The sequence below is a fragment of the Stenotrophomonas sp. Pemsol genome, assembly GCF_003586545.1.
GTDB classification, from domain to species: Bacteria; Pseudomonadota; Gammaproteobacteria; order Xanthomonadales; family Xanthomonadaceae; genus Stenotrophomonas; species Stenotrophomonas sepilia.
Window position 1 is genome coordinate 1,978,417 of record NZ_CP025780.1, and the last position, 57,671, is coordinate 2,036,087.

Here is a 57,671-nt window from a genome sequence, read left to right on the forward strand (position 1 = left end):
TGGGCGCGCACGCCTTCATCCAGCTGCCCTTCGTACATCGCCTCGTAGATCCACAGGCCGTCGGCGGCCAGCCGTGCTACGAAATTGTCGAGCGCGGCCGGGTCATTCTGCCCGGCCGACGGCGGCAACGGCGCCCAGCGGCGTACCGCCGGGCCCCACGGGCGCTCATCGGCGTCCGGGTCGGCCGATTCGAGCATGAACATCAGCTCGGCACGGGTAGCGCTCTGCGCCGAGACGCGCACGAAGGTCTGGTAACGTTCCAGCGCCGAGGCTTCGTCCGCACGCTTGCCCAGCAGCGTTTCCATCGACGACTCCCAGGCCTGTACCAGGTGCTCGTCGATGCCGCGCAGCAGCGCCTCGCGCGACGGGAAGTGGTAGAGCAGGCCGCCACGGGTCAGCTTGGCCTCGGCCGCCACCGACTCGAAGGTCACCGCGCGCACGCCGTCACGATTGATCACGTTGACGGCGGCGTCGAGGATGCGGTCGCGCTTGCTGGTTCTCATCGCGTCATTTTACGCGATCGGCCGCGCCCTCGCGGCTGCCAACGCGGCCGCGCAGCAGGCGCGCGATGATCGTCGCGCCCGCTCCCAGCACCGCCGTGATCACCAGCAGCACGATCTGGTAGCCACGGTCATATGCCGCCGCAGCCAGTGCGAACCACTCGCCCTGCCCGCTCGCGCGCGCGGCATGCAGCGCCTGGGTGAAACCCTCGCGGGCCAGCGCCGGCATATCGGCCGAGACCGGCAGGAACGCGCTGTACATCGCAGCGCTAAGACTGCCCAGCATCGCCACCGCCAGCAGGCCGCCGAACTCATAGGACACCTCTTCCACCGACGAGGCCATGCCCGCACGATGCGCCGGCACGTTGTTGAGGATGGCCGTGGACGCCACCGAGATGGCCGAACCCATGCCAAAGCCCATGATCGCCATGCCCGCGACGACCCAACCAAGGCCGTGCGGGAAGCCGAACGCCACCACGCCGACGCCCAGCGCACCTGCGGCCAGGCCGCCGCAGATCAAAGGGCGCAGGCCCACTCGGTGCAGGATGCTGCCGCCCAGCAGCGCACTGGGCAGGCTGCCCAGCGCTGCCACTGACACCAGCAGGCCCGCCTGCAGCGGCGTAAAGCCCGCCACCAGCTGGAAGCGTTGGGTGGTGACCAGCTGCAGGCCGGCCATGGCGAACAGGGTGAACACTGCCGACAGCGTGCCGGCCAGGAACGCCGGGTTGCGGAAGATCGCGAAGTCCAGCAGCGGGTACGGCAGCTGCTGCTGGCGGCGTGCGAACGCTGCGCCGCTGATGACGGCCAACAGCAGCGCGCCCCCGCCCAGGGCGTACGACGGCGGCGTCGCGATCAGCGACTTGATCGCCAGCACCAGGCCGGACAGTGCTGCCAATGCCAGCAGCGACGAAACCAGGTCCCACGGCCGCGAGGTGTCGCGCTGGCCTTCCGGTGCCAGCAGCAGCGTGGCCACGAAGGCGACCACCACCACCGGCACGTTGATCAGGAACACCGAGCCCCACCAGAAGTGCTGCAGCAGCCAGCCGCCAATGATCGGGCCGAGCGCCGCACCGACGATGGCCACCGAACCCCAGATCGCGATGGCGATGTTGCGTTCGCGCTCTTCGTGGAAGCTCAGGCCGATCAGCGCCAGCGTGGCCGGCATCATCGCGGCCGCGCCGACCGCCAGGAACGCGCGTGCGGCAATCAGCTGCGCTGCAGTGTCGGCGAACGCCGCCGCCAGCGAGGCCACGCCGAACACCATCAGGCCGATCAGGAACATGCGGCGGTGGCCGATGCGGTCGCCCAGCGTACCCGCACCCAGCAGCAGGCCGGCCATCACCAGCGGATAGGCGTTGATGATCCACAGCGCCTGGCCGGCACTGGCCGAGAGTTCTTCGGTCAGCGTCGGCAGTGCGGTGTAGAGCACGGAGTTGTCGAGCGTGACCAGCAGCAGGCCGGCGGCGACGGTGAACAGCAGTGCCCAGCGACGGGCACGCGACAGGGCCGGAGCACCGGCCAAGGGCTGGGATAGAGCCATGGGAGAACCTGGTGGGGTGGAGTATGATCATAACTATACAGGATGTCCTGTATAGTTATGGCCTTCAAAGCCCACCGATTCAGCTTTTGTAGAGGCGGGCTTGCTCGACTGCGCCGCCAGCCAGGCATGGCCTGGCTCTACTGAAACGGGCCAGGGGTGCCCTGGCACTGCGGGTAGACGCTCACCGGCAGTCTTCGGGCAGCGCGGCGATCGCCGATACCACCGCCGCCTGCATCCCCTGCCCCACGGCCATGTCCAGTTCCCCGCCAGTTCCCCCATGCTGGCGCCGCAGCTCGTCCTCGCACAGGCCGCGCACCCGCGCACGGGCATTCGCGCGCAGGCTGCTGCACCGCCAGTCGGTGCCACCGAGCGGCAGCACCGAATACACCACGCTGTTGCAGGCGTTGCCGGCACGCTGCTGCAGCGACAGTCCACCAAAATCCCGCGGTTCGCTGCTGCGTTGCGGGTCGAAGTAGCTGTCCGGAAACGTGCGCGCATACTGTTCGATGTGCACGGCCATGCTGCGCCCACCGGCCAACGGCATCTGCAGCGGCTGCCCGCACGGCGTCGCATCGGCGCGGTGCTGGATGTACTGGTAGATCGGCCGGTCCAGCGATGGGTCCTGCTGGGTCACCGCGCTGACTGCCGCCAGCACCGGCAGCGATGCACGATTGGCCATGCGCGCCAGCAGCCCCGCCTGCGCTGGCTGGCAGCGGTCGCGCAATGTTGCTGCGAGCAGGAAGAGCACGTCGTTGCGAAACGCGGGGTCATCACCCAGGCGCTGTTCGATGCGTTGGCTGGCGTCGGAAGAAGGCGCCGGAAACGCGACCGCCGGTGGCGCGATGGGGGCGCGCTGCCGCTGCCACCACACCAGCAGCACGACTGCGCCCAGCAGCACCCCGGCAGCCATGATCCAGCGCCGCGGCATCAGTTGTGGATCGCCGTCAGCGTGGCCGCCGCAGCATCGTAGGACGCGCTGGCGATGTCCGCGTCGAAACGCTTCACCTGCAGGCGGCCGGCAAGCCGGTACGGATCCCACAGATCGCCCAACGCGATCGGCGTCGCCAGGGTCACGTGGATGATCTGGTTGGGTGGCGGCGGCGGCACGTGGATGCAGGCCCCGTAGAACGGCACGAACAGCAGTTCATCGACCAGGCCGGCATCGTTGGTGCCGAGCGGCACCACGTAGCCATCCAGATCGACCGCGCGACCATCGACAGCGTCGACCACGCGCGAAGAGCCGAACTGCTTGGCGCGGTCCGGGCTGGAATGGTCGATCTCCTGCCCCGGCGGCGTGCCTGAGCCGGTGTCGTCGATCAGCCCGCCCACGCCATCCATGCCACCGCGTGACAGGCCGATCTGCGGCGGCGGGCGCTGGTAGGTGGCTTCATTGGGCCGCAACGCATCCCAACGGTTGATCGCGGCAGCGTCCGTAGCGACTGCAGCCGGCGTGTCCTTCGGCGTGACCGCCACGGCATCGCCGCCCGGCGACGTACAGCCCGCCAGCCACAGGCATCCCAGCACCAGCAACAAGGGGCTACGGTTCATAAGGCCTCAGCTGTGCATCGCGCATGGTGTAGGCGGAGCCGGCCAGATCGTCATCCAGCCGTTCGGCACGCAGGGTGCCGGCCAGGAAGAATGGTGAGTACATGTCCGGCATCGCGATGGGGCGTGGCAGCACCACGTGCACGATCTGGTTCGGCGGCGGGGGTGGCACGTGGATGCAGGCGCCGTAGTACGGCACGAACAGGAATTCGGTCAGCCGCCCGTCCTGCGCGTTGGCCAGCGGTACCACGTAACCCGGCAGGCGAACCGGTCGCTGCAGCACCGTATCCACCGTACGGAACGTACCGAACTGCGGCATGCGCCGGTTGCCGTTGTGCTCGACCTCCGGGCCCTCGCCCCGCTCCAGCGCGGCCAGCTCGTCCTTCGGCATCATCTGCAACCAGTCCAGTTCCTGCTCTGCCGCATCCGCAGCGTCAGCGCGGTCGACAACCGGCGAGGGTGGCAAGGCCTGCACACCGGTATCCACCGGCCGCTCGCAGGCGGCCAGGGCCAACACCATCGGCAGCGACAGCATCCAGCGCATGCTCAGCCTCCCGGCGACAGGCCATCGGCCAGCGTGCGCCGGTAGGCCAGCAACGCCGGCACCAGCCCGGCCACAGCGCTGATCGCCAGCACGCCTGCCACCCAGGCCAGCTCGCGGCCGTCCGGCCAGACATGGGTGATCGACAGGCCAAAGTTGGCCAGCGCCCAGCCGCGCCCGGCAATGCTGGCGGCAACCAGAAGCACCAGCGCCAGCGCGCAGGCCACCGCGCTGGTCGCCACCGCCTCCACCACCAGCAGGGCAGCGATGTAACCCGGCCGTGCCCCGGTGGCACGCAGGATCGCCATCTCGCGCCGCCGCTCCTGCAGGGTCGAGACCAGCAGCGTCACCAGCGAGACCATGCCGAGTGCCACCACCATCGCGCTGATCAGCTGCAGCGCCCGTTCGGCCATGCCCAGCGACTGCCACAACTGCTGCAGCGTGACGCCGGGCAGGATCGCCAGCATCGCCTCGTCGGGATACTCGTTGATCCTGCGCTGCACCGAAAACGTGGCAATGCGCGAGTTCAGGCCGAGCATGAAGGCGGTGATGCTGGTCGGGGTCAGATCCAGATGACGCGCCCGCTCGGCGCTGACGCTCTGGCTGCGCAGCTGCACGCCCGAGCGCCAGTCGACGTGGATCGCCTCGATGGCCGCCAGCGAGACCAGCAGCGACGAATCCACCGGCGTGCCGGTGCGCTGCAGGATGCCGGCGACACGGAATGGCTTGTCGGCATGCGTGGCCAGGGTGACCGCGCCGGTGCCATGCGCCAGCACGATCTGGTCACCGAGACCAACCTTCTGTGCCTGTGCCACCTCGGCACCGATCACCACGTCATACAGGTCATCGAACGGCCGTCCTCTCGCAAACGCAAGCGCGTGCCCGGCGCCGTAGCGGTAGTGCTCGAAATAGCCATCGCTGGTACCGACCACGCGGTAGCCGCGCCAGGAATCGCCCAGCGAAAGCGGCACCGCCCACTTCACCTGCGGCAACGCGGACAGCTCCTGGTAGGACTGCCAGGACACGTTGTTGGTCGGGTCGCCGATATGGAACACCGAATACAGCAGCAGGTTCACCGGCCCCGAACGCGCACCGACGATCAGATCGGTGCCCGAAACGGTGCTGGCAAACCCCTCGTGCGCCTGCGTGCGTACACGCTCGACGCCCAGCAGCAGCACCACGCTGAGGGTGATGACCAGCACGGTCAGGCCCACGCTCAACGCGCGGCTGCGCAGGCTGGCCCAGGCAAGCTCAAGCATGGCCGGCACCTGCCTGGTTGATCTCGGACAGTGAAATGGTGCGGTCGAACAACGGCTGCAGGCTGTCGTCATGGCTGACCACCAGCACTGTGGTGCCGGCTGCCTGGCACTGCGCCGACATCAGCTGCAGGAACGCGGTGGCCGCGTCGCGGTCGAGCGCCGAGGTCGGCTCATCGGCCAGCAGCAACGCCGGGCGGCCGATCAGGGCGCGTGCCGCCGCCACGCGCTGCTGCTGGCCGACGCTGAGCGTGCCTGCGCGCCGCTGCATCAGCGCCGGGTCCAGCTGCAGGGCCTGCAGCAGGCGGGCGATCTCGGCATCCAACGGGCCACTGATGCGTGCGCTGCGCAGGCGCGAGAAGCGCAGGCCCAGCGCGATGTTGTCGCGCACGGTGAGGAACGGCAGCAGGTTGAACTGCTGGAAGATCACACCCAGGTGGTCGGCGCGGAAGCGGTCCCGCGCGGCACCACGCATCGCCTGCAGCGCGTGACCGGCGACCTCGATGCGGCCCTTGCAGGGCAGCAGCACGCCCGCGAGCAGGCCCAGCAGCGTGCTCTTGCCACCGCCACTGATCCCGCGCAGCAGCACGCTGCTGCCCTGCTCGATCCACAGCCGCGGCACGTCCAGCACCAGCTGCCGGCCATAGCCGAACTGCACGCCATCCAGCGCGATCACCGGTCGCATGCTCACGGAGCCAGCACCACGCGCAGGTTGTCCGGGGTCAGCACGCTGCGGTTCTGGCCATGGGCGGTGGCGCTGTTGACGATTACTTCGTGCAGGCCCGGGAACAATGCGGGCAGGCGCACGACAATGGCCCGCAGCTCGGCAGGCTTGGCGCAGTGGTACTGCAGCGTTGCGCTGAACCCCGCGTGCCGATGCTGACCTGATGGCGGTGCGGCAGCCGTCGCATCGAATCCCTCGGCCTTGGCATCGTTGCCTGAAAGGCGGCAGCCCGCGGCGGTAGGCAAGGTGACCCAGCTGCCGCCCTGCAGCAGCGCAGTCGCACGCGCCAGCGCGGACTGCTCGGCCGCATTGGCCGGCGGCCGCTCGAAATCAAGGATGCCGATGCCGGGGGCCTGCAGGGCGAATTCCAGCGTCTGCTGGTCAAGCGCAACATCGACGCTGGCCTGGCCGTGCACGTGCGGTGCGTGCTGGCGGATATCGTGGGCCTGCGCGGCGCTGGCGGCCAGCAGCAGGAAAAGAGCAGCAGAAAGCTTCATGGGGGACGCTCCAATTGTTACTATGTAACATTATGGACCACATCCCCACGACGCCCGCAAGGGCCCTGGCCCGGCCGCCAACTTCGGCACGCTGGCACCCCCGCTTCGATCTTGCCGGTGCCTGGCTGTCCCTGGCCTGCGCCGCCCATTGCATCGCCCTGCCCCTGCTGCTGGCCTTCGTGCCGGCAGCGATGATGGCGCTGCGTTCGTTCCAGCACCCCGGCCATGGCGCGATGACCGTGCTGCTGGTGATGTCGCGCTGGGAATGGCTGTTCGCGCTGCTGGCCTCGTCGCTGGCCTTGGCGAGTACCTCGGCCGGGCTGCACCGGCACGGGCGCGGGCGGCCCCTGCGGCTGGCGTGCGTCGGCGCGATCCTTCTACTGTCAGCCTCGCTGTACCTGCCGCTGAAGGAATCACTGCTCTGGCATGGCGTCACCACCGCGTGCGGCGGCATGATGCTGGCGGCAGCACACATCGGCAATCGGCGGGCGCTGCACAACCGCTAACACCGGCTGCGGGTCGGTTGGAACACGCCATCCACGCATGGCGTGGATCTACTGAAACATGCAACACAGCCAACGGTAGTGCCGGCCGCTGGCCGGCAGCTGCGGTGATCCGTCAGGTGGGAAAAGCCGGCCAGCGGCCGGCTCTACCCCTCCTTATTCGTCGAACGGGCGCTGGCCGAGCGTCTGCGTCACATGGTCGACGAAGCAGGTGATGCGGGCGGCCAGCGCGGTGTTGCGGTAGTACACCGCATTGATCGGCTGCCGCACTTCCTGCGTCTGCCTGGCAAACAGCTGCACCAGGCGGCCATCACGCCGATCCTGGCGGGTCAGGAAGTCGGACAGGCAGGCGATGCCCAGCCCGGCCACCGCCATCTGCCGCAGCGTCTCGCCGCTGGATGAAGCGATCGCCGGCTCGATCACGAAAGGGCCGCCATCGGCATCGTGTAGTGGCCATTCGTTCAACGAACTGGGCTGGGTAAAACCCAGCAGGTCGTGCTCGCGCAACTGCTCCACGCGCGTCGGCGTGCCGTGCCGTCGCAGGTACTCGGGGCTGGCCACCACGCGGATGCGGCTGTGACCGATCGGTCGCGCATGCAGGGTGGAATCGCGCAGCACGCCGATGCGGAACGCCACATCGGTGCGCTTTTCGATCAGGTCGGTGATGCCCTCGTTGGAATTCAACTCCAGCTCCACCTGCGGGTAGCGCTCGCGAAAGCCCTCCAGCAACGGCACGATCACGTGCAGCATGAACGGCGTGGCGGCGTCCACGCGCAGGCGCCCGACCGGCTGCAGCCGCCGCGCGGCCATCTGTTCCTCGGCCTCGTCCACCGTGGCCAGGATCGTGCGCGCGTACTCCAGGAACGCCGCGCCCTCCTCGGTCAGTTCCAGCCGCCGCGTGGTCCGCCGCAGCAGCGTGGTCTGCAGCTTGTCTTCCAGCCGCGCCAGGGTGCGGCTGGTGGCCGAGATGGTCAGCTCCAGGGCCTCGGCCGCCGCCGTGATGGAGCCACCATCGACCACCGCCACGAAGGCCTTCAGCTCATCCAGGGTGGTTTTCATTATTTACCTCGCCGCAAAAGCATTTCCCGTATACACGGCTTAATCAACAAATGTAAAGCGCCCACACTTCGCCCTGTCCCGAGCCCACCCGCTCTCAACGAAGTCCCTGGAGTCCATCATGAGCGTTCCTTCCTTTGGCGTCGGCACCTTCCGCCTGACCGGCCAGACCGTCATCGATTCGGTGCGCAACGCCCTCGACGTCGGCTACCGTGCGGTCGATACCGCGCAGATCTACGGCAACGAAGCCGAGGTCGGCCAGGCCATCGCCGAATCCGGCGTGCCACGCGACCAGCTGTTCCTGACCACCAAGATCTGGGTCGACAACTACGCCGCCGACAAGCTGAGCCCGAGCCTGCGCGACAGCCTGGCCAAGCTGCGCACCGGGTACGTCGACCTGCTGCTGATCCACTGGCCGGCGCCGGGCAATGGCGTTGAACTGCGCGAGTACATGACCGCGCTGGCCGAAGCCAAATCGCTGGGCCTGACCCGTCAGATCGGTGTGTCCAACTTCAACATCGAACTGACCCGGCAGGCCATCGAGGTGGTCGGCGCCGGCGAGATCGCCACCAACCAGATCGAACTGAGCCCCTACCTGCAGAACCCGGCACTGACTGCCTTCCTGCAGGAACAAGGCATCACCGTTACCTCCTACATGACCCTGGCCTACGGCAAGGTGCTGAAGGACCCGGTGCTGGCCGCCATCGCCGACAAGCACCAGGCCACCGTCGCCCAGGTCGCGCTGGCGTGGGCCCTGCAGCGGGGTTACTCGGTCATTCCGTCCTCGACCAAGCGCGAGAACCTGGCCAGCAACCTGCTCGCCCAGGACCTGCACCTGGATGCCGATGACATGGCCGCGATCGCCGCGCTTGACCGCAACGGCCGCGAAGTCGATCCGCCGGGCCTGGCCCCGGACTGGGACTGAGGCGCCTCGCCATGGGCAGTGCGTTGACGCGTCTGCAGGCCGGTGGCTTCAGCATCGGCATCGAGGCACCGCTGGACAATGACTGGACGCCGCTGGGCGAACAGGCACGACGCGCCGCGCGACGCCTGCCCGGCGAACCGGACCTGCAGCGCCATGCGGAACTGGCACGGCTGGCCGACCGCCTCGGCTTCCGTGCGCTCTGGGTACGCGACGTGCCGGTGTACGACCCGGCCTTCGGCGATGCGGCGCAGGTGTTCGAGGTATTCAGTTACCTGGGCTACCTGGCCGGCATCACCGAGCACATCCTGCTGGGCACCGGTGCGGTGGTGCTGCCGATCCGGGAGCCGTTGCTGACCCTGAAGTCGGCGCGCAGCGTGCAGCGGCTGAGCGGCGACCGCCTGCTGCTGGGCGTAGCCAGTGGCGACCGCCCGGTGGAGTACCCGCTGTTCGGCCGCGACTTCGACAGCCGTGGCCGCCGCTTCCGCGAGCAGATCGCACTGCTGCGCGAAGGCGCCGCTGCGCACCTGCCGCAGGGCCTGGACGTGCTGCCCGCAGATGGCCCGGCCCTGCCGTTGTTCGTGGCCGGCCTGGCCCAGCAGCAACCGGCATGGATCGGCCAGCACATGGAGGGTTGCCTGGCCTACCCGGGCACGCCACAGGACCATGCGCAGCGCGTGGCGGCCTGGCGCGCCGTGGCCGGCAACAAGCCGTATGCCAGCTTCATCCACCTGGACCTGGTGGCCGATGCTGATGCCCCCTTGCAGCGCTGGCGCTTCGGCCTGCGTGGCGGCCGCAACGCCCTTTTGGCCGAGCTGCACGCCATGCAGGCAGCCGGTGTCGACCACATCGGCCTGCAGTTCCGCCGCAATGAACGGCCGTTGGCCGAAACCTTCCACGAAATCGCCGAGTACGTGCTGCCGCGCTTCCCGGCCCATGCCCGCGCCGCCGCGACGGCCTGACAGTTACCGGAGCTTTGCCATGAAGATGAAGACCCTGGCCGCGCTTGCGCTGGCCACCCTGCCGCTGTCCTTCCAGGCCACCGCCGAGGACTGGTATCCCTCCGCCTACGGCGCCGACGACGAGATCGGCGCGGCCAACCTGCTGACCGCCGACGTGGTCAAGCACGCGGTCTCGCTGGTCAGGACCGGCAAGACCTATCCGCTGGCGGTGCCGGTGGACAAGAACCTGCCCGCGTTCCGCCACCGCAGCTTCCGCCTGTACAACGTGCAGGTCGGCCAGCAGGCCGGCAGGTCGCTGGGCCCCAACAGGTTCACCTTCAACGATGAACTGGTGAACGCCTGGACCGGTGTTGGCACCCAGCTCAACGGTATCGGCCATATCGGCATCGACAACGTCTACTACAACGGCAACAAGGCCGCCGACTTCGTCACCGTGGACGGTGTGCGCAAGCTCGGCGTCGAGAAGGTGCCGCCAATGGTCACCCGCGGCGTCGTGCTGGACATGACCGCGTACTACGGCAAGGCGATCGTGCCCGGTGGCACCGAGTTCACCGTGGCCGACATCCAGGCCGTGCTGAAGAAGCAGGGCCTGAGCCTGCGCAAGGGCGACGTGGTGCTGTTCAACACCGGCTGGCTGGAACTGATCGGCAAGGACGACAAACAGTTCCTGGAAGTGGAACCGGGCATCGGCATGGAGGCGGCGAAGTGGCTGGCCGACCAGGGCATCGTCGCCTTCGGTGGCGACACCTGGGCCTCGGAGGTCTACCCGAACCCGAACGGTGCCGAGGAATTTCCGGTCAACCAGTACATGCTGGCCAAGCGCGGCATCTACAACCTGGAGCTGATCGACAGCCGTGCCCTGGTGCGCGACAAGGCCTGGGAATTCCTGTTCGTGCTCGGCCAACCGCTGTATGTCGGCTCGACCCAGGTGAACATCAACCCGGTGGCGATCCGATGAACACCGCCGCTGACCTTCCCGTGTTCGCCGGCCGCCGCTTCCGCGTCAGCTATGACGGCCTGGCCGCCGACAATGTCTACAGCGCCGATGGCCGCCACATGCAGTACGCCATCGTCTCCGGCGCCTATGCCGGTGCGCAGGGCGAAGCCGCCTGCGAGTGGCAGCGGATCAGCGACGGGGTCTATGCCATTTCGTGGCAGGAAGCCGATGGCGCTACGGTCGTGCATGTCGACGATTTCGTGGGCGGGCGTTCGCTGGCCTGGTTCACCGCCACCGATGGCAGCTTCCATCGCATGCAGGGGCCGCTGGCAGCGCTGTGATGCCGGCCAGCGGCCGGCACTACCCCCTGCGGTCGGACAGCTTCGCGTGCTGCGTCGGTAGTGCCGGCCGCTGGCCGGCAACACCGGTCTGCTCGAACACTCCGGCCACCCAGTCGATGAACACCCGCAACCGGGGCGACGGCGTGCGATTGCGCGGGTAGACCAGGCTCAACGGACTCGGCGTCGGCGGCGCCTCCGGCAGCAGCTCCACCAGCTGCCGGCGCGCGATGTACGGGTCCATCCGGTAGCGAGGTGCCTGGATGATGCCCAGGCCTGCCAGCGCGGCACCGAGGAACGCATCCGCGCCGGACACACGCACCCGCGCCGGCAACGGCAGATAGCGCACCTGCCCGCGCTGCTGGAACTCCAGGGGAATCAGCTGGCCGCTGGTGCTGGAGCGGTAGCCGACCATCTGGTGGCCGTCCTGCAGGGCATCGATGCTGCCCGGCACGCCCCTGGCCTGCACGTAGCCAGGCGAGGCGACCGTCACCTCGCGCAGCATCGTCAACCGGCGCGCCGCCAGATCGCTGTCGGCCAGCGTCCCGACCCGCAACGCCGCATCCACGCCTTCGCCCAGCAGGTCAACATAGCGGTCGCCTTCGCTGACCTCCAGTTCGATCTCGGGGTAGCGCTGCAGGAATTGCGGCAGGTGCGGGAACAGCAGGTGCCGGCCCAGCGTGCCATGCACTTCAATGCGCAACGGGCCGCGCGGCGGCGCGTCACGGAACGCGGCCTCGGCATCATCCATGTCGGCGATCAGGCGCAGGCAACGGCCATAGAAGGCCTCGCCTTCCAGCGTTGGCACCACCCGCCGCGTGGTCCGGTGCAGCAGGCGCACGCCCAGCCGCTGTTCCAGTGCCTTGATCGCGTCGGTCACCGTGGCCCGTGGCAGGCCGAGGTCTTCGGAGGCCCGGGTGAAGCTGCGGCGCTCGACGATACGGACGAAGGCGCGCATGGCCGTGAAGCGATCCATTGTTCGGTGATCCGGATGATGTTGGCGGATTATGCAGGATTATCCGAACGGGCAATGTCGCGAAGATAGTCCTGCGCCACTCCGGCGTGCCCCACTGGAGACCACCATGACCCTCTCCCCCGCCCGCCCTGTCGCTCTGGTCACCGGCGGCTCCCGTGGCATCGGCGCCGCCATTTCCCGCCGGCTCGCCGCCGATGGCCACGCTGTCGCCATCAACTATGCAGGGCGCCGCGACGACGCCGAAGCGCTGGCGGCCGAACTCAACGCAGCCGGTGCGCAGGCCATCGCGCTGCAGGCCGATGTCGCCGATCCGCAGGCAGTGCGGCAGCTGTTCGATGCCATCGAAGACCGCTTCGGCGGCATCGACGTGGTGGTCAACAGCGCGGGCGTACTGCAGCTGGCGCCGCTGGCCGACACCGACGACGCCCTGTTCGATCGGGTGATCGGCATCAACCTCAAGGGCGCCTTCAATGTGCTGCGCGAAAGTGCACGACGGGTGCGCGACGGCGGGCGCATCGTCACGCTGTCCACCAGCGTGGTCGGCATCCGGCTGGAGAACTACAGCGTGTACGCCGCCAGCAAGGCGGCGGTGGAGACCATGGGCGCGATCCTCAGCAAAGAGCTTCGCGGGCGCAACATCACCGTGAATGCAGTGGCGCCGGGCCCGACCGCCACCGATCTGTTCCTGGAGGGAAAATCGCCGGAACTGATCGCGCGGCTGGCGAGGATGAACCCGCTGGAGCGGCTGGGTACGCCGGAAGACATCGCCGGCGCGGTGGGGTTCCTGGCTGGCACGGATGGCGGATGGATCAACGGCCAGGCGCTGCGCGCCAACGGTGGGATGGTCTAGGTCGCGCGGACGGCATCCACGCATGGCGTGGATCTGCTTGGGAACCCGTGGCGGTTGATCGAATCCACGCAGGACGCGAAGCCGGTGTAGAGCCGAGCCCATGCTCGGCTGCTCTTCGCGCGAAGGCCAGAAGCAGCCGAGCGTGGGCTCGGCTCTACAGGTAGGTCAGGCGATGCGCGCTTCGCGGCGGCGGTGCACCCAGTAATACAGCGTCGGCAGCACCAGCAGGGTCAACAGCATCGCCGACAGCAGGCCGCCGATCACCACCACCGCCAGCGGCTTCTGGGTCTCAGCACCGATCGCATGCGAGGTGGCCATCGGCAGCAGGCCGAACATCGCCAGTAGTGCGGTCATCAGCACCGTGCGCAGGCGCTGCAGCGAACCCTGTACCACCGCCTGCAGCAGGTCCATGCCCTGCTCGCGCAGCTGGGCGAAGCGACTGAGCATCACCACCCCGTTCAGCACTGCTTGCCCGAACAACGCGATGAAACCGATCGCCGCCGACACTGACAGCGCGATGCCAGTGAGCCATAGGGCGAGGATGCCGCCGATCATCGCCAGTGGCACGTTGGCCAGGATCAGCGCAGCGCTGCTGATGTCCTTGAAGGCATCGAACAGCAGCACGAAGATGATCAGCACCGACAGCGGAATCACCCAGCCCAGCCGCTTCATCGCACGCTGCTGGTTCTCGAACTCGCCAGACCACTCGAGCCGGTAGCCGTCCGGCAGCTGCACGCTGGCGTCCACGCGCTTGCGCATGTCGGCCACCACGCTGCCCATGTCGCGGCCGGCGATGAAGATGCTCACCGCCTTCACCCGCCGTGCGTTCTCACGCGAGATGTTGATCGCGCCACTGGCCATGCGGAAATCGGCGACGTCGGACAGCGTCACCGTGTGGCCATCGCCAATGCCCACCGGGACCGTGCGCAACCGTTGCAGGTCACGGTCGGCGTCGTCCAGGCGCAGCGTGATCGGGAACCTGCGGTCACCTTCCCACAGTTCACCAACCTGGCGCCCGCCCAGTGCGGTCTCGATCACCTCGTCGATGTCGCGCACATTCAGTCCATAGCGTGCCGCACGATCGCGGTCGATCTCGATCTGCAGCTGCGGCAATGAGCCGTCACGATCAATGAAGGCACTCTCTACGCCCTCCACGCCACGCACCTGCCCCAGGATCGCCTGCGCGTGCTGGTTGAGCACGTCCAGATCCGAGCCACTCACCTTGATCACCACCTGGCCCTTGATCTGCGAGATGCTCTCCAGGATGTTGTCGCGCACCGGCTGCGAGATCGAGAACTCCGGCCCGGGAATCCGCTGCTCCAAGGTGCGCTGCAGATCGCTCACCAGCTGGCGCTTGTCCACGCCCTTCGGCCATTCCTTCTCAGGCTTCAACGCCACCAGCGCCTCGATCTGGTTGGCGCCCTTGGCATCGGATCCGTCTTCCGGGCGCCCCAACTTGGCCACCACGGTCGATACCTGCGGGAAAGTGCCGACCAGCTCACGGATGCGCCGCGACTGCTGCTGCGCCTCGGCCAGGCTGGTGCTCGGGTCGAGCGTGGCGGTCAACCAGATCGAGCCTTCGTCCAGCTCGGGCAGGAACTCCGAACCCAACCGGGTGCCCAATGCCAGCGTGCCGACCAGCAGCGCAACTGCGGTCAGTACCACCGCACGCGGGCGGGCCAATGCACGCTCCAGGATCGGCTTGTACCCGCCGGTCAGGCGGTCCATCAGCGGATTGCCATCGCGCATGCGGTCGCGGCGCAGCCACCAGTAGCAGAACAGTGGCACCACGGTCAGTGCGAGGATCAACGCACCGATCAACGCCGAGGTCACCGAGTACGCCATCGGCGCGAACATTCGGCCCTCCTGGCGCTGCAGGGTGAAGATCGGGATGTGTGCGGCGATGATGATCAGCATCGAGAAGAACGTTGGGCGCCCCACTTCGGAGGCTGCCGAGAGTACGGTAGAGAAGCGCGTCTTCCTGTCAGCGTTCGGCGGCAGCTTCGACAGCCGCGACACGATGTGTTCGGTCACGATCACCGCGCCATCGATGATGATGCCGAAGTCCATCGCACCCAGCGACAACAGGTTGGCCGGTACGCCCCACAGATGCAGGCCAAGGAAGGTCGACAGCAGGGCCAGCGGCATCATCGCCGCCACGATCAGCGCGGCGCGGGCGTTGTACAGGAACAACCACAGCACCAGGAACACCAGCACCGCGCCTTCAAGCAGGTTGCGGAACACGGTCTTCAACGTGGTCGACACCAGCCACGAGCGGTCGTAGAACGGCTCGATGCTGACCCCGGCCGGTAGCTGGTTCGCTTCGATCTCGGCGATGCGCGCGTGCAGGGCGTCGAGCACGTCGGACGGGTTCTCGCCCTTGCGCATCAGCACCATGCCGAACACCGCATCGTCATTGTCATCCTGGCCGACCAGGCCCTGCCGGGGCAGGCCGGTATCGGCGATACCGGCAAGGTCGCGTACCAGGATTGGCGTGCCACCGCGCTGCGCCACCACCACGTTGCCAATGTCGGCCGGCGAACGCATCAGGCCCACACCACGGATCAGGAACTGCTGCTGGCCGCGTTCCACATAGCCGCCGCCCGCGTTCGAACTCCCCTTCTCCAGCGCCTCGGCGAACTCACCCAGGCTGATGCCGCGGTCACGCAGCTTGTCCAAATCCGGCTTGACCTGGAAGGTGCGCGCAAAGCCACCGAAGCTGATCACATCGGCCACTCCAGGAACGGTGCGCAGGCTACGCTCCATCGTCCATTCCTGCACGGTGCGCAGCTGGGTCGGGGTCAGGTGCGGGCCTTTCAGCACATAGCGGTAGATCTCGCCCACCGCCGAGCTCATCGCCTCCAGCTCCGGGGTCACCCCTTCCGGCAGCTCCACGCCCTGCAGGCGCTCCAGCACCTGCTGGCGTGCGAAGTAGTCATCGGCCTTGTCGTCGAAGGTCAGGATGATCATCGACAGGCCGAACTGCGTATGCGAGAACACCCGCACCGAATGCGGAATGCCAGACAGCGCCACTTCCAGCGGCATCGTCACCTCGCGCTCGACCTCTTCGGCGGCACGGCCCGGGTGCAGCGACACCACCGTCACCTGGGTGTCGGACACATCCGGGAAGGCTTCCACCGGCAGCACGCGGAACGCGGCGATGCCAGCGCCGATGAACAGCAGCAGCGCCAGCATCACCATCAGCGGCTGGCGCAGGCAATAGGCAATCAGGCGATCGATCATGGCGCGGCATGCCCCGTGCCGGCGCTGGCGGCGGCTGGCGCGCTGTCGACCAGTTGCTGCAGCAGCAGGCCACCCTCGACGACCACTCTGCTGCCCGGCGCCAGGCCTTCACGCACCCACAGGCGGCCGTCACCCAGCTCCTCGGCGTGCACCGCGTGGCGCGCGAAGCGGCCCTTGCCTTCCTCCACGAACACCACCTGCTTTCCGTCGATCAGCAACACCGCGGCGTCGGGCAGCGAGACACCGCCCTCGGACGGCAACGCCACCTGGGCGCGTACGTACTGCCCGGCCTTGAAGCCACGTGCGCGGTTGTCCAGCTCGGCACGCGCCTGCACCACGCGGCGCTCACTGTCGATGAAGTCATCCACGTGCTGCAGGGTCGCCTGCAGCGGCTGTCCATCGGCGCCGGGCACGCTCACCTGCATGCCGGCCTTCAACCGCCCTGCCAGGCTTTCAGGAACATCCAGCAGCAGCCACAGGCGGTCCGGATCGCCGATCACTGCCAATGGCTTCTCGCTGTCGGGACTGACCGACATGCCCGGGTTCATCCGCCGCTCCACCAGCACGCCATCAATGGGCGCGCGCAGCGGCAAGCGCTGGTCCACGCGCTGGCCATTGCCGTAGGCCCTGGCGAAGGCAGTCGCACGTGCATGATCAGCCTGGCTGCCAGCGAGGTTCGCTTCGGCTTCATCCAGTTCACGGCCCGACGCCACTCCCGCGGCGTGCAGCTCGCGGGTGCGCTCCAGCTCCTTGCGTGCCTGCTGCAGTTCGGCACGGCCACGCGCGCCCTCTGCCTGGGCCTGGCCGAACTCCGGCGAGGTGATCCAGGCGATGACCTGCCCTGCCTTCACTCTCTGCCCCGGCTGCGCCTCGATGCGCGCCACCTGACCCGGCAACGGCGTGCGCAGTGCACTGGAGCGTGTCTCGTCCCAGGCCACCCGGCCCGGCAGCTGCAGGCTGGCGCTGGCGCCAGCGGTCACCGCCTCGCTGCGCAGCACGTCCAGCTGGCGGCTGCCGGCTGGAAACTGGATCTGGCCGGCACTGACCTGCGGCGCGTCCTCGGTATACGACGCCGGTTCGCGGCCGCAGCCGCCCAGCAGGGCCAGCGCCAGCAGGGCCGGCAGCACGGCATGTCGCGCACGCAGGCGACGGGCGACGGTGGACTTCATCGGGACTCTCCTTCAACAACGGATGTGGCCGCTTCCCAGCGCGCCAGGGCAATGGCATGGTCGGCACGCGCTTCGATCAACGCGGCCTCGAATTCGCGCCAACTGCGGCGCGCATCCAGCAGATCGGTCAGGCTGGCGGCACCACGGCGGTAGGCCAGTTCGATGCCCTGTACCGCCTTGCGCGCGGCGTCGGACTGCAGTCCTTCGTAGTCGCTGCGGCGCTGCGCGGCGGATTGCGCGCCGGCCTGCAGCTGGTCCAGCTCGGCGCGCGCTTCGCGCTGCAGCACCTGCAGTTCCAGCGCCGCACTATCACGGTCGGCCTCGGCACGCTGCATCGCGCCGCGTGCACGCGATGGGCCACCGAGTGGAATGGTCAACGACACGCCCCAGGTCACACCGCTGATGTCGGTCGGCTCGCGTTCGGCTTCCACACCCAGCTGGACATCGCGGTGGCGCTCGCTGCGCGCCAGTGCTACACCGGCATCGGCCGCGGCCAGGCGCGAACGCGCTGCGCGCAGATCGGCACGCTGCTGCGGATCGAACGCGCGCGTTGCGGCAACGCCTGCGAGGTCCGGCCAGGGATCATCGGCGCTGAGGTCACCGCTGTCGTCACGCCCGAGCAGAAGGCCCAGCGCATGCCGCGCATCGCGCAGATCCAGGGCCGCCTCGCGCGCCGCGTCGGCCACCGCCAGGTCGTCCACCGCCAGACGCGCGCGATCCACCGGCGCCATCGCCCCGGTGGCAACCTGCTTGTCGGCTGCCGCCATCTGTTCGGCCGAACTCTGGCGGTTGGCCTCGGCAATCTGCACCCGCTCCTGCGCGCGCTTCAGGCCGAAGTAGGCCTCATGCAGCGCCACCTGCTGGCGACGCCGCGCATCGAGCATCTCCAGCCCGGCCACCTCCAGCAGCGCATCGGCCTGGCGGATACGCAACGCGCGCTTGCCACCGCGTTCCCAGGTCCAGCCCAGGCCCACGGTGCTGTCCATCCGCTTGTCCTGCCAGCGGCCCGGGCCGACGCCGTGCCTGGGGCTGAGCTTGCTGGTGCCGATCGACAGCTCGGTCGCTGGACGCAGCGCCGCCGTCTGCGCGTCGCCCTGCACGCCACGCAGCGCCAGTGCCGCCACACGCAGGTCCGGGTTGTGTGCTTCCATGGCGCGCTGCGCCTCCTGCAGGGAAAGTGCGGACGCCGCAGGTGCGCACAGGAGGGCGGCCAACACAGCCGCAAGGCAAGGGAAGAAGTTCATGCGCGTCACGGTAAGGTGACGCACTTGCGCCAAACTTGCCCCAACCTTGCACGAAGCTTGCAATGCGAATCCTGCTGATCGAAGACGACGCCGCCCTGGCCGATGGACTGATCCGCGCCCTGCACGGCGCCGGCCATCTGTGCGACCACCTTTCGCGCGGGCTGCATGCACCCGCTGCACTGGCCAGCGCGCCATATGACGTGATGGTGCTCGACCTTTCATTGCCCGACGTCGATGGCCTCGACCTGCTCTCGCGCCTGCGCAACGACGGTTTGATCCTGCCGGTGCTGATCCTGACGGCGCGCGACGGCGTGGAGGACCGCATCCTCGGCCTCGACCGGGGTGGCGATGACTATCTCGCCAAACCGTTCGCACTGGGCGAGCTGGAAGCGCGCCTGCGTGCGCTGTCGCGCCGCCGCAGTGACGCACCGGCGCAGAAGCGGTTGGGCCGCCTGTGCTTCGACAGCATCCGCAATGAGGCGCAGGTGGACGGCCAGCGCATCGAACTGACCGCCCGCGAGCTGTCGCTGGTCGAAGCACTGATGCAGCATCCCGGCCGCACCGTCACCAAGCAGCGGCTGTTCGACGCTTTGTACAGCTGGGACCACGACGCCAACCTGTCGGTGATCGAAGTGCATGTCAGTCGCCTGCGCCGCAAGCTGGAACAGGCGCGTGCCGGCGTCGGCATCCGCATGCTGCGTGGCCTGGGTTATCGCCTGGAGGCCAGCGGTGACTGAGCGCGTGCACAGCCTGCGGAGCCTGCTGCTGCGCCGCCTGTGGCTGCCGCTGCTGGTGCTGCTGATGTGTAGCGCGGTGGGTTCCTTCGCGCTGGCGCGCTTCTACGCCGGTCAGGTCTATGACCGCTGGCTGCTGGACTCGGCGATGTCCCTGTCCGAGCTGGTGACGGTGCAGGAGGGTCATGCCTCGATCGAGATCACGCCCGCGGTGTCACGTATGTTCAGCTGGGACACCGCCGACGAAGTGCATGGCGAAGTGGTCGATGCTGCGGGTGGACGCTTGTATGGCGACTTGGCCGAAGCGCTGCCGGGCCCGGCCACCGCCGCATCAAGCGACGACGCGGTTTATTACGATGCGCGCCTGCGCGGGCAGCCGGTGCGCATGGTCGAAGTCCTCGTCAGTGCCGGACCGGGCCACGATATCCGGCTGCGCGTAGCCGAGACGCTGCGCAAGCGCCACCGGCTGGAGCGCAAGCTGCTGCTGACCAGCATCCCGTTCCAGGCTGCGATCCTCACGCTGGCCGCGTGGCTGGCCTGGTCCGGGACCGGCGCGGCCGCACGCCATGCCAACCAGGTGGCGCGGCGCTTGGCCAGCCCCCGCCCGGACCCACTGGCGCCCCTGGAACCCGCGCAGGAGGCGCCACGCGAGCTGTGGCCGGCGGTGGAGGCCTACAACGCACTGTTGCAACGACTGGACGCCATGCAGGCCGCGCAACGGCGCTTCGTCAGCAATGCCGCGCACCAGCTGCGCACGCCGCTGGCGGCAATGCAGGTGGAGCTGGAGAGCTCACTCCGCCACCAGGATCCGCAGGCCCAGCAGCTGGCGTTGTCCGGCACGCTGGCCGGGCTGGCACGGCTGCAGCACCTGGTCAACCAGCTGCTGATGCTCAGCCGCTCGGAAGATCCACAGGGCAGCGCACTGCCGCTGCAGCCTCTGGATCTGGCCGCGCTGGCGCGTGGCGTGGTCGAGCGCTATGCCGACCGCGCATTGGTGGCGGGCGTTGACCTGGGTTACGACGGACCCGACGACGGCGTGCAGGTACAGGGCGATCCGCAGTTGCTGCGCGAGGCGCTGGGCAACCTGCTGGACAACGCGCTGCGCTATGGCGCCACGCCCGGAGTCATCACCCTCGGCGTTCGGCAGGGAACCGACGGCGTGCAGGTATGGGTGGACGATGACGGCGCCGGCATCGCCGAAGCCGAACGCGCGCGCGTCACAGAACGCTTCTACCGGGCCAGCAGCGAGGGCGACGGCTGCGGGCTGGGGCTGGCGATTGTGGCCGAGATCGCGCAGCGACATGGCGCGACCTTGATGATTGATACCGCCCCGATCGGCGGTGCGCGGGTGGGGTTGCGGTTTCGTTGACCTTTGTCGAATTGCCCTTGTAGAGCCGAGCCCATGCTCGGCTGCTTTTGGCACGGTGCCTGAGCCGAGCATGGGCTCGGCTCTACAGGTATCAGGTCACCCGTGAAGCGTGCCGACCAAGGTCGGCACCTACCACGTGCGCATCACCGGCTCATCGAATACGGCGCCTGCGCGCCCTGCCCCGGCCAGTCCTTGTTCGGCTCGGCCTGCATGCTGAAGCGCAGTTCGCCACCGGCCAGGATCTCGTCGTGGCGCAGGAAGGTACGCTGCAGCGGCTTGCCGTTCAACGTCACGCTGCCCACATACGTGTGCGCGTCATCCAGCCCCTCGGCCACGATGGTGAACGTCTTGCCGTTCGGCAGACGCATCGCGGTCCTGGGCAGGAACGGACGGCCCAGGATGTACTCGCCCGAACCCGGTGCAACCGGGTAGAAGCCCAGCGCGGTGAACACATACCACGCCGACATCTGGCCGACGTCATCATTGCCGGCCAGGCCATCGGGACGGTCGGCATACTGGGTATCCATGATCTGCTTCAGCCGCGCCTGCGTGCGCCACGGCTGGCCGGCATACGAATACAGGTAGGCCACGTGGTGGCTCGGCTCGTTGCCGTGCGCATACCAGCCAATCAGGCCGGTGATGTCTTCCATGTGCTCGAAGATCGATGGATCCACCTTGGCGTTGAACACCTCGTCCAGGCGCGCGAGCAGCTTGTCGCTGCCCCCGTGCGCGGCGGCCAGGCCGGCGACGTCCTGCGGCACGTACCACGAGTACTGCCAGGCGTTGCCTTCGGTGTAGTCGGTGCCGTAGCCACTGGCGCTGGGGTCGAACGGCGTGCGGAAGTTGCCATCGCGCTTGCGCGCGCGCATGAAGCCGGTGTCCTTGTCGAAGGCATTACGCCAGTTGCCTGCGCGCTTGTCGAAGGTCGCCGCGATATCGGCCTTGCCCATGGCCTGCGCCATGCGTGCGATGGTCCAGTCGTCGAAGGCGTACTCCAGCGTCTTGCTGGCCGCTTCACCTTCCTCGTCGATCGGCACATAGCCCAGCTCGCGGTACTGCGCGATGCCATCATACGGGCCGTAGTTCGCGGTCTCGACCATCGCGTTCAAAGCCTTGTCCGCATCGAAGCCACGAATGCCCTTCACGTAGGCATCGGCGATCACCGGCACGGCGTGGTAGCCGATCATGCACCAGTCCTCCAGGCCGTGGAACGACCACACCGGCAGCATGCCGTAGGGGCTGTGCTCGTGGTGGGCCAGCATGGAGTTGATGAAGTCGCTGTTGCGCTTTCCCGGCTGCACCAAGGTCAGCAGAGGGTGCAGCGCGCGGTAGGTGTCCCACAGCGAGAACGTCGAATAGTGCGTGAAGCCATCGGCCTTGTGCACGGCATTGTCCGCGCCGCGGTACTGGCCATCGGCATCCATGAACAGCGTCGGCCCCAGCATCGTGTGGTACAGCGCGGTATAGGCACTGCGCCGCGCATGTTCCGGCGCGTCAATGTCCAACACGGACAGTGCCTGCGTCCACTCCTGCTTCGCCTGTGCACGCACGCGGTCGAAATCGAAGTCGGCCACTTCCGCGTCGAGGTTGGCGATGGCACCGGCTTCACTGACCGGCGAGATCGCCACCTTCACCACCAGCGGTGCATCGAGCTTGCCGAAAGCGAACGTACCAACCAGCTGACGACCCTCGATCTGGGCGCGCTGTGCCGGGTCCTTTTCGCCCGGCGGCGGAAAGCCCTTGTAGACGATGTCCTGCTCGGTGTTGTGCAGCTCATGCCCGGCCAGCGGGCGTGAGAAGCGCATCGCAAAGTACAGCTGGCGGCCCGGCGCCCAGCCTCGGGTTTCGCGGAAGCCGGTCACCGTGCCATCGGCGCGCACCCGCACCCGCGACCACAGCACCTTGCCCGGGTAGTCGTACATGCTGGTACGCATGTCCAGCAGCACCTTGGCGTCGGTGCCCCTGGGGAAGGCGTAGCGATGCACGCCCACGCGCGCACTGGTGGTCAGCTCGGCACGCACCTTGTAGTCATCGAGGGTGACTGCGTAGTAGCCCGGCTCGGCCTTCTCGTCAGCGTGGCGGAACCGTGAGGCGTAACCGCTGCGCGGCTTCTCCGGATCGCCGCGCTCCAGCCCGGGATTGCCGGTGAACGGCATCAGCAGGACGTCACCCAGGTCCGAATGACCGGTGCCGGAAAAATGCGTATGCGAGAAGCCGACGATGCTGCTGTCGTCATAGCGGTAGCCCGCCGCCCAGCCATAGGCCTTTTCACGCGGCTGGATACGCGTGTCCGGGCTGAGCTGGACCATGCCGAACGGCACCGTGGCCCCCGGGTAGGTATGGCCCTCGCCACCGGTGCCGATGAACGGGTCGACCGAGGCGTATGCCTTGTCGGCGGCGGTTCTGGCTGGGGCCGCACTGGCCAGGCCGGAAGCAAACATCGCCGTGGCGGCGACAGCGATCAGGAGACCACGGTCCAGTATGGGCATCGGCATTTGGATCGATTCAGGTAGTGGTCCGATCCTAGCACCAGCCCTGCCCTGTCGCATGCTGCAGTGCGGCCGCCGGAACCGGCACGATGATTTGCACGTAATTGCATGGCCGGACGACAAATCGCCTCATAGCCTTCCGCTTTCCCCCTTCCAGATCGGTGCCAATACGGCAATGGATGTCCACACATGCACTTCTGAAAGACCGCGCCTTCGGCGCGGGACAAAGCGAGACGAACCATCAATTGGTGCGCAGCGCCTCGATCTGCCCAGGATGGCGCCGCAGCGGACATCCCGCTGCCGGGATTGGAACCCCCGAAAAGAAGGACAGAGATAGCTCGTCGTAACTGCGGCGGGCGCTGCGTGTGGCCGTCAGGCCCTCCGGTTTTCTCTGTTCCTTCCGGGAGTTCCAAGCACGCATCGCCCGCCCCCCTTGCGGTGGCCCTCGCACCCAAGGAGATTCCGCATGAAACACACGCGTCCGCTCAGCCCGGCCGTGGAATCGCTGTTCCAGCGCATCGAACATGCCCTCAACAGTGCCGAAGGCATGGCCATCCTCATCGGCGAGCAGTACGGCCCCGAGCCGAAGCCACCCGCACCGATGGGCTACAACGCCAAAGAGATCGCCAACGCGATGGTCATGCTGAGCCAGCATGGTCGGTCGTTGCTGCAGAAGCTGCGTGCGGAAGCGGAAAAGGTGACCTATCACTAGACCGCGATGCAGCCGAACCTGCTCGGCGCCGTGCGCACCGCACGCAGCGATTGCTGCCCTCAGCCCGGCAATGCGCCCTGCAAGGTGGCGAGGTCGGCGCTGTCGATCGGCCTCACCACCCGCGCCACTTCCTGGCCGTCATGCAGCAGTACCACGGTGGGCCATAGTTTTACCTTGAAAGCACGCCCCAGCGGCTTTCCCTTGCCATCCTCGATCTTCCAATGCATCAGATCGTGGACGTCCACAAACGCCTGGAGTGCGGGCTGCGCGGCCTGGCAGTGACCACACCAGGGTGCACCGAACTCGAGCAGCAGCCAGCCCGCCTGCGCGTCCACGTCCGCGCCAGCGGGCTCCGCCGCCGGGTAGTCACGCATGAACGGCATGCCGGTTAAGCCGCCAACGCTTTCTGGATATCCGCCAGCGGGGCGTTTGTCAGGTCCTTGGCAATGTCGCCCAGCAGGCGGGCCTGGACCTCCTTGTGCAGCAGCGGGCGGATACGGCCCAGCGTGGTGGGGTCTGCCACCAGCACCAGGTGTGCAAAGCGGTTGTTGAGCGCATCTTCGTTCAACTGCTCCGCCACCTGCTTGGCGAACGTCGCCTCGTTGAGCTGCGAAATGGACATGTCTTTCGGCACCGCACCGGCCGGCCCCTGCCCGGAGACACCCTGCTCGCTGATGTCCTGCAGGCGCAGTTCGCCTTCCTGCTTCAACGCCAGTTGATGTTCGTTGCCGACGTTGGTGAACACGCGGGCCGAGCCACCATCGGCGACGATGATCAGCGTACCTTCTGGAATGCGGGGGGTCATGCGGTGCTCCTTCTCGATTGCGTTCAGCGCTACCGTAGACAGCGTTGCGTGAGCGCTGCGGCCAGAGTTCGTTCAACGCATGTCATTGCACGCTGCGCGGATGAACAGGCGTGATGGAACACAGCGTGCAGATCAGCCCGCTTCGCTGCATGCTCACGCCGATGCCGTTATGATTAACGGATGATCGACACGACCCACTACGTGACGGGCGCGCCTGTTACGTGGAAAGCACTGCCGACCGGCGCTTCGCTTGCCACGATGGCTCCCGCCCTGCCCTTCCACCGCCTCGCGCTGGATCCTGGCGGATGACGCCCGCAGGCGCTCTGCCTGCATTCCCACGCTGACGTGATCGCTGGCCGCTGATTGCGCGACCGCAGTGATCCTGTTGCTGCGTTTCCGCCGTTGCGGCGGTGCGTTGCCGTGCGCGTGGCGTCGTGCCTGCACACATTCCCCGGCCCCCACGCCACTCACCGATGCCCCTGCGCCACCTGCGCCTGCATCGCCGTTTCCGATTTCCGGGACCTAGCCCACCGTCTATTCACCTCTTCCACTTACAAGGGAGCCCCATGCAGGACACCCCCGAGGCACACGCCCATTTCGGCTGGTTCAAACGCCGCCGCCACCTGAAGGTCGATGAGATCACCGTCGTCGACAAGCCCATGCTCAAGCGCGCCGTCGGCGCGGCCGCACTTGGCAATGCCATGGAGTGGTTCGACTTCGGTGTCTACGGCTATCTGGCGGTCACCATCGGCCAGGTGTTCTTCCCCTCCAGCAATCCCACCGCGCAGGTGATCGCCGCGTTCGCCACGTTCACCGTAGCGTTCCTGGTACGGCCGCTGGGCGGCCTGGTGTTCGGCCCGCTGGGTGATCGCTACGGCCGCCAGAAAGTGCTGGCGTTCACCATGGTCCTGATGGCGCTGGGCACCTTTTCGATCGGCCTGATTCCCGCCTACGAGCGCATCGGCATCTGGGCACCGGTGCTGTTGCTGCTCGCACGCGTGGTGCAGGGCTTTTCCACCGGCGGTGAATATGGCGGCGCGGCGACCTTCATCGCCGAATACTCCACCGACCGCAACCGCGGCCTGATGGGCAGCTGGCTGGAGTTCGGCACGCTGGGCGGCTATATCGCCGGCGCCGGTACCGTGACCGCGCTGCACATGGTGTTGAGCAGCGAACAGATGCTGGACTGGGGCTGGCGCATTCCGTTCCTGGTGGCCGGCCCGCTGGGCCTGCTCGGCCTGTACATGCGCATGAAGCTGGAGGAAACCCCGGCGTTCCGCGCCTTCGCCGAGGAAGCCGAAAAGCGCGAGCACGACCGGCCCGGGCTGGGCGCGCTGTTCCAGGTGCATGGCCGCCAGCTGCTGGTGTGCATGGGCCTGGTACTGGTGTTCAACGTGACCGACTACATGCTGCTGACCTACATGCCCAGCTACCTCAGCGTCACCATGGGCTATGCCGAGAGCAAGGGCCTGCTGCTGATCATCATCGTGATGCTGGTGATGATGCCGCTGAACATCGTCGGCGGAGTGTTCAGTGACAAGCTGGGCCGGCGCCCGATGATCATCGGTGCGTGCATCGCGCTGCTGGTGGTGGCCATTCCATGCCTGCTGCTGGTCGGTAGCGGCAACGACGGGCTGATCTTCCTGGGCCTGATGCTGCTGGGGCTGGCGCTGGTGTGCTTCACCAGCTCGATGCCGTCCACGCTGCCGGCGCTGTTCTACACCCCGGTGCGCTACAGCGCGCTGTCGATCGCCTTCAATGTGTCGGTGTCGCTGTTCGGTGGCACCACGCCGCTGGTGACCGCGTGGCTGGTGGAGCGTACCGGCGACCCGCTGGTGCCGGCCTATTACCTGATGGGCGCGGCGGTGATCGGCCTGGTGACCATGCTGTTCGTGAAGGAAACCGCCGGCCTGCCGCTGCGCGGTTCACCGCCGGCCGTCGGCAGCGACAAGGAAGCGGCCGCGCTGTTGAAGAGCGATGTGCCGGTGACGGTGGACCCGACCTTGCCGCCGCTGCCGGATGTTGCCGAGCCCGAGCAGGTGAAGCCTGCCTGAGGCCGGGTGCAGAATGCGATCCACGCATGGCGTGGATCGATGGGCCAAGTGGCGCCGGGTGGATACGCCCGGCGCTGCATGGCGCTACGTCTTGATGCGGGTCAGCTTCCCCGGCGTCCAACGCAGCGTCCAGGTGTAGTTTCCGTCCGGCGGACAGACGTGGCGGAAATCGCGGGGAATTTCGCAGACCGTTGCGCCTGCGGTAACGGTGAAGGCAACGATGATCCGGTTGCCTTCGATTCGGATCGACTGCACCGCGCCCGGAATCTGGATGCCGGCATCATCGCCATAGCCATACCTGCGGATGGCGGCATAGTCCTCTGCCTCCACCGGCGACAGGCTCTTCGGGTTCTCCTGGCCACGCGGATCGTTCGCTGTCAGCGCCGTCATCACCGCCACCACATTGCTCTGCGCGAAGCTGCCGCCGGTGTAGGTGGACGTGTAGAAATACACGACCTCGGCACGGCCATCGCCATCGAGATCGGCAACAGCGGTCCACACCGGACGGAACTCGGATTCGATGTCATCGCCGGGAATCAGCCGCAGATTGGCTTCGGCGGCCCGATACGCCTGTACCAGGCTGGGCGGCGCCACCACCCGCTTGGACGCGGCCGGCGCGGCCATCGCCGTCAGGCTGGACAGCGCCAGCGCAGCAAGCGCCAGGCAGGTCGAAGTGGAGCGGAACATCGCAGGTCCGTGCATGTCATCCTCCTTGGGTGTGCGGCCAGTCTAACCACAGCCAAAGCATCCCCGCATGGCGTGGATCTAGCGCGGGGTGTTCGATTCCATTGCACGCATCACGATGGGCTTGGCCCAGCCGGGCGTGTGCAGCAGGTCGGCTACGGCAATCGGGTACTGCAGTTCGCCTGCAGCCATGGCCAATACCGGCAGCGGCACCACGCAACCCTGCGCGTCGGCCGGTGCGCTGTTGTCGTAGACGTGCAACTCGGCCAGGTGCGGCAGCAGCTCCAGCAGGTTCGCGCGCGCGGAATCGAAACGCGCGCGGATCTTCTCGACTGGAATGTCATGGCCACCGGCGGCCACCCGCGCAGCAACACGGGCGATATGCAGCTCAACATCGGCCAGCCCACAGAACCAGATCGCCACCTGATGCCGTTCGCAGGCCTCACGCAGCAGGCGCGGAATGGTGTTGCCGCCGAGCGTCGTCTCGAAGGCGAAGTCGGTGCCATCGGCCATGGCCTGGCGCAGGCGGCGGGTGCCTTCCTGCCATGCCTCGGCGTTGGCCTCCGGCAGCGACCAGCCGGCGTCGACCAGGCGGCGGGTGAACGAGTCCGGGTTGAACCAGCTCAGCCCTTCGGCGTCCAGCCAGGTGCCCAGCAGCGAACTCTTGCCGGCGCCATTGACACCGGCCAGCGCCAGGATGCGTCCCATCGATCAGAGCGGGCGGCCGAGGGTGACCTTGCGGCCGCGCCGGATCGGCTGGCCCAGCACCTTGCCCAGCCCTTCACCGCGCTGCAGCCCGGCCAGGGTCTGGTCGAACTCGTTGCGCAGGCGCTGCAGTTCCTCGTTGCGCTCACCGGCATCGCCGCCAGCGGCCTTGGCCAGCAGTTCCTGGTAGGTGCGGATGTCCACGATCACCGCTTCCGGGTGATTGTGGTTGGTGATGACCAGCGCCTGCTTTTCGCGCACGGTGCGCATCAGGCTCGGCCAGCCGCGGGTCTTCACCGATGAGGCCGGGGCCTTTTCGAGGCCAGGCAGATCCAGCGGCAGGGTCATGGCACGGCTCCAGGCGGGGCGGATGGGAACCACTATACCCAATTTGGCCAAATTGGAGATAAATGCCCTTTTACCCAGGCAGCCCGGTGTCCGGGGCGTCGGTCTGCAGCAGGCTGTCGCGATCGCGCAGCGGGAAGCGGATCCAGGCATCCAGGCCTTGCGGGGTAAAGCGCAGCTCGCCGCTGCCGGCCAGTTCATAGGGCACCCGCTGCTCGATCAGGACCCGCCCCAGGCCACGCTGGCGTGGCATCTCCCACCCCTCCACCTCGGCATGGCGCTCGCACCAGTGCAGGCCCAGCCACGGCTGCCCGTCCTGCACCTGCAGGTGCCAGCAGACATCGACCCGCCCGTCCTCGTGGGCCAGCGCGCCGTGCCGGAGCGCATTGGCGGCCAGCTCATGGATGGCCAGCGACAGTACTTCGGCCGCCTTCGGTGGCAACAGCACATCCTCACCCTGCAGGTGACAGGCAGCGGCCGCCGGTGCCTGCGCCGCGATCTCCTCCTCGAGCATGCCGCGCAGGCAGACCCCTACATTGGCGCCGCGGGTCAACAGGCTCTGCGTGCGCGCCAGTGACATCAGCCGCGCGCACAGGCGCTCGGCATACTCGTCCACGCTGCCGACCGATACGCGGGTCCGCCAGGCAATGGCATGGATGGTCGACATGATGTTGCGCACCCGATGCTGCAGTTCGGCCAGCAGCACCGACTGGCGCTCGGTGGCACGCTTGAGATCGTCGATGTCCACGGCGATCGCGAACACGCCACTCACCCCGCCATCGGCATCACGCAACGGTGCGGCGGCGACGCGTGTCCAGCGCGCGCGCCCGTCGTCATGGATGAACTGGAACTCCAGGCCTGGGACCATCGTCTCCCCCCGCAGGGCGCGGGCGATGGCGAAATCGTGGGGTTCGATGCGCGAGCCATCGGGATGCGTACCCTGCCACCGGTAATGGTTGGGGCGATCCGTGGAGGGCACCTTGCCGGTGGGAAGATAGGTCCGCATCTGGTCGTTGGACAGCTGCAGGTTGCCGTCGGCGTCGACAATGCAGACACCCACCGGCAGCACCTTGAAGGCCAGCGCCAACCGGCGGTCGCTCTCACGGCGCTTCTGTTCCTCGCGTTCGCGGGCCGCCTGCGCGACGTGCGCAGCGGTCGTTTCGAACATGGTCACCAGCACGCCGTTGATGCACCCGTCCTCTCCGCGTATGGGGCTGTAGGTGATGGTGAACCAGACATCCTCCAAGCGCCCCCGCCGCGCCAGCGGATAGAGCTTGTCCTCATAGGTGATGGTCTCGCCCTGCCACACACGCTGGTAGATCGGGCCATTGATGTGCCAGACCTCGGGCCAGCACTCGCGCGTCGGCTGGCCCAGTCCGCCAGGATGCTTGTCAGCCAGGATCTCGGCATAGCCATCGTTGTAGAGCTGCACCAGCTGCTCGCCCCACAGCACAATCATCGGGAAGCCGTGCGCAAGCATCAGGTCGACGGTGGCGCGCAGGTGCGGCGGCCATTGCTCGATCGCACCCAATGGCGTGCCTGACCAGTCGTGCCGGGCAATGCGGGCGGCCATGCCGTCATGGCGCGCATGGGCCTGCAGTGACGGCGGCATGCCTGCCGGGCGCTCAACGGCCCGGAGGCCTTCGGTGCGGCGCGACATGCCGCGCAATCAGGCGATGCCCGCAGGGGCCTGCGGCGTCGCCACCAGTCCCGCCAGCTGCTGGACCAGGGCCTCGATGTGATAGGGCTTGGTGCAGCGGGGCGCATCCGCGAAGCGGCTGGGCAGGTTGTCATCGTAGCCAGAGGTCAGCATGAACGGCGTACCCGCTTCGGCCAGCCGGTCGGCCAGCGGGTACACCTGTTCACCGCCCAGGTTGATGTCCAGCAGGGCCACATCGATGGGGTTGTCATCCAGCAGCCGGCCGAGTGCCTGCAGGTCCCCGGCCGGCCCCACCACCTGCGCGCCCTTCAGCTCCAGGTAGTCCACCAGGAACATCGCGATGGCGAATTCATCTTCCGCCACCAGTACTCTCAACCCTTTCAGGCCTTCTGGTTTGTTGCCCGCTTCCAGCACGACCGGCGCTCCTCGATACACGCGGCCCACCTCCGCCGCAACAGCCGTAGGATGCGCGAACCGGGCTACAAGGGCGCGTGATGATCGATGAAGATCGCAGCCGCGGCGCATTCACTCCGGCATGGCAGCTTCCATGCCGAGCTGCGCTCGGAACGTGACGAGGATGGCCGTTTCCACGTGCACCGCGTGCTGCATGCCAGCGCTGGAAGTGGCGGAGAAGACCCTGGTGATGCGCGAAGGTGCACGCATCACCAGTGAGCGCGGGGGTGCTGCGTAACCCCATCCACGCATGGCGTGGATCTACTGTAGAGCCAAGCCCATGCCCGGCTCTGCAAAAGGTTCAGCGCCGTGAATGCAGTACGGTGCGCTGGCGCATCGCGTTGAATTCCTGCTCCACCTGCTGGATATCCTCGGCCTGGAACCCGGCCGCGTCCAGCAGCTGGTCGGCGGCGGCGGCGGCCAGCGGATCATCGTCACGCTGGCGCCAGCAGCGCGCTGGCAGGAAGTAACCCACTTCGCTGCGCCCGCGCATGATCACCACCGGCCGGCCTGCATACAGCAGGAACTCCGCCAGGTGCTGGCGCAGCCCCTCCACCGAGACATAGGCCGGGCCGATGCCCAGCGATCGGCTGGACGGTTCGGAACTTTCGAACAGCTTGCGACGGCTCATCCACTCCTCCTTATGTGCAGCGCGTGGTCTCCTTTCCCTAGACGGGCGCATCGCTGCGCCCCCGCCACGCACTACGTGATCCACATCACGCCGTCACTCAGAACCCGGTATTGAACTCCAGCTGGAACACATCGATCGACAGTGGAGCACCGGACACTTCCTTGGCCGCCATCCACTTGCCGCTGATCCAGCTGCGCGCGTCCAGCGCGTAGGCGCCGCCCACGTAGTAGCCGCGGGCGTTGGTGCCCCCGAGGTGGAAGTTCGGGTCGTTGTAGGCGTCCGGCAGCGCATCGGCCTCGATGCGCTTGTAGCCCAGCAGCGCCTGCCACTGGCCCTTCTCCTTCAGGTCGGTGGCACCGAAGGTGGCCTGCACCATCCAGGCGGTGTCGCCGCTGCGGAAGGTGTCGATGCTGGCGGTACCACCGGCGCCGTAGTTGTTGACGATGCCGTTGTTGGCGCGGCTGAACATCGCCTGCTTGTCGTAGGCCAGGTTGCGGATGTAGTCGCCGTCCAGGCGCAGGCCGATGCCCTGGGCCAGCTGCGTATCCCAGCGCAGGTTCAGCGTGGCCAGGCGGAATGCCGAGGCCAGGCCGACGTATTGCGGGGTGGGCGTGTTGGCTGGATCCAGCGGGTTGCGTGCGATGTCGCGGATCAGCATCAGGGTGTTGCCCTTCTGCATGAACGCCGGGCGCGACCAGTCGGTGTCGCAGCCCACCGCGCCCGCATACAGCGCGCACGGCGAGGACAGGCGGCCGCTGATGTTCTTGAAGTCGTAGTAACCCAGCGCCGCGCGCAGCGCGTTGTCATCGTTGAAACGCCAGTTCACGCCGACCTGTGCACCGGACAGCCACTTGTTCTCGTTCGGGGTCTTGACCCGACTCTGGCTGGGCGCGCTGTCGGAGGTGTACTCCAGCGGTACCACCGCCAGATTGCCGAACAGGCCAAGGTCACCGCCGTCGAAGTCGTACTGCAGGTTGGCGGCCAGGCCATCGAAGTTCAGGTCGTTGGAGAACAGCGTATCGCTGGTCCAGAACGGATTGCCGAAGCGGCCGCCGCGCACCGTCACCCAGTCGGCCGGGCTATAGGCCAGCCAGGCCTGGTCCAGCCACACGTCCTTCTTGCTCAGGCCACCACCCAGCTGCTCGGTGGTTGACACCGGGCCATTGCTGCTGCCGCTGGCCAGGCGCACGCCAGCCGTGGTGTGCTGGCCGATGGTCGCCTCGATGCCGAGGCGGGCGCGGATGCGCCACAGGTTGCGGCGGTCCTGGCGGGTGTTCAGCAGCGGTGGCAGCTGCAGGTTGGTGTTGGTATTGGTGTCGAAGCCGTTGCCGGAATTGATCGACGACCAGTTGCTGACGATGTCGCTGTTGCGTTCGGAGAAGAAGCGCGACTCGCTGCGCACGCGCATGTCACCGGTGACCTTGATGCGCTTGGTCCACTCAGCCACTTCGTTCGGCGCCGCCCAGCCCTCGGACCTGGCCTGCGTCATCACCTCCTGGCGCACTTCGTCACGAATGCCGTCGCGCACGCTCTGCGGCACGTACGGCACGCGCACGTCACCGGCCTCCAGGGCCACGCCACCACTGGCGGCCGGTGTCCCGGCGGCCGCGGTGCGCTGCAACGCCGCTGCTTCGGCCTGCGCCTGCACCAGCAATGCCTGGCCGTCTTCGGGTTTCAGTGCACCGCTGGCGATCAGCCCCTTGATCAGCTTGACCATGGTGGTTTCGGCGGCCATCGCGCCGGCCGGGGCGGCCAGGCTGAGCAGCACGGCACAGCACAGCAGCGCCCGTCGGGCCGGCCGCGGGTGGCGGGAGTCGGTTCGTGCACGGACGTGGTCGTTCATCACGGTTCTCATCGGAAGAAGGGAAATCACGGAGGTCGGGAATCAGGCCCCGGGCCGGCGGCCCTGGATCAGGACGCGGGCGGGGAAATCAAGCGACGGCGGCGGTGCCTGGTCGACCTTGCCGATGCGACGCAGTGCATCGAGCACGGCCGCGTCGGCCTCCTCGTTGCCACTGCCACGCACCAGCTCGACCTTTTCCAGGCGACCATCGCTGGCCAGCCACACATTCACCTGCAACTGGAACGCCAGGCGCTTGACCTTGTCGTCGCGCGAGATCGCCTGCTGCATCAGGTAGCCGAGGTAGCGCCCATAGGTGGCGTTGCCGGCACCGCCACGACCGACACCGGACGAACCGCCACCACTGCCGGACTGGATGCCGAAGTTGTCGCCACCGGCCTGCGCGTCGGCATTCATCGTCACCGGATCGCTGTTGTCCGGGGTCGGCGTCGGCTCTTCGGCCGGCGTCGGCTGATCCAGCGGCTCCGGTTCGGGCATCGTCTCTTCCGGCGGCGTTTCCGGTTCCGGCGGTTTTTCCGGTGGCGGCGGGGGTGGCGGAGACGGTGGCGGCAACGCCAGCATCGGCGGCTGCACCACCGGCCGGCGGGTGCTTGCGGTGTCCTTGAACAACAGCCACCACAGCGCGACGCCAAGCACCAGCAACGCGACCAGCACCAGCGCGACGGTCACCAGCAACGGGCGACCACGCATGCCGGGCTCCGGCCGAGGGGGTTGATGGGCGGTCATGCCTCAGCCCTGCGCCTTGCCGGTGACCAGGCCCACCTGGGCCAGCTCCAAGCGCCGCAGCAGGTCCAGCACCTCGACCACCCGGGCATACTGCACCTGTGCGTCTCCGCGCACGATCACCGGGAAATCCGGCGTGGTCGCGCGCTCGGTACGCAACCGGTCTTCCAGCTCGGCCATCGTCACCGGGTAGGCATCCAGGAACACCTGGCCGCTGGGGTCGATGGTGATCGCCTTGGTCTTCGGCTTCTCCAGCGCCACGCTGTTGCTGGCCTTCGGCAGGTCGACCTCGATACCGGGGATGGAGGCGTTGCTGGTCAGGATGAAGATCACCAGCACCACCAGCAGCACGTCGACGAAGGGCGTCACGTTGATGCCCTTCTCGCGCTTCTTGATGCCGAACTTCGCCTTCTGGCCCATGGCGCGCTCCTCAGCCCTGGACCGCGGCCGGGCCGCGCCCGTCCTGCTCTTCGGCCAGGCGCGCGGCGAACTCGTCGATGAACACCGCCATGTCCGCACCGATCGCTTCGGCACGCGCGCCCAGGTAGTTGTAGCCGAACAGTGCAGGGATCGCGACGCCGAGGCCAGCCGCCGTACACAGCAACGCTGCGGCCATGCCGGGTGCCACCGAGTTGATGTCCACCGCGCCGGCCATCGCCGCAACCACGAACACCAGCATGATGCCGATCACGGTGCCGAACAGGCCCACATACGGGGCCCCCTCGATGGTGGTCGACAGCCAGTTCATGCGCCGTGCCATCGCTTCCTGCTCGCGCACCATCACCGCATCCATCGACGCGCGGATCGCCGCGATGGTGGCACCACTGAGGTAACCGCTGTTGCCATCGCGCTGGTGGCGCTGCTGCATTTCATCGATGGCCACCTGGTAGATGCGCCACAACGAGCCATCGTGCATCGCGGCCGGCGCCTTGCCTTGGCGGTCCATGTCGGACAGGGTGCGCAGCGGCACGCCGGACAGCTTGCCGAAGCTCTCGGTGAACACCGCATTGGCCTTGCTGGTACGGCCGAAGTGGCGCCCCTTGGCGATCATGATCGCCCACGACAGCAGCATCATCAGGCCGAGGATCGCCACCACCACCCAGGCGTCGAACGGCATTGCCTTGAGGATGAAGGCGAAGTGGCTCTGACCGGCGGACTGCTCGTCCGCGCCGTAGCTGATCAGCCGCGAGTCGGCGCCCTGTGCGGTGGCATCGGCCAGCAGCAGTGCCGCCGGTCGTGCCACGCGCGAGATACGCAGCTCATCCAGTGCACCCTCGAAATTGGCCAGCGGCTGCACCGCGCCAGGAGCATCGGCGCCCACCACCGGGGCGGTGCCCAGCGCCGGTAGCTCGCCGCTCAGCTGGGCAACGACGCGCCCGTTGAGGTACAGCTGCAACGCGCCCTTCTCTGCCGTCAGTGCAACGTGTGCCCACTGTCCTTCCGGAACCGGCTGCGCGGGCGTGCTGCGCTGGCCATTGAGCTGCACGAACGGCACGCGGTTCTCGATGCCCAGCACCAGCTCGGATGCGCCGTCGCGACGCGCATAGATCGCCTGCGCCGCAGTGTTGCCGCCCGGCTTGATCCAGGCTGAAACGGTGAGCGGCGCGCCCGCTTCCTGAGCCAGCGATGCGCTGGCCGGCAGCGGCAGCGGACCGGCGCCCAGCTGCACGCCACGGCCGATCACCGAGCCTTCCGACGGCGGCACCACCGCACCGGCATTGTTGCCATAGGCGGTGGTGTCGCGTGCCGGCGCATTGGCCTCGGCAAAGTGGTAGACCAGCGTGTAGTCCGGATCGAACACCTGCTGGCCGTTGCCGCTGGCCGGTGCCTTCTCATTGCCGTAGTACATCCAGATCGTCTGCGGCGCGGCGGTACTGACCGCCGGCACGTCGACCCAGACCAGGGCCAGGCCCATCCTGGGATCGAACTGTTCGATCTGGTGGGCCAGCACGGTACGGCCATCACCCGAAACGAAGCGCAGGTCGTTGCCAGCATCCTGGGTTCCGTCGAAGCCGAAGTTGCCGGTATGCAGGCGCAGCAGCAGCGGCGTGCGGCCCGGGTCACCGGCCAGGCCCGCGCCCTGCGGGCCGGCGTCGATGGTGATCGGCTTGCGGTACTTCCATTCGGCCTGCCACCAATTGGCATCGGCCGCAGCCACCGGCAGCGCAACCAGCGCGGCCAGCAGCAACAACACTCGGGAAAGCAAACGGTCCATGCGAAGGGTCTCCGGAGAACGCATGTTCAAGGGAAGGGTCAGTAACTGGTGCTGATGTTGAAATGCAGGCGCGGGTCGTCCTTGCGCGTGACCGGGCCATCGGCATACGGCCAGGCGTAGTCCAGGCGCAGTTGCAGGTGTTGACCCAGGCGCAGCTGCGCGCCCAGGCCGACCGAGGCCAGGTTGTACTTGTCGCGCTGTTCGGGCAGCGGCTGGCGCAGGCGCAGGTAGGCCGCGTCGGCAAAGCTGTAGACACGCAGGTCGGTGCCGCGCCACGGTGACCACGCAGGCGTGCGCCATTCCAGGCTGGCCAGGCCGCCGTAGTCGCCGATCGCCTCGGCCGAGAGATACCCACGCACGGTGTACATGCCGCCGGCGGCGAACTGCTCTGCCGACACCAGCGGCGCGTCGGTCACCTGCAGCGATCCACGCGCATACCACTGCCAGTCGTTGCCGAAAGTGTGGGTGTTGGCGACATCGGCCTTGAACGCCACGAAGCTCGGATCGGCCCAGTAGCGCTTCTGCCCGAACGCGGTGGCGTCACTGCCGTAGCCGAACAAGCGACGCGTACCGGCCACCAGCTGGGTGTTGATGCTCAACTGATCCTGCTCGCCCTGGCGTACACCGACAAACGCCAGAGTGATCGGCGCGTACCTCAGCGGCGTCTTCAGGCTCTCCTTGCCCATCTGCGTGTCTTCCTCGGTGTCCTTGAAATCCACGCCGAGGCTGAGCTGGCGCCACCACTGGCTGCTGCCCGGCAGGCGATAGTTGAGCTTGAGGCCGATCGAATGGCCGTTGCCGATCACATTGGTACCGGTGCCGGTACCGACCTGCCCACCTGCATTCAACACGCGGCTGTCGGATCTGTAGCCGGAGGCTTCCAGGCTCCACGGCGTACCTTCGAACGGCATCGTGTACGAGGCCGAGAACACCTTGGCCTGCTTCGTGTCTTCCGGCGCCAGATACACGCCGAGGTTGGCGCTGTGCCCACGCTTCCACAGGTTGTCGTAGGCCAGCGATGCACTCAGGCGCAGCTTCTCGGTGTCGGCGCTATGGTCGTTGTTGAGTGACGCACTGGCACGCCACGGCGACTTCTCCTCGACCTGCAGGTCCACATCCATCGTGCCCGGCACCTGGCCTTCGCGCACCAGTGGCATCACCTGGCGACGTCCGCCTTCGTTCAGTGCGGTCAGTTCGTTCTGGGCCTGGTCAAAGTCCGGAACCTTGCCTTCCGCCAGTGCCGGCACGCGTTCACGAATGCGTTCGGGCGATTCGTGGCGGGTGCCGACCACGCGCAGCTGGCCGATCGGCGTCTGCTGCACCTTCAGCAGCACCACGCCCCCACTGACCTGCTGCTCGGGTAGCTCGACGTAGACCGACTGGTAGCCGGCCTGCTGATAGAGCGCGTGGACCGCATCGCGCGCCTTCTCGACATCGGCCAGAGTCTTGCCCGGGCCGAGGAACGGTTCCACCGCACGTTCAATCTGCCGCGGATCGAGCACCGTGTTGCCGCGCACGATGTATTCGTTGATGTTCACGCTGGGCGCGGGTGCTGCCTCCTGCGCGAACAGCGGCAGCGGCATCGCGGCCAGGGCCAGCACCAGCGGATGCAGGCGCAGCGGAAGGCGAACGGCTCGGCACGGAACAGGATTCATCGAAGGCATCGCGTCGTATCGAAGGGAGGGGCCAGGGAGCGGCGCGTGGATCTACCAACAGGACGTGTACATCGCGTCAAAGCCGCCAACAGTTTTGTGACAGCACTGTCATCTTTTGAAAGCGCCGCAACGCACGCAGGCGGACCCTGCCTTGGCCACCCGTCTTTATTGCAGGACATCGATTGCTGCGGGAGATTCGAGATGTGTGAATCGTTGATGCCGGACCTGCGCGCCGCCCTCGCCCTCGCCCTGCTGCTGGCGCTGCCATCGGGTCGCGCCGACGAGTCGAAGAAGCAGGAAGAAGCTGCGCCCTGCATCGAAGTACTGGTCAACGGCGAGCGGATTCCGGCCTGGGACTGTCTGCAACGCAAGCTGGCGCCTGCGACAAGGCCGGCGAAGTCGGCGGCGCTCCCCGAAGCCGAACGCCTGATGCAGCAGCCCGGCAACCAGCTGATGCAGTACAACCTGGAAGGCACGCGGCAGCGCATGGGCGATGCGTTCGGTCGCTCGGTGGTGCCGCAGCGACCTGCGCGCTGAGTCTGCGCCTGTGTAGCGCCGAGCCCATGCTCGGCTGTCTTTGCATTCATCGGCGATGCCGCGCAGGAGCAGCCGAGCGCGGCCTCGGCTCTACAAGTCAGCCGGCACGATGCCATCAGTTGGCACTGGTGGCAGCGCGGGCACTGGCAGGCTGCGCGATTGACCGGCCTGGTTCAGTTCCACTGCGCTGGCATTGATGCTGGCCAGCACCGTACAGGGCCCCAGCCGCTGGCCGGGTGCGTACGCTTCGGCAGGACGCCCATCCACCGAAAGCAGCGCCAGCGGCGCGTGGTCGCCGGCCATCACACCCAGCACGACCACCTCGGTCTGCACCGCGCCCGGGGACAGCAGCCGCACCAGCGGCAGGCTTGCCACCGCATCGAACATCGGCCGCACCGCCGCCTCGGTCTTCGCCTCGCTGGCCACGGCCGCCGGCGCCACCGCAGACAGAGTGATGCTCCAATAGGCGACTACGGCCAGCAGCAGCGCCGCCGCCAGCAGGGTCAACATGCGATTGCGATCCCAGCGCCTGCCGTCCATGTTCCGCACCATCGCCACGTTCGTGTCTGCCCACGCTAGCAGGTGCGGCTGACGCTTTTGTTTCATCATGCGGGCCTACGCTGGCAGGCATCGACCCGGACAGGAGGCAACGTCGATGCAGCGCGTGCCGCGTGGTTTCACCCTGCTGGAACTGATGGTGGTGCTGGTGATCATCGGTATCTGCACGGCGGGTATCGGGCTGGGCCTGGGCAGCCTGCTCGACCCGGGCCGGCAGCTGCGACAGGAAGCCGAACAGTTGGCGCAGCGCCTGCAGGTGGCGCGCGACGAGGCCCGGATCGATGGCCGCCCCCTGCGCTGGCAGGCCGACGCCGCCGGCTACCGCTTCAGCCGCCGCGAAGGCACCCGTTGGGTGGATGTGCAGCGCGACGACCTGCTGCGCCCACAACCATGGCAGCTGGCGGGCATCGCGGTGCAGCCGACCACGCCGATTGAACTGAGCCCCGAGTGGATTGGCGTGGCGTGGGAAGTGACGCTGTCGTTGCAGGGCCGCCAGCTGCGTCTTCGTGATGATGGCAGCGGACAGTTGCAGGTCGTGCAGTGAAGCGGAACAAGCACGGGTTCACCCTGATCGAAGTGCTGATCGCATTGGCGATCGTTTCAATTGCACTGGCGGCGGTGATGCGTTCGGTGGCGGTGGCTACCGACGATCAATCGCGCCTGCGCGACCGTCGGCTGGCACTGATGTGCGCGCAGGACCGCTGGCAGGAGCTGCGCCTGGCTGGGCAGCCGCCGCAGGATGCACGGCAGCGCTGCGTGCAAGGGCGCAGCACGTTCCTGGTGCTGCAACATCTCGGCACCGGCAGCGACAGCCAGCCGCAACTGGAACTGAGCGTGGTGGCCGAAGATGCACCGCAGCAGTCCCTGGCGCGGATGCAGCTGCCATGGACCACCATGCAATGAAGCGGGTCACGCGTGGCTTCACCCTGATCGAAGTGATGATCGCGATCACCATCATGGGTGTGCTGGCGCTGATCTGCTGGCGTGCGCTGGACAGCGTGGCCAGCAGCGACCAGCGCCTGCGCCGGGCCGATGCCGAAACCACGACGGCGCTGCGCATCCTGCAGCAGTTCCAGCGCGATATCGAGATGCGTGCCGACGACGCGCTGATGAATGGTGCAGTGCGTCCGGCCGATCAACCGCAGCGGCTGCTGCCTCCGTCCCTGGTAAGCGAACGGCACCCGGATGGCAGCTTCGCGCTGGAGATCACCCGCAGTGTCGGCAGTGATGGACTACGCTGGCAGCGGGTGCGCTGGTGGCGGCAGGGCAATACGCTGTGGCGGGCCAGTGGCGCGGCGACGGATCGATACCCCCTGCCCGCGCCTGAGCCGTCGAAAGGCATTGCGGTGGCCAGGGATGTGCAGCGGTTCGAGGTACGCGCCTGGCAGCCGGGCGCGGGGTGGGCGCTGTTGCCGAGCGAAGGCGAGGTGCTGCCGGCCACCGGGCTGGAACTGCGGTTGGGCCTGCGCGATGGGCGCGGGTCGCTGAGTTACCGGCGGGTGCTGGAGCTTTAGGATTCCTCCCAGGCAAAGCATCCACGCATGGCGTGGATCTACTGCCGAGCGGCTTCTACTGCCCGGCCTGCTTTGGTGGGTGCCGACCTTGGTCGGCACTGATGCTGGCCCAGCCATCCACGCATGGCGTGGATCTACTGCCGAGCCTGCCGCCGGGTGCCATCCTGCGCCCGGCGGCGCCGTGTCGGTGGTCCTCACCGCCGATGGCCGCTCCCTGCCCTCCGTGCCGTCCTGGCTGGGGCCGCCACCGTTCCCTGGCGGCTGGCCCGATGCTGTCCGTTCTTCCTGGTCAGTCCCATCCACGCATGGCGTGGATCTACTGCCGGCCGCGATCGTGCCGATCAGGGTCGGCACCTACCTGCGCTGCGTGCCGTCGTCGCGGCTGGCCTGCGGGAACTGGAATGCGCTGTCTGCGTCGTAGCCGCTGTTGGCGGTAGTGCCGCGCGCCGGCGGCGCTACGCTGCTGGTACCGCTGCCGAAGCCCAGGATCTGCACGCTGATCACCGACGGCTGGTTGCGCCGTGCGTCGTCCTGGCTCTTGCGCATCACGTCCTGTGCCGCCTGGCTGGCGCTGTTGGCTGCCGCACTGGCCGCGGCCAGCGCATTCACGTTGACCGATGCCAGCACCGGCAGGCCCTTGCTCTCGCCCTGTACCTGGATGTTGGCCGCGTTGAGCACCTGCAGCGCGGCCAGATTGATGTTGCCGGAGACGCGTATACCGGCCTCGCCCGCATCGATGGTGCCCAGCGGTGCGATCAGATCGACGTCGCCCGGCGGCACTTCGGCGATGGGGTTCAAGGTCGCGATGCCAGCACCGCTGGCCGGGGCCTGCGGCGACAGGATCACATTGCCCCACCCGTCATAGACGCGGCGCGGTGGCGTGTACAGCAACGTCGTGCGCGAACCACGACCAGCATTGATGTCACCCTGCTCCGACCACGCCAGGATGTCGCCGCCGAACGTGGTCATCACCCGCGACAGGCCCAGCAGCACGCTGTCCTGGCTGAACAGCCGGATATCGCCCTGCCCTTGGGTCACCAGTCCGGCACTGGCCGGGGGCACCACGCCCTGCACACCGATCACGATCTGCCCACCCGGCGCCATCAGCTCGATGTTGCCACCCGCTTCGGTGCGCACGCCGGAGCCACCGTACATCACGATATCGCCGGTACGGTCGATCGTCGCGCCGGTCGCAGCCTTGTCTGGCATCAGCGTGGCGATGGCCTCGCGCCCACGCAGGTAGGAGCCGAAGCGGGGCCCTTCTGCATCGGTATATTCCCGTCCACCTTCGCGCAGCTCGGCGTAATAGACATGGCGCAGGAAGATGTGCTGCTGTTCCTGCGGCAGCGCATCGAAGGCAGCCAGCGCCCCGTCGCCGTCAGCAGCCACGCCGAAGCGCTGCTGCAGCCACTGCGTCAGTTCCTGGTCGTAGACCTTGACTGCCTTGCCCGGCTGCGACGCAAGCGATTGCACGGGATCGGCAAGGTTGACGGGGTCCAGATAGCGGGCACGCAGGGCCGCGTAATCGATCTGCTGGTTGCCGGCCGTCAGCGCGATGCTGGCGCCGGGACGGGTGTCGCCCTGCACGATGCCACCGAGGCTGACGATGCTGCCCGCATCCTCCTGGCGCAGCTGGCGGCCGGCACTGATCTCGGTGTTGCCGGGGCCGGCGATGGTCGCGTTCAGATGCACGATGTCGCGGCCCGCCGCCGCCACCGTGATGTCGGTGGGCGCGGTGTTCAATGCGGTCATCGACACCCCGAGGATGTCCCGGCCTGCCCGCAGTTGCACGGCGCCGGCGGCCTCGAACCAGTTCAGCTGTGTGCGCTGCCCCACGTTGGGATCCAGCGTGCGCCGGGCGCCGGTGGCCAGACCGATGATGTCGCCCTGCACCGCGTAGAAGCGGCTCGGCGCCAGGGCCGCAGAAACGGTGGACAGCGGAGTATTCGGACCGAACGCAAACAGCGGAAGCGACGCGTCCGGCGATGCAATGTTGCCGTCGACCGACAGGTTGTGCCGCGAGCGGGTCACATTTCCGCCGGAATCCCCCTGCTGGGCCAGGAATGCGGGGTCGAAGGGTCCCGGCAGGCGCGCATCCGCGCCCGAGCGCGCGATCTGGGTCGCGCCACGTTGGGCGAAGATGCTGCCACCGGCCAGGACGTCCAACCGTCCCGTTGCCGAGGGTGCCAGCAGGATCACATCCTGCGTCCCCGGCGTGGCGCTGATCCGGTCCAGCTTGATGTCGCCCTGCGCAGCAATGGCGCTGAAGCGCGAAGGATAGAGCCAGTAATTCAGCAGATCATCACCACCACGCACAACAAGCTGGACCTGCTCGCGCCACAGATTGCTGCCGGTCACGTTATCCGGCCCGGCGAGGCCTGGCGCGAGGTCACCACCGGCACTGAACAGATCCACGGCCGTGCTGGCGGTCCACAGGGAAAACCACGTGCTGCCTGCAGCGCGCGCGCCATCATCCTGCAGCACCGCGCTGTAGTTGGCCAGCGGCACCCGGCCTGCATCGGCGACCCCGCCGAGCACCACATCGCCCCGTGCCTGCAGCTGCGCGACCGCATCGCCCAGCACCAGCACCGGTCCGCCCATCGCGCGGGCGGCGTCGGGCGCAAACAGGTCTGCGGCGCGCTGCTGACGCAGCGTCGCGTAGTTTTCCAGGGTGACGCCCATTGCACCGATGCGCCCGGCATCAAGCTGCAGGCTGCCACGCAGATTGCTGAAGGTACCGTTGAGGTCGAGATTCTGTCCCGCCCTGGAGGGATTGAGGCTGGAGATCGTCGCCTGCAGATTCGGATTCAGTGCGCCACCGATGCGCAACCGCAGGTCGCCGCCACCGGTCAGGTGCAGCTGGCCATTGCTGACCCGGCCGGTCGATCCCACCGCCGCGATGATCGCGCCCGAGCGTGGTGCGCTCAGCGAGCCCAGCGCGTCGCCCATCGGATCGCGGACGCCGGCATTGCGCCCGGCCTCAAGCGTCAGGTCGCCGCCGCCCAAGGTGCCGAAGCCGGTGAAGCCGACCATCCGCGGAGAGGCGCCAGCGGCAGCGGACACGTTGGTGTAGGTACCAAAGTTCACCCACCAGCTGGTCGGCACCGGCTCCACGCCGGTGGTGCTGCCGGTTCCCTGCCGCCACAGCCAATTGCCGACCGCGGCACTGGAGTACAGCGACCAGTCGCGCTCGCTGGTGCCCGACTCCGCGCGCGCGGTCCAGGCGTCGCCGACGATATCGCGCCCGGCTTCGACCCGCAGGTTGCCACCATGATCGGGATACCAGGCCTGGTAGCCTGCGATCGCTGCGTCATAGCTGCCCGGCACCAGGTTCGGCCCCAGCAGTGCGGTGTTCCAGGGAGCCGCTGCACGGGGCGAATTGAAGGCAGCGTCGTGGCCCCCACCCAGCGCGGTGGGAGTGCCGGCGGTGTAGACACCGAAGCCTGACTTCATCACGACGTCACCGGCAGCGAGCAGTTCCATGTCCCCCTTGCCGGTGCGCAGCACGCTCCACGCCGGCGTGCCCGCGCGCTTGCCGTAGGTGGTCACTTCGGTCTGCGTGCCGCCGCCGGCGCAGTAGGTGGGCGCGGTACTGCAGAACTCGTCTTCGGTCATGCCGAACATCGCGGCGAAGTCCTTCGCAGGGGTGCCCACGTAGGACTCGTCACCCCAGTAATCCAGCGAGCCCTGCGCGGCCACCTGGCGGGGTGCCGGGCCGCAGTAGTCGGCCGACATCGCGCAGAACTCATCTTCGGTGAAGCCGAACATGTCGGCCAGCTCTGCGATCGGGCGGCCCGCATAGGACGTGTCGCCGATCCAGTCCAACGATGCCCGCTCGGTCAACGCACGATCACCCACCCAGATGATCTCGGACTTGACCGTGCCGATCGAGCCCTGGTGGGTATCAGCCAGCACCACGCTGCCTTCGCTGCCCCAGCGCCGGCTGCGTGGATCGGCCGCCCCGGCATCGGCACCGGCAACCACGGTCAAGTCCCAGGAGGTGGTGCCCTCGGCCAGCATCGGCGCCAGCGCCCAGTTGCGCCCCTGGTTGCCGTTGGCATCGGCCGGCCTCAGATTCACCGGCGCGTCGCCGGGCAGCTCCACCTTGGTCAACGAGGGAATGTACGCGCCCACCTTGAGCGCGACTTCCCGTGCCAGGCGCAGCGCAACCGGCAACACCGCGCCGGCGGGCCACTCCTGTGCCGCCACCTGTACCGCACTGCGCAGGCGGAAGCCGGCTCCCAGCCGCGCACCTGCCGCCAGCACCAGCGGCTCCTGCAGCACGGTGCCCGCGGCCAGCGTCTGCCCGGAGTCGGTGGTCACTGCCGCACCCAGTACAGTACCCGCGGGCAGGCGCAGATTCTGCGAGATCACCATCGGCGCGGGCAGCACGGTACCAACCGGAAGCGTTACCGATTCGACCGGCACGTCGTAGTTCAGGCGGGTGCCGGCCTGGAACTCGGTGCCGGGCTGCAGCTTCACTCCGTCCACCGGCACCACCAGGCCACTGCCGAAGGGGGTGTGCCCGGCGCTGCCATTGCGACCCTCATACAGCTGCCAGCCCCCCTCATCCGGCGTGGGCGGTGGCGGTGCGAAGCCATCGTTGATGCTGCCGTAGACATTGATGTTGCCTTCGGCCCGCAGCACCAGCGAGGCCGATTCGCCGAAGCCACGCCGCGATGGATCGGCGCGGTTGGCTTCGGGTCCGTAGCGGTAGCCGGACAGATCGATGTCGCCGGCAATGGTCAGGTCGCCGTCCGGGTTGGCGTCGCTGCGCCGCGCCACCACCTGCACGCCGGGACGAAGGCGGACGTCACCCAGCGCGCGCGTGCGCTGCTGCAGGTCCGGGTTGCCCAGCGCACCATCGATCCACGCCACGCTGTGCGGATCGACCACCTGGTCCAGCCACTGCTGGGTAACCAGCTGCGCGCGGTTGCCGCGCACATCAGCGGTGCTGGCCAGGGGCGCATCGTCGTAACGGCGGACACCATTGAGCTGGATGTCAGCCGCGCCATCGATGCGCAGGCCATTGGCCGCGGCAATCGCCGCGTCGTTGCTGCCCACCCGCGGCACATCGATCTTCAGCGAGCCCCGCGCCATGCCGTCGTTCTGTCCAGGGCCGTCGCCGACGGCCACGCCGCTGCCGGCACGCAGGTCCAGGTGCGCCGCGCTGCCCAGACCCACGGCGCCTTCGGCGCTGCCCAGCGTGATGGTGGCCCGGTTCGGACTGTCGATGATCTTGCCATGGCTGTCCACGCGCAGGCCGGTACCGTGCGCGTCCAGCGTGCCGTCCACCTGCAACTGGTCGCGGGCGTACAGGCGGATGCTGCCGACCTGCTCGCCGCTGGCATCGATGCGGCCGGCCACGGTCAGGCTGCCCGCGTCGACACTGATGTCGACCCGGCGCGCCTTCACTTCGTCGCCGATCCGAAGATCGCCTTCACCGATCTGGAAGCTGCGGCCGCCAACGACACCGCCGGCGGTCAATCGCTGGTTGAGGCCGGCGAAGTCCTGCAGCTGACGTGCCCGCACCACAAGTTCACCGCCGTCGTAGGGCACCAGCGTGCCGCCGGCATCGTAGCGGCCACTGGCGGCACCCTGGAGAACACCGGCCAGATCGGCTTGGCCGGCCACTGCGGTGACCGTCATGCGCCCGGCGCGGTTGTTGCGGGCAGAAACATCGATGCGGGAGGCAGCATCGGTGCGGATGTCACCCGTGTCGCTGGACAGCAGGACATCACCGCCCCAGCTGAACTTGTCCACGTCGTACAGCGGGACCTTGCGCCCGGCCAGGTCCAGCACCGCCCGGCCGCCAAGCGTGATGCCCTGGCGTGCGCTCGCCGACAGCCGTCCTGACGCCAGCGCGATCGTGCTGTCCAGCGTGATCCGGTTGGCGTCGATGCTCAGCTCACTGCCCAGTGCATCGCCACCCGCCTTGCCGGTGCCCCCCTGCAGGCGGAACTCGCCGCCAGTGCGCACGCGCAGCTGCGCGGCGGGATCGGCGGTCAACAACGAGGTATCGATGCCGAGGCTGCCTCCGCTGTACTGCCAGCCCTTGTCGGCCAGATAGTCGCCGCGCTGCTGGAACACGTCCAGCGTGCCCTGCGCGGAGAACGACAGCTGCTCCGAAGCACTCAGGTTCAGCGCACTGAATCCGAGCACCTGCCGGTTCGCAGGTACTTCAGAGCTGGGACGGCTGAATGGTGCCCGCCCGAGCTGCAGCTGGCGGGTGACGAGGTCCAGCTGCCCGGCGCCGAGCCGGTCCACCATCGGATCGGCCGGCGGCACCGACGCGTCGCTGCCCGGCGCCTGGCTCGCCGCCAATGCGCCGTCCCAGACCAGCGTGTCCACCAGGATGCGCGCACGGTCGGTCGCCGCGCCGTAGCCGCGGATGGCCTGCGCACCCAGCACAAGCGTCTGCAGGCCACTGCGGCCGGTGGCACTGTCGCGCGCGTCCAGGTCGACGCTGCCGAACACGTTGACAGACTCCCGCGCGACCAGGCTCAGCGTGTCCAGCGCCGGCGCGCCGGTGGCATCATTGCCGCGCAGCAGTTGCTGCAGCACGGACTGGTTCATGGTCATGCCACTGGGCAGTGCCCCTGCCGCAGCGGCCTGTGCGATCGCTTCGGCACTGCCGAGGTTCAGCGCCGCCATGCTCAGGCCGAGCTGACGGGTGCCATAGCTGACCGAGTCGCGCATCTGCAGCGTGCCATCGGTCGCTACCGCGATGCTGCCATCGGAAACCAGCCGGGCCTGGCCGTCGCACGCCGCTTGGCACCCCCCGATGTCGATCGCCACCGGACCGGCCTCCACGCCCGTGGTGCCGGTGATCAGGTTCAGGCGCTGGTTGGACACCGCCAGCAGGCCGCCGGAGACCTGGTAAGGCAGCGTCGCGCTGGCACCCGCGTTGGCGGTTGCGAACGGCAGTGTATCGAGGGTCGCACCGGCCTCGACCAGCACGCCGCTGCCACCGGAGGCCGCTGCCACCAGCACTTCCGGTGCGTTCAGGGTGACGCCGGAACGGATCGCCACACTGCGCGCCTGGCCGGTCACCGCCACCTGCGAGGCCTCCTGGCTGAACTGCCCGCCGATGATCATCCGTGCCGGCAGGAAGGCATTGAGCGCGTCGTCGCTGAAGGTGGCGCCGCGATCACGCGCCTGCGATTGCGCGCTACCGTCAACGATCTCCAGTGAACCGACCGCCGGGCTCGCCAACGTGGCTGCCAGCGTGCCGCCGCGCCCCTTGTCGGTGGCGGCGCCGAACCGCGCGGTGCCGGCGAAGCGGATGGCAGGCGTGTCTGCACGACCTGCACCTTCGCCCAGCGCAAGGGTCAACCCGAGCGCATCGATGGTCTGCCAGCCACGCGACTCGCCGCGGCGGTCGGCCACCGACTGCGCGAAGCTGTTGTAGGAGGTTTCGTTGTAGCCCGAGTGCCGGCGCACCACTGCGGCGGGCGTCAGCAGGATGTCGGTGAGCAACGGCGAGATTGCCGCGCCCAGCGCCGTGCGCTGCTGCCCGGACACACGCCAGGTGCCGGTGCCGGTCGCGATCGGTTGCACGATGCCCGAGGTGCCGGTAGCGCCCAGCTCCACCCGGAATGCACCGGGCTGCAGCGCATAGCTTGCCGGCATCAGCGTGTAGGTGCCGGCCGCCAGGCCGGGCACGCCAGCCGGCACGGTGATCTGCTGGCCCACCGCCGGAGCTGAGAATCCTTCTTCGCCGCTGGCGGCGAACGCCCCGGCGCGTCCCGGTACGATCGCGTACACCGGGTTGCCCGACGCACTGAACGCGTAGCGCGGATTGGCGTCGGCCAACGCCGTGCGCAGCACGTCGACAGAGCCGCCGCGCCCGGACACGAAGGCCGCACCGGTCAACTCACCACCGCCGGACATGTCCAGCAGTGCCCCCGACGCCACCTCGATCTCGTTGGCCTTCAGGGTCACCCCCATCGAGGAGATGCCGGCCGGCGCCAGCGAGCTCAGGCTGCGCGTGCCTACCCGCCAGTCGACACCATCGACGGTGCCACCATAGGGCAGCGACAGGCCGGCACCGCTGGTGGAGGTAACGCTGCCTGGCAGCAGTTCCACCCGGCTGCCGATGGTTCCGTTCTGGATCAGGCCGCCCAGCTGCAGCGTGCCCATCGGCGCCTGCACGTTGCCGCCCTGCTGCACCGTGGCGGCCACCAGGCGAAGCGTGCCCAGCGCCGATTCCGGCGCCGGCTGCGTGGCCGCACCTGTGCCGTGGATTCGCAGCACGGCAGCTGGATCGGCCCAGTAATCAGCGGTCTGCACGGTCTGCGCCGAAGCGCCGGCCACCAGTGTGCCGACCGCGCCTGCGGTGGGGTACAGGCGCGCAGCGGTGACGTCCATCGAACCGGCCGTCATCAACGCGCTGGTGTTGCCACTGCTGGCAATGCCGTTGGTCAGGCGCACGTCACTGCGGCTTTCCAGCGCCACGTGGTCGAACCCGGGCAGCCAGGTGACGTCGCGGATGTCGATCAGCGCGGCCTGCACCGCCAGCGCGTGATCGTCCGGCCCGGCCGAAGCGACCGCCGCAGTGCCCTGCAGGTTCTCGCCCGCCAGCTGGCCCCAGCGCGCCTGCGCCAGGCGGACGTAGGGCGCACTCAGCCGCAACGCCGACGACGGCCCGGCATCCACGGCCATGCCCAGGCTCGAAGTGCCCTGGCCATGGATGCGCAGGCTCTGGGCCAGGCGCAGGTCGACATCGCCAACGGCGCGGATGTCACCGAACACGGACAGGTTGTCGAAGCCGCCCGCCTGCAGCTGCTCGACCGACAACGCGGCGTGGCCATACTCCAATGCGGCCGGCAGTGGCTGCACCGGTGCGCTGTGCTGGCTGAGGGTGATCGCACGTGCCCGCAGTACCTCCTCGCTGGCGCCACGTGCATGGATGCTGCCGCCGAAGGCCAGCCCAAGCGTGCCACCGCGTGCGCCGGCACCACCGGCGGCCGCGTCCATTCCGCCCTCCAGATACAGCGCATTGGCCGAGCGCAGCACGATCTGCCCGCCGTCGCTGTCCACGCGTACACGGCCTTGGCCGTCGATATCCAGCTCGGCCGACGCCCCCCGCGCCTGCAGGCGCGCGCCGCGTTCGACCACTACGAACGCTTCCGGTGGTCGGTTGTCGACGAATGCTGCGGTCTCCCAGTCCAGCGCCCCGCCGATCTCGATGCGTCCACCCGCGCGCACCTGCCCACGCAGGCGGCCGCTGGGATCGGGCAACGAGATTGCGTCTGCATCGGCATCCAGCAGCGCGCCTTCGGCGAAACGCCAGGTGCGTTCGGTGCGCTGCCCGGCGTACAGCGCATTCTGCGGACGCACATCGTCGATCACGATACGGCCGCCCTTCGCACGCAGTGTGCCTTCAACATCGATGTTGCCTGCACCCAGCAGCGAGATCGTCTGCCCTGGGTCGACCGCCACCAGCGCATCCTTGCCGACGCGCAGGTCACCGCCCACGCTGTTGCGGTCCGAACGCAGGCTGATACTCGCACCGGCGCGCTGGCTGACGCGCCCGTTCGACGGATCGGCGCTGTACAGCGGCACATCCCACGCCGCCAGTGCGGACGCCCGATCGGTTGCCATCTGCGCGTCCTGGGTCAGGCGCAGGCCTGGCAGGGCAGCGACCAGCCGCGCGCCGTCGGCCACCGCCACGCCTTGGTGGCCGTTGATGTCGTACTGTGCGAAGCCACTGCCGAACAGGCCGGGATCCAGTCGCAGCGACGCGTCCGCCGGGTCCGCATCGCCCACTCGAACGCGGCCACCGGTTCCCAGCGAGAAGGCACCACTGCCCTGTCCTCGGCCACTGAACCGGCTCCCCTCGCCCAGTTGCACCCGGCCACTGCCGTCCGTCGTAACCGTGCTGCTGTTGGCCTGCAGGCTGACGCTGCCCCCTTTGCCGATGCGGCCCTTGCCGCGCAGGTCCAGCGCGGCGCCGGCCTCGACGTCCACCGTTGCCTCGGCGCCCACGACCACGTCATGACTGTTGCTCAGGCTCAGGCGGCCGCCATCCGTCCAGGCACCGCTGGCGTCGAGCGGCATCGCCAGTGACGCGTTGCTCCATTCACCGGAGAGATCGATCCGCGTGCCGCCGGCAATGGCGGTGCGGGCGCGGCCATCGTGCAGCAGCGCCGTCGGCCGCCCCTGGACATCCAGCAGGTTGCCCGCCGACAGCTGGCCGCCGGCAATGCCGATGTCGCCTGCCAGTTCCACCTCGCTGCCGGTCAGGTTGAGCTGTCCACCTGCCTGAAGCCGAAGGCTGCCGTCGATGCGGATGCGATCGGCGGTCGCCAGGTCGATCCGTCCCCACTGCTGGGCACTCAGCGCTGCGATATCCAACCACACCGTGTCACGCCGCTCCTCGTTGACCGGAGCCAGCAGCGACCACGCCGCCTTCGCCGGAGCCTTGTCATCCAGGCGCACATCCGAGCCGAACACACCACTGCGGCCCTGGCCGTCGTAGCGCCCCAGGTACAGCTGCGCATTGCGCGCCACTGCCGTCTGCGCCTGCGCATAGCCATCCAGCGCGGCCTCCGGCCTGCGGTTCTGCTGCGCGCCCTGGAAGGTGGTCGTCTCAACCTTCCCATCCAGCACTGCGGTCGGTGCGGAGACGATCAGCCGACCTGCATCGCGGCCGACGGTGTATCCGTTATCGACACGCTGCGCCGCGAATACGATCGGATCACGGAAGGTCTCAGTGATGCCCCAGCGCTCCTGCTTTACTTCATGGCCGCTGTACAGGCCATCGAACAGCATCTCCGCCGGCGCCTCATCAAGGCGGTAGACCTGGCCGTCGACGCCGCGCACCCAGCTCTGCCGGACCACGCCGCTCTGCACATCCAGGCTGCCGCCGGCAAGGTTGATGCGTGAGCCACCGTTCGTGATCACTTCCCTGCCGCCCAACAGGACGGTGCCTCCCTGCGCAGCCCACTCGCCGATCGAGTGCCCCTGGTTGTCGAGGTAGCCACCCACCTCCAGCAGGCCGCCTGCAGCGTACCAGCGCTCCCCCTCGTAGCCCCCGGTACCGGCCGGAACGTGGACCAGCCTGCGGCGATCGACCCAGACTTCACTGCTGGTCAGCTTGCCGCTGTCGCGGTTGTCCAGGGCATCGCGCAGTTCGTTGCCCTGCACCTTGACCTGGACATTGTTGCTTTCCATCGACACCTGCACGCCCACTGCGCCGGACACGTCCACGCGCGCGGCGTCGTCTACGTAGCTGCGGGCCGCCGCATCGGCGATGATCTGGCCGCCCGTGGCAACCGTCAGCGAATCCCTGCTGAAATGGATGTTGCCACCCGAGACGATCTCCACCCGCGACTGGTCCCGGCGATCATTGTGCTGGGACAGATTGTCGAAGGTTGCCGAGCGCGCGCCAGCGCGGATCGCGTCCTGCTCTGCCGACTCCTTGATGAGGCTGTCGCGCTGCGTATCCAGCACCGTGGCCTTGCCATCGTCCTCGATCAGCACCGCCGTAGTGGCGCCATCGGCGAGCGTGACGCTGCTGCCGGCATCACTGGCCGAGGCCAGAAGATGCACGGTGCCGCGCTGTGCGAGCGTGGTGCTGGCCACGGCCACACCGGCCTGCTCGACGCTGCGCCCGGCCAGAGTCACGTCACCCTCAAGCGCGCGCAGCAGGCCGGTGTTGCGCACGCTGCCAGCCGTGCTGCCGGCGATGAAGCGCGGCGCGATTTCATTGCCCCGGGTGGTGGAGCTGGAGTTGGTGGCCGTACCCACGCCGCGCCGGATCACGAAACTGTCTCCCGCAGCGAGCTGCACCTGGCCCTTGCGCGCCTCGATATGGCCAGCATTCTCCACGCTGTGCCCGGCCAGCAGCACGTAGCCACCGCCGCGCGTCGCACTGGTCGGCTCATGGGTCGCGATGCGGGCACCCTGCTCCACCATCACCTTGCCGAATGCATCGCTGAGCGTGCTGCTGCTGGCGTCGGGGCTGTACAGGCCATTGTCGCGGAACTGCGCATCGCTGATCCGTGCTGCAGCCGCCAGCAGATTGCGTACATTGACCTGGCTGTTGTTGCCGAACACCACTCCGTTGCGGTTGGCCACGAACACCGTGCCATTGGCCTTCAGCTGGCCCAGGATCTGGCTGGGCCGCGCCTGAGGATCGTTGACGCGGTTCAGTACTGCCCAGTCAGGGTGCTGCAGGAAGTTCAGCGTTGTGTTGCCGCCGATGTTGAAGGTCTCCCAGTTCAGGATCGCCTTGTCCGCGGTCTGCTCGACCGTGACCTGCACCCGCCCGTCGCTGCCCTGCGACTGGATCGCCTCGCGCGCGTTGCGCCAGCCACGGGTCAGCGGATTCTGGTCGACGCTCAGGCCGTCCTTGCCGAGGCCGTCGGCAACGACGAAGCCAGCTTCGCGGCGCGCCTGCCGCGCCTGTTCCTGCAGGCGCTGCTGCAGGGCAATCGCCTGCGCCGCCGTGCCAAGATTGTCGATCGACTGCTGCAGCTTCTGCCGTGCTGCGTCCTGCTGCTGGGCCGGCAACTGGAACTGGATCGGCACGCCGTTGGGCATCCGGCCACTCTGTGCCGCGCTGCCCTGGGCCGCGCCCCGTTCGGCGAACCAGCCCGGACTGAACGCCTGCTGCGCCTGGCTGGCCGGGGCCACCATGCTCCCCAGTGCGACTGCGATGGCCCACGCCATCGGATGATTGCGGCGCATCGACGCGGCCGGACGAACAACGGACGGGAGCGGGTGCGACATCGGAACCTCATCAACCTGGTGGGCCGCGGCTGCGGCGACGATCGGGGAGACACGCGCAACGCATGCCCTGCCACTGATAGACGGTTCACGTGGCACGAAGCCGACAGCGAAACACTGCGGCGGCGGCACCGTCGCGGAAATGGCGACGCCGGCCCAGAGGCCGGCGTCGCGTCAAGCAGGATTCAACCGGTGCTGCGGATTACAGCGGACGACCGATGCCGGCGCAGGTGCTGGGGTTGTTCAGGCCGGCAGTGCTGCTGGCCAGCACGAAGCGGTTGCGGATCGCATCGCGCCAGGCCTTGGTAAGCGGAATGAAGCCGTGGTCGGTGATCGACTTCTCATACGTGACGGTGTAGGTGGCCGGATAGTGGCGGGCCAGGAAGCCGCGCAGGCTGGTGGCAACGCTCGAATCCTTGTAGCACTGGCCGATCACCAGGTTGGTGTAGCCGGCGATCGGATAGCCAGCCGACGGGTTGCCGAACACCGGCACCCAGTTGGCGGGGTTCTCAGCATCGGTGCCGGTCGGCGGAGCGACGGTGTCCAGGGTGGCCTGCACGCTCACCTGGTCCGGCGAGAAGCCCTTGACCTTGGCGACCTTGGTCGCATCGGTCAGGCTCGGGATCACGTCCGGGCCGACGTAGCCGATACGGCCTTCAGCAGCGTAGACCGTGTTGTACAGCGAGGTGCCACCGGTGGCCGGGGCGGCCACCAGGAACGCCGGCAGGTTGCCGTTGGCATCGCGCTTGTACAGGTCGGCGAAGGTCGACTTGATGGCGAACTTGCCGCCCACCAGCTTCGAGGTTTCAGCGTTCTCAGCGGCACAGGCCGCGGTCAGGAAGCGGCTGAACATTTCGCTGGTACCGCTGCTTTCCGCGCGGTACACCACCTGGATCGGGCCACTGCGGTTGGCATCGATGGTCGACCAGTCGCTGATCGCACCCGAGAACACGCCGCAGATCTGCGCCACGCTCAGGTCCACCGCCGAACCGGCTTTGTTGAACGGGATGGTGACCGAGGTGGCCACCGACGGCACCTGGATCAGCGCGCCGTAGCGGTTGGCGTTGGTCGGCTGGTTGAAGTTGGTGGTGTAGTTGCTCAGCTCGGTGCTGCTCAGCACCGAATCGCTGCCGGCGAAATGCACGGTGCCGGTGGTCGAGAACAGCGCCGAGTTGTTTTCCAGGAAGGCCTTCTTGCCGGTACCCGAACCGGTCACGGCGTAGGTGAAGTTCGCCGGCAGGATGCTGTCGGCCGAACCCTTGTAGAGGTCGGCCGGCAGCGAGGCACCGCCGCCGGTAACGGTCTGCGCCGAGGCGGCGCCCACGGTAGCGAGCAGCGCGGTGGCAACCAGCGCGGCCAGGGTCTTGTACTTGGTCATGATCTTCTCCTGAAGGGTTTACTGCGAAGGGAAACGCCAAGGGAGGAACGGTCACTACACGCCTGCTGCCGCCGAGGGCCTCCCAGCCCACTCTGCGGCGACGGGTCCATGCTGGTCCGCGCCGATGACAGGCCGCTTAAGAAACCTGTGGAAGATCGGAAAAAGGTGTGGAGGATTGTGTGGAGAAATCCAGGCACCAGTAGATCCACGCCATGCGTGGATGTGCCGCCCATGCGCGCGTCGGTTGATCCATCCACGCATGGCGTGGATCTACTGCACCAGCTGATTCATTTCCATGATGGGCATCAGCACGGCCAGCACGATCGTCAGCACCACGCCGCCCATCACCAGGATCATGGTCGGCTCCAGCAATGCAGTCAGTGCCATCGCGCGGCGCTCGATCTCGCGCGAGATGGTCTGTGCGGCGCGGTCCAGCAGTGTCGCCAGCGAACCAGTCTTCTCGCCGCTGGCCACCAGGTGCACCAGGATCGGCGGATAGACCTTCTGCACCTTCAACGCAGCACCCAGTGCCGCACCTTCGCGTACGCGTGCAGCCACATCATCGGCACAGCGCGCCAGCAACGCGTTGCCCAGGGTCTGCCGCGCCGCTTCCAATGCGCGCAGCAATGGCACGCCGGCATCCAGCAGGATCGCCAGTGTCGAGGCGAAGCGCGCACTGTTCACGCCCAGCACGAAACGCCCGACCATCGGCAGCCGCAGCAGCATCGCGTCCCAGCGCAGGCGCAGTTCCGGCCGGCGCAACGCCAACCGCCATGCCACCACCAGCGCAGCGATGCCGAGCCCCACCCACATACCCCAGCTGCGCACGAACGCGCTGGCGGCCAGCATCACCTGGGTCAGCATCGGCAGCGTCTGCCGCGCCTGCACGAATGCGGTCACCACCTGCGGCACCACGTAGCTGAGCAGGAAGATCACGATCGCCACCGATACCAGGCTGATCGCCGCCGGGTAGATGAAGGCGGTCAGTACCTTGGCCTGCAGCGCATTGCGTTCCTCGATGTAGTCGGCCAGACGCTCCATCACCCGCGCCAGATCGCCGGAATCCTCACCTGCACCCACCAGCGCCCGATAGATCGGCGGGAAATCGCGTGGCCGCGCGGCCAGTGCCACGGTCAGGCGCTGGCCGGCGCGCACGTCGGCGCGCACAGCGGTGAGTGCCTGGGCCACGTGCGGGCGCTCGGCCTGTTCGATCACCGCACTCAATGCAGCTTCCAACGGCAGGCTGGCCGCCAGCAGGCTGGCCAGCTGGCGCGTGGCCCAGGCCAGCTCGCTGGCCGACAGGCGGCGAGCGCCCCAGCCAGTGCCTGCACTCCGTGCCGCGCTGACCTGCACGGGTGTCAGACCGCGCCCACGCAGCAGCTGGCGAGCACCGCGCGGGCTGTCGGCGTCCAATTGACCCTTCTCGATGCGGCCCTGCGCGTTGGCAGCCTGGTAGTCGAACAGTGCCATGCAGGCCTCAATCGTCGCCGGTGACGCGCAGGATCTCTTCCAGCGTGGTCACCCCGCTGTCGACCCAGCGCTGGCCGTCCTGCCGAAGGGTCCGCATGCCGGCCCGCCGCGCCGCCTCGCGTAGCGCAGGCTCACCCTGCCCTTCATGGATCAGTGCGCGTACCCGGTCGTCCACCACGAACAGCTCATGGATGCCCGTGCGTCCGCGATAGCCACTGTTGGCACAGGCCGTGCAGCCCACTGCGCGCCATACGGTCCGGCCTTCGCCATCCAGCTCGGCACGCCGGCACTGCGTGCACAGCCGCCGCACCAGCCGCTGCGCCAGCACACCGCGCAGCGACGAGGCCAGCAGGAACGGTTCCACGCCCATGTCGGCCAGGCGGGTCACCGCCGAGACCGCATCGTTGGTGTGCAGCGAAGCCAGCACACCGTGCCCGGTCAGCGACGACTGCACCGCGATCTGTGCGGTCTCCAGGTCACGGATCTCGCCGATCATGATGGTGTCCGGATCCTGGCGCAGGATCGCGCGCAGCGCGGTGCCGAAGCTCATGCCGATGCGCGCATTGACCTGGATCTGGCCGATGCCGGCAAAGTCGTACTCCACCGGATCTTCCACGGTGAGGATATTGCTGGTGCTGCTGTCGAGCTGGCCCAGCGCGGCGTACAGCGAGGTGGTCTTGCCGCTGCCGGTCGGCCCGGTCACCAGCACGATCCCATGCGGCTGGCGGATCAATCCGGTGAACGTGGCCAAGGTGTCATCGGCCATGCCCAGGCGCTGCAGCTGCAGGCGGCCGGCATCCTTTTCCAGCAATCGCAGCACGGCGCGCTCGCCATGCCCGGTCGGTACAGTGGAAACACGGATGTCCAGCGGCCGCCCGCCCACGCGGATCGCGATGCGCCCGTCCTGCGGCAACCGCTTCTCGGCGATGTCCAGGTGGGCCATGATCTTGATGCGCGACACCAGCGCCGCGTGCAATGCGCGCCGTGGCTGCACCATGTCGCGCAGGGTGCCGTCCACCCGGTAGCGCACTACTGAATGGGTCTCGAATGGCTCGATATGCAGATCGCTGGCGCCATCGCGCGCGGCCTGTGCCAGCAGCGCATTGATCATGCGGATCACCGGTGCATCGTCCTGCGCATCCAGCAGGTCGGTGACCTCCGGCATGTCCTGCATCAGCCGGTCCAGATCGACTTCGCTTTCGGCGGCACCGACCACGGCGGCGGCATCACCGCCGTCACGGTACTGCTCACCCAACCGCTGCTGCCAGGTCGCCGCATCCAGGGCCTGAAACGGAAGCGGGCCATGCCGGCGGCGCAGCTCGGCCACGGCCCACGCTGCGGTATCGTCCGTTCCCAGCAGCACCGGCTCGCCACCGGCTTCGGTCAGCATCACGCCGTGGCTGCGCACCCACGCGTACGGCAGCGGCACAACGGCGCTCACGGCCCGATCACCAGTTCCGGCGTGTAGCCCAGCCCGCGCAACTGCTGCAGTGCCGGATCCAACGTGGCCGGATCACGCGGCAGACGCACGCGCAGGCGTTGCCCACTCTCGCCCGGCGTCGCCTCGGCGTAGGCCTGCAG

General features: G+C 67.9%; 47 protein-coding genes and 1 pseudogene (2 of these 48 only partly in view). 15 read left to right on the top strand and 33 right to left on the bottom strand.

Going from position 1 to position 57,671, the window contains the following annotated elements:
• From PEM_RS09230 to PEM_RS09265, 8 genes are all read right to left on the bottom strand, one after another.
• Window positions 1-503, bottom strand: partial view of a TetR/AcrR family transcriptional regulator gene (locus PEM_RS09230; RefSeq protein ID WP_005416714.1) — the 5' portion only. Its footprint begins 55 nt before the window's first position; 503 of the gene's 558 nt are visible here — the first part of the coding sequence; its start codon is at window positions 501-503; its stop codon lies off the left edge, out of view.
• 4 nt (window positions 504-507) lie between these two features.
• Entirely contained in the window at window positions 508-2,040 is a 1,533-nt protein-coding gene (locus tag PEM_RS09235; protein WP_095377523.1) for an MFS transporter, read from the bottom strand.
• A gap of 181 nt (window positions 2,041-2,221) precedes the next feature.
• Complete coding sequence (locus PEM_RS09240; protein WP_111129338.1) at window positions 2,222-2,968, bottom strand: hypothetical protein; 747 nt, start codon at window positions 2,966-2,968, stop codon at window positions 2,222-2,224.
• Window positions 2,968-3,588, bottom strand: coding sequence for a DUF3299 domain-containing protein (locus tag PEM_RS09245; RefSeq protein ID WP_111129340.1), 621 nt, complete (start codon window positions 3,586-3,588; stop codon window positions 2,968-2,970). Before PEM_RS09245 ends, PEM_RS09240 begins: the two co-directional genes overlap by 1 nt.
• Entirely contained in the window at window positions 3,578-4,129 is a 552-nt protein-coding gene (locus PEM_RS09250; RefSeq protein WP_005416718.1) for a DUF3299 domain-containing protein, read from the bottom strand. Before PEM_RS09250 ends, PEM_RS09245 begins: the two co-directional genes overlap by 11 nt.
• 2 nt (window positions 4,130-4,131) lie before the next feature.
• Complete coding sequence (locus PEM_RS09255; RefSeq protein WP_111129342.1) at window positions 4,132-5,385, bottom strand: ABC transporter permease; 1,254 nt, start codon at window positions 5,383-5,385, stop codon at window positions 4,132-4,134.
• Window positions 5,378-6,073, bottom strand: a complete 696-nt coding sequence (locus PEM_RS09260) for an ATP-binding cassette domain-containing protein (RefSeq protein ID WP_111129344.1) — start codon at window positions 6,071-6,073, stop codon at window positions 5,378-5,380. Before PEM_RS09260 ends, PEM_RS09255 begins: the two co-directional genes overlap by 8 nt.
• The gene (locus PEM_RS09265) at window positions 6,070-6,603 is read right to left on the bottom strand and encodes a DUF2796 domain-containing protein (RefSeq protein WP_095377519.1); all 534 of its coding nucleotides are present in this window, start codon (window positions 6,601-6,603) and stop codon (window positions 6,070-6,072) included. Before PEM_RS09265 ends, PEM_RS09260 begins: the two co-directional genes overlap by 4 nt.
• A 32-nt stretch (window positions 6,604-6,635) precedes the next feature.
• Here PEM_RS09265 and PEM_RS09270 point away from each other — a divergent pair, with 32 nt between their 5' ends.
• Entirely contained in the window at window positions 6,636-7,109 is a 474-nt protein-coding gene (locus PEM_RS09270; protein ID WP_111129346.1) for a MerC domain-containing protein, read from the top strand.
• 153 nt (window positions 7,110-7,262) lie between these two features.
• On the opposite strand, the gene PEM_RS09275 is transcribed toward PEM_RS09270, so the two are convergent.
• Window positions 7,263-8,165, bottom strand: coding sequence for a LysR family transcriptional regulator (locus tag PEM_RS09275; RefSeq protein ID WP_111129348.1), 903 nt, complete (start codon window positions 8,163-8,165; stop codon window positions 7,263-7,265).
• Window positions 8,166-8,283: 118 nt separating this feature from the next.
• On the opposite strand from PEM_RS09275, the gene dkgB reads away from it, so the two are divergent.
• From dkgB to PEM_RS09295, 4 genes are read left to right on the top strand one after another with little or no spacing between them, the layout of a single operon-like run.
• Window positions 8,284-9,087 carry a 2,5-didehydrogluconate reductase DkgB gene (gene dkgB, locus PEM_RS09280; RefSeq protein ID WP_111129350.1) on the top strand — a complete coding sequence of 268 codons (804 nt, stop codon included), beginning with the start codon at window positions 8,284-8,286 and terminating at the stop codon, window positions 9,085-9,087.
• An 11-nt stretch (window positions 9,088-9,098) separates the two neighbouring features.
• Entirely contained in the window at window positions 9,099-10,046 is a 948-nt protein-coding gene (locus PEM_RS09285) for a TIGR03571 family LLM class oxidoreductase (protein ID WP_005416725.1), read from the top strand.
• A gap of 19 nt (window positions 10,047-10,065) precedes the next feature.
• Window positions 10,066-11,004 carry a cyclase family protein gene (locus tag PEM_RS09290; protein ID WP_111129351.1) on the top strand — a complete coding sequence of 313 codons (939 nt, stop codon included), beginning with the start codon at window positions 10,066-10,068 and terminating at the stop codon, window positions 11,002-11,004.
• The gene (locus PEM_RS09295; protein ID WP_111129353.1) at window positions 11,001-11,324 is read left to right on the top strand and encodes an adenylate cyclase; all 324 of its coding nucleotides are present in this window, start codon (window positions 11,001-11,003) and stop codon (window positions 11,322-11,324) included. The genes PEM_RS09290 and PEM_RS09295 overlap by 4 nt, the downstream gene beginning before the upstream one ends.
• Before the next feature lie 19 nt (window positions 11,325-11,343).
• Here the strand turns inward: PEM_RS09295 and PEM_RS09300 are convergent, their stop codons facing one another.
• Window positions 11,344-12,297 (bottom strand): LysR family transcriptional regulator, encoded by a 954-nt coding sequence (locus tag PEM_RS09300; protein ID WP_111129355.1) that lies wholly within the window; start codon window positions 12,295-12,297, stop codon window positions 11,344-11,346.
• Between the two features lie 106 nt (window positions 12,298-12,403).
• On the opposite strand from PEM_RS09300, the gene PEM_RS09305 reads away from it, so the two are divergent.
• Window positions 12,404-13,147, top strand: a complete 744-nt coding sequence (locus tag PEM_RS09305; RefSeq protein ID WP_111129356.1) for an SDR family oxidoreductase — start codon at window positions 12,404-12,406, stop codon at window positions 13,145-13,147.
• Between the two features lie 165 nt (window positions 13,148-13,312).
• Here PEM_RS09305 and PEM_RS09310 read toward each other — a convergent pair whose 3' ends face one another.
• From PEM_RS09310 to PEM_RS09320, 3 genes are read right to left on the bottom strand one after another with little or no spacing between them, the layout of a single operon-like run.
• Window positions 13,313-16,390, bottom strand: a complete 3,078-nt coding sequence (locus PEM_RS09310; RefSeq protein ID WP_111129358.1) for a CusA/CzcA family heavy metal efflux RND transporter — start codon at window positions 16,388-16,390, stop codon at window positions 13,313-13,315.
• Window positions 16,387-17,559, bottom strand: a complete 1,173-nt coding sequence (locus tag PEM_RS09315; protein WP_111129360.1) for an efflux RND transporter periplasmic adaptor subunit — start codon at window positions 17,557-17,559, stop codon at window positions 16,387-16,389. The genes PEM_RS09310 and PEM_RS09315 overlap by 4 nt, the downstream gene beginning before the upstream one ends.
• Complete coding sequence (locus PEM_RS09320) at window positions 17,556-18,803, bottom strand: TolC family protein (protein WP_111129362.1); 1,248 nt, start codon at window positions 18,801-18,803, stop codon at window positions 17,556-17,558. The genes PEM_RS09315 and PEM_RS09320 overlap by 4 nt, the downstream gene beginning before the upstream one ends.
• Window positions 18,804-18,865: 62 nt before the next feature.
• On the opposite strand from PEM_RS09320, the gene PEM_RS09325 reads away from it, so the two are divergent.
• Together PEM_RS09325 and PEM_RS09330 are read left to right on the top strand one after the other, a co-directional pair.
• On the top strand, window positions 18,866-19,540 hold the full coding sequence (locus PEM_RS09325) for a winged helix-turn-helix domain-containing protein (RefSeq protein WP_111129364.1): 675 nt from the start codon (window positions 18,866-18,868) through the stop codon (window positions 19,538-19,540).
• Window positions 19,533-20,906 (top strand): sensor histidine kinase, encoded by a 1,374-nt coding sequence (locus PEM_RS09330; RefSeq protein WP_111129366.1) that lies wholly within the window; start codon window positions 19,533-19,535, stop codon window positions 20,904-20,906. Before PEM_RS09325 ends, PEM_RS09330 begins: the two co-directional genes overlap by 8 nt.
• 143 nt (window positions 20,907-21,049) lie before the next feature.
• Here the strand turns inward: PEM_RS09330 and PEM_RS09335 are convergent, their stop codons facing one another.
• Window positions 21,050-23,401, bottom strand: a complete 2,352-nt coding sequence (locus tag PEM_RS09335) for a GH92 family glycosyl hydrolase (protein WP_111129368.1) — start codon at window positions 23,399-23,401, stop codon at window positions 21,050-21,052.
• 460 nt (window positions 23,402-23,861) lie between these two features.
• Here PEM_RS09335 and PEM_RS09340 point away from each other — a divergent pair, with 460 nt between their 5' ends.
• On the top strand, window positions 23,862-24,107 hold the full coding sequence (locus PEM_RS09340) for a hypothetical protein (protein WP_111129370.1): 246 nt from the start codon (window positions 23,862-23,864) through the stop codon (window positions 24,105-24,107).
• A gap of 59 nt (window positions 24,108-24,166) precedes the next feature.
• Here the strand turns inward: PEM_RS09340 and PEM_RS09345 are convergent, their stop codons facing one another.
• On the bottom strand, window positions 24,167-24,490 hold the full coding sequence (locus PEM_RS09345) for a thioredoxin family protein (RefSeq protein ID WP_111129372.1): 324 nt from the start codon (window positions 24,488-24,490) through the stop codon (window positions 24,167-24,169).
• A 5-nt stretch (window positions 24,491-24,495) separates the two neighbouring features.
• Window positions 24,496-24,912 (bottom strand): host attachment family protein, encoded by a 417-nt coding sequence (locus PEM_RS09350; protein WP_005416741.1) that lies wholly within the window; start codon window positions 24,910-24,912, stop codon window positions 24,496-24,498.
• A 566-nt stretch (window positions 24,913-25,478) separates the two neighbouring features.
• Between PEM_RS09350 and proP the strand changes: the two genes are divergently transcribed.
• Window positions 25,479-26,966 (top strand): glycine betaine/L-proline transporter ProP, encoded by a 1,488-nt coding sequence (gene proP, locus PEM_RS09355; protein WP_111129374.1) that lies wholly within the window; start codon window positions 25,479-25,481, stop codon window positions 26,964-26,966.
• Between the two features lie 84 nt (window positions 26,967-27,050).
• On the opposite strand, the gene PEM_RS09360 is transcribed toward proP, so the two are convergent.
• The 5 genes from PEM_RS09360 to PEM_RS09380 all read right to left on the bottom strand — a co-directional run bounded on the left by PEM_RS09360 (window position 27,051) and on the right by PEM_RS09380 (window position 30,774).
• The gene (locus PEM_RS09360; RefSeq protein ID WP_069138412.1) at window positions 27,051-27,668 is read right to left on the bottom strand and encodes a hypothetical protein; all 618 of its coding nucleotides are present in this window, start codon (window positions 27,666-27,668) and stop codon (window positions 27,051-27,053) included.
• Window positions 27,669-27,731: 63 nt separating this feature from the next.
• Entirely contained in the window at window positions 27,732-28,358 is a 627-nt protein-coding gene (locus PEM_RS09365; RefSeq protein ID WP_111129376.1) for an AAA family ATPase, read from the bottom strand.
• A gap of 3 nt (window positions 28,359-28,361) precedes the next feature.
• The gene (locus PEM_RS09370; RefSeq protein WP_065177688.1) at window positions 28,362-28,703 is read right to left on the bottom strand and encodes a type II toxin-antitoxin system prevent-host-death family antitoxin; all 342 of its coding nucleotides are present in this window, start codon (window positions 28,701-28,703) and stop codon (window positions 28,362-28,364) included.
• Between the two features lie 70 nt (window positions 28,704-28,773).
• Window positions 28,774-30,360, bottom strand: coding sequence for a PAS domain-containing protein (locus PEM_RS09375; protein WP_095377501.1), 1,587 nt, complete (start codon window positions 30,358-30,360; stop codon window positions 28,774-28,776).
• Window positions 30,361-30,369: 9 nt separating this feature from the next.
• On the bottom strand, window positions 30,370-30,774 hold the full coding sequence (locus PEM_RS09380) for a response regulator (RefSeq protein WP_005416747.1): 405 nt from the start codon (window positions 30,772-30,774) through the stop codon (window positions 30,370-30,372).
• 123 nt (window positions 30,775-30,897) lie between these two features.
• On the opposite strand from PEM_RS09380, the pseudogene PEM_RS09385 reads away from it, so the two are divergent.
• A pseudogene (locus PEM_RS09385) lies at window positions 30,898-31,051 on the top strand (OsmC family peroxiredoxin); the annotation flags it as partial.
• A gap of 63 nt (window positions 31,052-31,114) precedes the next feature.
• Here PEM_RS09385 and PEM_RS09390 read toward each other — a convergent pair.
• The 6 genes from PEM_RS09390 to PEM_RS09415 form a co-directional block, all read right to left on the bottom strand.
• Window positions 31,115-31,444 (bottom strand): hypothetical protein, encoded by a 330-nt coding sequence (locus PEM_RS09390; protein WP_005416760.1) that lies wholly within the window; start codon window positions 31,442-31,444, stop codon window positions 31,115-31,117.
• 97 nt (window positions 31,445-31,541) lie between these two features.
• A complete protein-coding gene (locus PEM_RS09395) occupies window positions 31,542-33,287 on the bottom strand; it encodes a putative porin (protein ID WP_070489819.1) in 1,746 nt (581 codons plus the stop codon).
• A gap of 42 nt (window positions 33,288-33,329) precedes the next feature.
• On the bottom strand, window positions 33,330-33,995 hold the full coding sequence (locus PEM_RS09400) for a cell envelope integrity protein TolA (protein ID WP_111129378.1): 666 nt from the start codon (window positions 33,993-33,995) through the stop codon (window positions 33,330-33,332).
• 39 nt (window positions 33,996-34,034) lie between these two features.
• On the bottom strand, window positions 34,035-34,448 hold the full coding sequence (locus PEM_RS09405; RefSeq protein ID WP_111129379.1) for a biopolymer transporter ExbD: 414 nt from the start codon (window positions 34,446-34,448) through the stop codon (window positions 34,035-34,037).
• Window positions 34,449-34,458: 10 nt separating this feature from the next.
• Window positions 34,459-36,243 carry a MotA/TolQ/ExbB proton channel family protein gene (locus PEM_RS09410; RefSeq protein ID WP_111174739.1) on the bottom strand — a complete coding sequence of 595 codons (1,785 nt, stop codon included), beginning with the start codon at window positions 36,241-36,243 and terminating at the stop codon, window positions 34,459-34,461.
• 38 nt (window positions 36,244-36,281) lie between these two features.
• The gene (locus PEM_RS09415) at window positions 36,282-37,898 is read right to left on the bottom strand and encodes a ShlB/FhaC/HecB family hemolysin secretion/activation protein (protein WP_111128588.1); all 1,617 of its coding nucleotides are present in this window, start codon (window positions 37,896-37,898) and stop codon (window positions 36,282-36,284) included.
• A 201-nt stretch (window positions 37,899-38,099) separates the two neighbouring features.
• Here PEM_RS09415 and PEM_RS09420 point away from each other — a divergent pair, with 201 nt between their 5' ends.
• Entirely contained in the window at window positions 38,100-38,435 is a 336-nt protein-coding gene (locus tag PEM_RS09420; RefSeq protein ID WP_005416765.1) for a hypothetical protein, read from the top strand.
• A gap of 90 nt (window positions 38,436-38,525) precedes the next feature.
• On the opposite strand, the gene PEM_RS09425 is transcribed toward PEM_RS09420, so the two are convergent.
• A complete protein-coding gene (locus PEM_RS09425; RefSeq protein WP_181453220.1) occupies window positions 38,526-38,987 on the bottom strand; it encodes a general secretion pathway protein in 462 nt (153 codons plus the stop codon).
• Between the two features lie 103 nt (window positions 38,988-39,090).
• On the opposite strand from PEM_RS09425, the gene gspH reads away from it, so the two are divergent.
• Genes gspH through PEM_RS09440 form a run of 3 tightly spaced genes read left to right on the top strand, consistent with a single transcriptional unit; the run spans window position 39,091 to window position 40,507 of the window.
• Window positions 39,091-39,537: a type II secretion system minor pseudopilin GspH gene (gspH, locus tag PEM_RS09430; protein ID WP_053500980.1), complete on the top strand. Its 447-nt coding sequence runs from the start codon at window positions 39,091-39,093 to the stop codon at window positions 39,535-39,537.
• Window positions 39,534-39,896 (top strand): type II secretion system minor pseudopilin GspI, encoded by a 363-nt coding sequence (gspI, locus tag PEM_RS09435; RefSeq protein ID WP_111128590.1) that lies wholly within the window; start codon window positions 39,534-39,536, stop codon window positions 39,894-39,896. The genes gspH and gspI overlap by 4 nt, the downstream gene beginning before the upstream one ends.
• A complete protein-coding gene (locus PEM_RS09440) occupies window positions 39,893-40,507 on the top strand; it encodes a prepilin-type N-terminal cleavage/methylation domain-containing protein (RefSeq protein WP_111128591.1) in 615 nt (204 codons plus the stop codon). Before gspI ends, PEM_RS09440 begins: the two co-directional genes overlap by 4 nt.
• A 354-nt stretch (window positions 40,508-40,861) precedes the next feature.
• On the opposite strand, the gene PEM_RS09445 is transcribed toward PEM_RS09440, so the two are convergent.
• The 5 genes from PEM_RS09445 to gspD form a co-directional block, all read right to left on the bottom strand.
• The gene (locus PEM_RS09445) at window positions 40,862-53,245 is read right to left on the bottom strand and encodes a filamentous haemagglutinin family protein (RefSeq protein WP_111128593.1); all 12,384 of its coding nucleotides are present in this window, start codon (window positions 53,243-53,245) and stop codon (window positions 40,862-40,864) included.
• A gap of 199 nt (window positions 53,246-53,444) precedes the next feature.
• On the bottom strand, window positions 53,445-54,620 hold the full coding sequence (locus tag PEM_RS09450; protein ID WP_053499834.1) for a substrate-binding domain-containing protein: 1,176 nt from the start codon (window positions 54,618-54,620) through the stop codon (window positions 53,445-53,447).
• 270 nt (window positions 54,621-54,890) lie between these two features.
• The gene (gspF, locus tag PEM_RS09455; RefSeq protein ID WP_111128594.1) at window positions 54,891-56,090 is read right to left on the bottom strand and encodes a type II secretion system inner membrane protein GspF; all 1,200 of its coding nucleotides are present in this window, start codon (window positions 56,088-56,090) and stop codon (window positions 54,891-54,893) included.
• Between the two features lie 7 nt (window positions 56,091-56,097).
• Window positions 56,098-57,531 (bottom strand): type II secretion system ATPase GspE, encoded by a 1,434-nt coding sequence (gspE, locus tag PEM_RS09460; RefSeq protein ID WP_053499838.1) that lies wholly within the window; start codon window positions 57,529-57,531, stop codon window positions 56,098-56,100.
• Window positions 57,528-57,671 carry the 3' end of a type II secretion system secretin GspD gene (gspD, locus tag PEM_RS09465; protein ID WP_111128596.1) on the bottom strand. Its footprint extends 2,238 nt past the window's final position, so only the last 144 of its 2,382 coding nucleotides appear in the window; its start codon lies off the right edge, out of view; the stop codon is at window positions 57,528-57,530. The genes gspE and gspD overlap by 4 nt, the downstream gene beginning before the upstream one ends.

Excerpts from the sequence above, each read along its gene's own strand:
- PEM_RS09235 (WP_095377523.1), bottom strand. The coding sequence starts at position 2,040 with ATGGCTCTATCCCAGCCCTTGGCCGGTGCTCCGGCCCTGTCGCGTGCC.
- PEM_RS09240 (WP_111129338.1), bottom strand. The coding sequence starts at position 2,968 with ATGCCGCGGCGCTGGATCATGGCTGCCGGGGTGCTGCTGGGCGCAGTC.
- PEM_RS09245 (WP_111129340.1), bottom strand. The coding sequence starts at position 3,588 with ATGAACCGTAGCCCCTTGTTGCTGGTGCTGGGATGCCTGTGGCTGGCG.
- PEM_RS09250 (WP_005416718.1), bottom strand. The coding sequence starts at position 4,129 with ATGCGCTGGATGCTGTCGCTGCCGATGGTGTTGGCCCTGGCCGCCTGC.
- PEM_RS09255 (WP_111129342.1), bottom strand. The coding sequence starts at position 5,385 with ATGCTTGAGCTTGCCTGGGCCAGCCTGCGCAGCCGCGCGTTGAGCGTG.
- PEM_RS09265 (WP_095377519.1), bottom strand. The coding sequence starts at position 6,603 with ATGAAGCTTTCTGCTGCTCTTTTCCTGCTGCTGGCCGCCAGCGCCGCG.
- PEM_RS09270 (WP_111129346.1), top strand. The coding sequence starts at position 6,636 with ATGGACCACATCCCCACGACGCCCGCAAGGGCCCTGGCCCGGCCGCCA.
- PEM_RS09275 (WP_111129348.1), bottom strand. The coding sequence starts at position 8,165 with ATGAAAACCACCCTGGATGAGCTGAAGGCCTTCGTGGCGGTGGTCGAT.
- dkgB (WP_111129350.1), top strand. The coding sequence starts at position 8,284 with ATGAGCGTTCCTTCCTTTGGCGTCGGCACCTTCCGCCTGACCGGCCAG.
- PEM_RS09285 (WP_005416725.1), top strand. The coding sequence starts at position 9,099 with ATGGGCAGTGCGTTGACGCGTCTGCAGGCCGGTGGCTTCAGCATCGGC.
- PEM_RS09290 (WP_111129351.1), top strand. The coding sequence starts at position 10,066 with ATGAAGATGAAGACCCTGGCCGCGCTTGCGCTGGCCACCCTGCCGCTG.
- PEM_RS09295 (WP_111129353.1), top strand. The coding sequence starts at position 11,001 with ATGAACACCGCCGCTGACCTTCCCGTGTTCGCCGGCCGCCGCTTCCGC.
- PEM_RS09300 (WP_111129355.1), bottom strand. The coding sequence starts at position 12,297 with ATGGATCGCTTCACGGCCATGCGCGCCTTCGTCCGTATCGTCGAGCGC.
- PEM_RS09305 (WP_111129356.1), top strand. The coding sequence starts at position 12,404 with ATGACCCTCTCCCCCGCCCGCCCTGTCGCTCTGGTCACCGGCGGCTCC.
- PEM_RS09310 (WP_111129358.1), bottom strand. The coding sequence starts at position 16,390 with ATGATCGATCGCCTGATTGCCTATTGCCTGCGCCAGCCGCTGATGGTG.
- PEM_RS09315 (WP_111129360.1), bottom strand. The coding sequence starts at position 17,559 with ATGAAGTCCACCGTCGCCCGTCGCCTGCGTGCGCGACATGCCGTGCTG.
- PEM_RS09320 (WP_111129362.1), bottom strand. The coding sequence starts at position 18,803 with ATGAACTTCTTCCCTTGCCTTGCGGCTGTGTTGGCCGCCCTCCTGTGC.
- PEM_RS09325 (WP_111129364.1), top strand. The coding sequence starts at position 18,866 with ATGCGAATCCTGCTGATCGAAGACGACGCCGCCCTGGCCGATGGACTG.
- PEM_RS09335 (WP_111129368.1), bottom strand. The coding sequence starts at position 23,401 with ATGCCGATGCCCATACTGGACCGTGGTCTCCTGATCGCTGTCGCCGCC.
- PEM_RS09340 (WP_111129370.1), top strand. The coding sequence starts at position 23,862 with ATGAAACACACGCGTCCGCTCAGCCCGGCCGTGGAATCGCTGTTCCAG.
- PEM_RS09345 (WP_111129372.1), bottom strand. The coding sequence starts at position 24,490 with ATGCCGTTCATGCGTGACTACCCGGCGGCGGAGCCCGCTGGCGCGGAC.
- PEM_RS09350 (WP_005416741.1), bottom strand. The coding sequence starts at position 24,912 with ATGACCCCCCGCATTCCAGAAGGTACGCTGATCATCGTCGCCGATGGT.
- proP (WP_111129374.1), top strand. The coding sequence starts at position 25,479 with ATGCAGGACACCCCCGAGGCACACGCCCATTTCGGCTGGTTCAAACGC.
- PEM_RS09360 (WP_069138412.1), bottom strand. The coding sequence starts at position 27,668 with ATGCACGGACCTGCGATGTTCCGCTCCACTTCGACCTGCCTGGCGCTT.
- PEM_RS09365 (WP_111129376.1), bottom strand. The coding sequence starts at position 28,358 with ATGGGACGCATCCTGGCGCTGGCCGGTGTCAATGGCGCCGGCAAGAGT.
- PEM_RS09370 (WP_065177688.1), bottom strand. The coding sequence starts at position 28,703 with ATGACCCTGCCGCTGGATCTGCCTGGCCTCGAAAAGGCCCCGGCCTCA.
- PEM_RS09375 (WP_095377501.1), bottom strand. The coding sequence starts at position 30,360 with ATGTCGCGCCGCACCGAAGGCCTCCGGGCCGTTGAGCGCCCGGCAGGC.
- PEM_RS09390 (WP_005416760.1), bottom strand. The coding sequence starts at position 31,444 with ATGAGCCGTCGCAAGCTGTTCGAAAGTTCCGAACCGTCCAGCCGATCG.
- PEM_RS09395 (WP_070489819.1), bottom strand. The coding sequence starts at position 33,287 with ATGAACGACCACGTCCGTGCACGAACCGACTCCCGCCACCCGCGGCCG.
- PEM_RS09400 (WP_111129378.1), bottom strand. The coding sequence starts at position 33,995 with ATGCGTGGTCGCCCGTTGCTGGTGACCGTCGCGCTGGTGCTGGTCGCG.
- PEM_RS09405 (WP_111129379.1), bottom strand. The coding sequence starts at position 34,448 with ATGGGCCAGAAGGCGAAGTTCGGCATCAAGAAGCGCGAGAAGGGCATC.
- PEM_RS09410 (WP_111174739.1), bottom strand. The coding sequence starts at position 36,243 with ATGGACCGTTTGCTTTCCCGAGTGTTGTTGCTGCTGGCCGCGCTGGTT.
- PEM_RS09415 (WP_111128588.1), bottom strand. The coding sequence starts at position 37,898 with ATGAATCCTGTTCCGTGCCGAGCCGTTCGCCTTCCGCTGCGCCTGCAT.
- PEM_RS09420 (WP_005416765.1), top strand. The coding sequence starts at position 38,100 with ATGTGTGAATCGTTGATGCCGGACCTGCGCGCCGCCCTCGCCCTCGCC.
- PEM_RS09425 (WP_181453220.1), bottom strand. The coding sequence starts at position 38,987 with ATGGTGCGGAACATGGACGGCAGGCGCTGGGATCGCAATCGCATGTTG.
- gspH (WP_053500980.1), top strand. The coding sequence starts at position 39,091 with ATGCAGCGCGTGCCGCGTGGTTTCACCCTGCTGGAACTGATGGTGGTG.
- PEM_RS09440 (WP_111128591.1), top strand. The coding sequence starts at position 39,893 with ATGAAGCGGGTCACGCGTGGCTTCACCCTGATCGAAGTGATGATCGCG.
- PEM_RS09445 (WP_111128593.1), bottom strand. The coding sequence starts at position 53,245 with ATGTCGCACCCGCTCCCGTCCGTTGTTCGTCCGGCCGCGTCGATGCGC.
- PEM_RS09450 (WP_053499834.1), bottom strand. The coding sequence starts at position 54,620 with ATGACCAAGTACAAGACCCTGGCCGCGCTGGTTGCCACCGCGCTGCTC.
- gspF (WP_111128594.1), bottom strand. The coding sequence starts at position 56,090 with ATGGCACTGTTCGACTACCAGGCTGCCAACGCGCAGGGCCGCATCGAG.